The 56264-nt window shown below is 56.1% G+C and carries 58 protein-coding genes and 3 pseudogenes; 35 read left to right on the forward strand and 26 right to left on the reverse strand.

What is annotated here, in order from left to right; all coding sequences use genetic code 11:
- Positions 1–216 precede the first annotated feature (216 nt).
- Entirely contained in the window at positions 217–1050 is an 834-nt protein-coding gene (locus tag AC2FIT_RS19775; RefSeq protein WP_496831779.1) for a helix-turn-helix transcriptional regulator, read from the reverse strand.
- Between the two features lie 546 nt (positions 1051–1596).
- On the opposite strand from AC2FIT_RS19775, the gene AC2FIT_RS19780 reads away from it, so the two are divergent.
- The 9 genes from AC2FIT_RS19780 (at position 1597) to AC2FIT_RS19820 (ending at position 10197) form a co-directional block, all read left to right on the forward strand.
- Positions 1597–1776 (forward strand): Flp family type IVb pilin, encoded by a 180-nt coding sequence (locus AC2FIT_RS19780; protein WP_157770050.1) that lies wholly within the window; start codon positions 1597–1599, stop codon positions 1774–1776.
- A gap of 145 nt (positions 1777–1921) precedes the next feature.
- Positions 1922–2896 carry a Flp pilus assembly protein CpaB gene (gene cpaB / locus AC2FIT_RS19785; protein ID WP_496831781.1) on the forward strand — a complete coding sequence of 325 codons (975 nt, stop codon included), beginning with the start codon at positions 1922–1924 and terminating at the stop codon, positions 2894–2896.
- Between the two features lie 9 nt (positions 2897–2905).
- Complete coding sequence (locus AC2FIT_RS19790) at positions 2906–4447, forward strand: pilus assembly protein TadG-related protein (protein ID WP_496831783.1); 1542 nt, start codon at positions 2906–2908, stop codon at positions 4445–4447.
- Positions 4448–4461: 14 nt separating this feature from the next.
- Positions 4462–4959, forward strand: coding sequence for a TadE/TadG family type IV pilus assembly protein (locus AC2FIT_RS19795; protein ID WP_496831785.1), 498 nt, complete (start codon positions 4462–4464; stop codon positions 4957–4959).
- 5 nt (positions 4960–4964) lie between these two features.
- Positions 4965–5600: a TadE/TadG family type IV pilus assembly protein gene (locus tag AC2FIT_RS19800; protein WP_496831787.1), complete on the forward strand. Its 636-nt coding sequence runs from the start codon at positions 4965–4967 to the stop codon at positions 5598–5600.
- A complete protein-coding gene (locus AC2FIT_RS19805; RefSeq protein WP_496831789.1) occupies positions 5597–6826 on the forward strand; it encodes a CpaE/TadZ family protein in 1230 nt (409 codons plus the stop codon). Before AC2FIT_RS19800 ends, AC2FIT_RS19805 begins: the two co-directional genes overlap by 4 nt.
- A 13-nt stretch (positions 6827–6839) precedes the next feature.
- Entirely contained in the window at positions 6840–8231 is a 1392-nt protein-coding gene (locus tag AC2FIT_RS19810) for a TadA family conjugal transfer-associated ATPase (protein WP_496831791.1), read from the forward strand.
- The gene (locus AC2FIT_RS19815) at positions 8228–9196 is read left to right on the forward strand and encodes a type II secretion system F family protein (RefSeq protein ID WP_496831792.1); all 969 of its coding nucleotides are present in this window, start codon (positions 8228–8230) and stop codon (positions 9194–9196) included. Before AC2FIT_RS19810 ends, AC2FIT_RS19815 begins: the two co-directional genes overlap by 4 nt.
- A 14-nt stretch (positions 9197–9210) precedes the next feature.
- Positions 9211–10197: a type II secretion system F family protein gene (locus AC2FIT_RS19820; protein ID WP_496831794.1), complete on the forward strand. Its 987-nt coding sequence runs from the start codon at positions 9211–9213 to the stop codon at positions 10195–10197.
- A gap of 665 nt (positions 10198–10862) precedes the next feature.
- On the opposite strand, the gene AC2FIT_RS19825 is transcribed toward AC2FIT_RS19820, so the two are convergent.
- Together AC2FIT_RS19825 and AC2FIT_RS19830 are read right to left on the reverse strand one after the other, a co-directional pair.
- Positions 10863–11279 (reverse strand): hypothetical protein, encoded by a 417-nt coding sequence (locus AC2FIT_RS19825; RefSeq protein WP_496831796.1) that lies wholly within the window; start codon positions 11277–11279, stop codon positions 10863–10865.
- A 210-nt stretch (positions 11280–11489) separates the two neighbouring features.
- Positions 11490–11849 (reverse strand): hypothetical protein, encoded by a 360-nt coding sequence (locus AC2FIT_RS19830; protein ID WP_496831798.1) that lies wholly within the window; start codon positions 11847–11849, stop codon positions 11490–11492.
- 224 nt (positions 11850–12073) lie between these two features.
- Between AC2FIT_RS19830 and AC2FIT_RS19835 the strand changes: the two genes are divergently transcribed.
- The 4 genes from AC2FIT_RS19835 (at position 12074) to AC2FIT_RS19850 (ending at position 15167) form a co-directional block, all read left to right on the forward strand.
- Positions 12074–12775 (forward strand): PepSY domain-containing protein, encoded by a 702-nt coding sequence (locus tag AC2FIT_RS19835; protein WP_496831800.1) that lies wholly within the window; start codon positions 12074–12076, stop codon positions 12773–12775.
- 38 nt (positions 12776–12813) lie between these two features.
- Positions 12814–13473 carry a response regulator transcription factor gene (locus AC2FIT_RS19840; protein WP_496831802.1) on the forward strand — a complete coding sequence of 220 codons (660 nt, stop codon included), beginning with the start codon at positions 12814–12816 and terminating at the stop codon, positions 13471–13473.
- On the forward strand, positions 13473–14801 hold the full coding sequence (locus AC2FIT_RS19845; protein WP_496831804.1) for a sensor histidine kinase: 1329 nt from the start codon (positions 13473–13475) through the stop codon (positions 14799–14801). The genes AC2FIT_RS19840 and AC2FIT_RS19845 overlap by 1 nt, the downstream gene beginning before the upstream one ends.
- 159 nt (positions 14802–14960) lie before the next feature.
- Positions 14961–15167: a DDE-type integrase/transposase/recombinase gene (locus AC2FIT_RS19850; protein ID WP_496831878.1), complete on the forward strand. Its 207-nt coding sequence runs from the start codon at positions 14961–14963 to the stop codon at positions 15165–15167.
- Between the two features lie 337 nt (positions 15168–15504).
- On the opposite strand, the gene AC2FIT_RS19855 is transcribed toward AC2FIT_RS19850, so the two are convergent.
- Together AC2FIT_RS19855 and AC2FIT_RS19860 are read right to left on the reverse strand one after the other, a co-directional pair.
- Positions 15505–15885, reverse strand: coding sequence for a transposase (locus tag AC2FIT_RS19855; protein ID WP_496831805.1), 381 nt, complete (start codon positions 15883–15885; stop codon positions 15505–15507).
- Positions 15882–16040, reverse strand: coding sequence for a hypothetical protein (locus tag AC2FIT_RS19860; RefSeq protein WP_496831807.1), 159 nt, complete (start codon positions 16038–16040; stop codon positions 15882–15884). Before AC2FIT_RS19860 ends, AC2FIT_RS19855 begins: the two co-directional genes overlap by 4 nt.
- 798 nt (positions 16041–16838) lie before the next feature.
- Between AC2FIT_RS19860 and AC2FIT_RS19865 the strand changes: the two genes are divergently transcribed.
- From AC2FIT_RS19865 to AC2FIT_RS19885, 5 genes and pseudogenes are all read left to right on the forward strand, one after another.
- Complete coding sequence (locus tag AC2FIT_RS19865; protein WP_496831809.1) at positions 16839–18440, forward strand: TadE/TadG family type IV pilus assembly protein; 1602 nt, start codon at positions 16839–16841, stop codon at positions 18438–18440.
- Positions 18437–18970: a TadE/TadG family type IV pilus assembly protein gene (locus AC2FIT_RS19870; protein WP_496831811.1), complete on the forward strand. Its 534-nt coding sequence runs from the start codon at positions 18437–18439 to the stop codon at positions 18968–18970. The genes AC2FIT_RS19865 and AC2FIT_RS19870 overlap by 4 nt, the downstream gene beginning before the upstream one ends.
- Positions 18971–18974: 4 nt before the next feature.
- A complete protein-coding gene (locus AC2FIT_RS19875) occupies positions 18975–19529 on the forward strand; it encodes a TadE/TadG family type IV pilus assembly protein (RefSeq protein ID WP_496831812.1) in 555 nt (184 codons plus the stop codon).
- Positions 19530–19659: 130 nt separating this feature from the next.
- A pseudogene (locus tag AC2FIT_RS19880) lies at positions 19660–20132 on the forward strand (transposase); the annotation flags it as partial.
- A 509-nt stretch (positions 20133–20641) separates the two neighbouring features.
- The gene (locus AC2FIT_RS19885) at positions 20642–21670 is read left to right on the forward strand and encodes an efflux RND transporter periplasmic adaptor subunit (protein WP_496831814.1); all 1029 of its coding nucleotides are present in this window, start codon (positions 20642–20644) and stop codon (positions 21668–21670) included.
- Between the two features lie 150 nt (positions 21671–21820).
- Here AC2FIT_RS19885 and AC2FIT_RS19890 read toward each other — a convergent pair whose 3' ends face one another.
- The 4 genes from AC2FIT_RS19890 to AC2FIT_RS19905 form a co-directional block, all read right to left on the reverse strand.
- Entirely contained in the window at positions 21821–22417 is a 597-nt protein-coding gene (locus tag AC2FIT_RS19890) for a hypothetical protein (RefSeq protein WP_496831815.1), read from the reverse strand.
- Positions 22418–23021: 604 nt separating this feature from the next.
- A complete protein-coding gene (locus tag AC2FIT_RS19895) occupies positions 23022–23486 on the reverse strand; it encodes a CoA-binding protein (protein WP_496831817.1) in 465 nt (154 codons plus the stop codon).
- Positions 23487–23489: 3 nt separating this feature from the next.
- Complete coding sequence (locus tag AC2FIT_RS19900; protein WP_367879701.1) at positions 23490–23855, reverse strand: 2Fe-2S iron-sulfur cluster-binding protein; 366 nt, start codon at positions 23853–23855, stop codon at positions 23490–23492.
- The gene (locus AC2FIT_RS19905; protein ID WP_496831819.1) at positions 23852–25207 is read right to left on the reverse strand and encodes a selenium-binding family protein; all 1356 of its coding nucleotides are present in this window, start codon (positions 25205–25207) and stop codon (positions 23852–23854) included. The genes AC2FIT_RS19900 and AC2FIT_RS19905 overlap by 4 nt, the downstream gene beginning before the upstream one ends.
- 68 nt (positions 25208–25275) lie before the next feature.
- On the opposite strand from AC2FIT_RS19905, the pseudogene AC2FIT_RS19910 reads away from it, so the two are divergent.
- From AC2FIT_RS19910 to AC2FIT_RS19920, 3 genes and pseudogenes are all read left to right on the forward strand, one after another.
- Positions 25276–25410, forward strand: a pseudogene (locus tag AC2FIT_RS19910) (helix-turn-helix domain-containing protein); the annotation flags it as partial.
- A gap of 48 nt (positions 25411–25458) precedes the next feature.
- A complete protein-coding gene (locus AC2FIT_RS19915) occupies positions 25459–26037 on the forward strand; it encodes an IclR family transcriptional regulator domain-containing protein (RefSeq protein WP_496831880.1) in 579 nt (192 codons plus the stop codon).
- Between the two features lie 101 nt (positions 26038–26138).
- The gene (locus tag AC2FIT_RS19920) at positions 26139–26492 is read left to right on the forward strand and encodes a putative quinol monooxygenase (RefSeq protein WP_496831821.1); all 354 of its coding nucleotides are present in this window, start codon (positions 26139–26141) and stop codon (positions 26490–26492) included.
- Positions 26493–26615: 123 nt separating this feature from the next.
- Here the strand turns inward: AC2FIT_RS19920 and AC2FIT_RS19925 are convergent, their stop codons facing one another.
- Positions 26616–26933, reverse strand: coding sequence for a DUF1330 domain-containing protein (locus AC2FIT_RS19925; protein ID WP_496831823.1), 318 nt, complete (start codon positions 26931–26933; stop codon positions 26616–26618).
- Positions 26934–27239: 306 nt separating this feature from the next.
- Between AC2FIT_RS19925 and AC2FIT_RS19930 the strand changes: the two genes are divergently transcribed.
- From AC2FIT_RS19930 to AC2FIT_RS19975, 10 genes are all read left to right on the forward strand, one after another.
- On the forward strand, positions 27240–27539 hold the full coding sequence (locus AC2FIT_RS19930) for a DUF3489 domain-containing protein (RefSeq protein WP_496831825.1): 300 nt from the start codon (positions 27240–27242) through the stop codon (positions 27537–27539).
- Positions 27540–27553: 14 nt separating this feature from the next.
- A complete protein-coding gene (locus AC2FIT_RS19935) occupies positions 27554–27913 on the forward strand; it encodes a DUF2924 domain-containing protein (protein WP_496831827.1) in 360 nt (119 codons plus the stop codon).
- A complete protein-coding gene (locus tag AC2FIT_RS19940; protein ID WP_496831828.1) occupies positions 27913–29541 on the forward strand; it encodes a recombinase family protein in 1629 nt (542 codons plus the stop codon). The genes AC2FIT_RS19935 and AC2FIT_RS19940 overlap by 1 nt, the downstream gene beginning before the upstream one ends.
- A 762-nt stretch (positions 29542–30303) precedes the next feature.
- Positions 30304–31605, forward strand: a complete 1302-nt coding sequence (locus tag AC2FIT_RS19945; protein WP_496831829.1) for a site-specific DNA-methyltransferase — start codon at positions 30304–30306, stop codon at positions 31603–31605.
- Positions 31602–32327: a DUF5681 domain-containing protein gene (locus AC2FIT_RS19950; RefSeq protein ID WP_496831831.1), complete on the forward strand. Its 726-nt coding sequence runs from the start codon at positions 31602–31604 to the stop codon at positions 32325–32327. Before AC2FIT_RS19945 ends, AC2FIT_RS19950 begins: the two co-directional genes overlap by 4 nt.
- Positions 32328–32496: 169 nt before the next feature.
- Positions 32497–33558, forward strand: coding sequence for an alpha/beta hydrolase (locus tag AC2FIT_RS19955; protein ID WP_496831833.1), 1062 nt, complete (start codon positions 32497–32499; stop codon positions 33556–33558).
- Between the two features lie 261 nt (positions 33559–33819).
- On the forward strand, positions 33820–34803 hold the full coding sequence (locus AC2FIT_RS19960) for an Ldh family oxidoreductase (RefSeq protein ID WP_496831835.1): 984 nt from the start codon (positions 33820–33822) through the stop codon (positions 34801–34803).
- Between the two features lie 828 nt (positions 34804–35631).
- Positions 35632–36303, forward strand: coding sequence for a magnesium transporter (locus tag AC2FIT_RS19965; RefSeq protein WP_496831837.1), 672 nt, complete (start codon positions 35632–35634; stop codon positions 36301–36303).
- Positions 36304–36430: 127 nt separating this feature from the next.
- Positions 36431–36682 carry a 3-ketoacyl-ACP reductase gene (locus AC2FIT_RS19970; RefSeq protein WP_496831838.1) on the forward strand — a complete coding sequence of 84 codons (252 nt, stop codon included), beginning with the start codon at positions 36431–36433 and terminating at the stop codon, positions 36680–36682.
- A gap of 39 nt (positions 36683–36721) precedes the next feature.
- Positions 36722–37915 (forward strand): Aq_097 family APC-type transporter, encoded by a 1194-nt coding sequence (locus tag AC2FIT_RS19975; protein ID WP_496831840.1) that lies wholly within the window; start codon positions 36722–36724, stop codon positions 37913–37915.
- A gap of 121 nt (positions 37916–38036) precedes the next feature.
- Here AC2FIT_RS19975 and AC2FIT_RS19980 read toward each other — a convergent pair whose 3' ends face one another.
- Entirely contained in the window at positions 38037–39326 is a 1290-nt protein-coding gene (locus AC2FIT_RS19980) for an MFS transporter (RefSeq protein ID WP_496831842.1), read from the reverse strand.
- A 748-nt stretch (positions 39327–40074) separates the two neighbouring features.
- Here AC2FIT_RS19980 and AC2FIT_RS19985 point away from each other — a divergent pair.
- Entirely contained in the window at positions 40075–40614 is a 540-nt protein-coding gene (locus AC2FIT_RS19985) for an IS110 family transposase (RefSeq protein WP_496831844.1), read from the forward strand.
- A gap of 76 nt (positions 40615–40690) precedes the next feature.
- Here the strand turns inward: AC2FIT_RS19985 and AC2FIT_RS19990 are convergent.
- The 12 genes and pseudogenes from AC2FIT_RS19990 to AC2FIT_RS20045 form a co-directional block, all read right to left on the reverse strand.
- Positions 40691–41152 (reverse strand): annotated as a pseudogene (locus AC2FIT_RS19990) (alpha/beta hydrolase); the annotation flags it as partial.
- A complete protein-coding gene (locus AC2FIT_RS19995; protein ID WP_496831846.1) occupies positions 41059–41763 on the reverse strand; it encodes a hypothetical protein in 705 nt (234 codons plus the stop codon). The gene AC2FIT_RS19995 and the pseudogene AC2FIT_RS19990, both read right to left, overlap by 94 nt.
- A gap of 48 nt (positions 41764–41811) precedes the next feature.
- Positions 41812–42180, reverse strand: a complete 369-nt coding sequence (locus AC2FIT_RS20000) for a hypothetical protein (protein ID WP_496831848.1) — start codon at positions 42178–42180, stop codon at positions 41812–41814.
- A complete protein-coding gene (locus AC2FIT_RS20005; RefSeq protein WP_496831850.1) occupies positions 42177–42785 on the reverse strand; it encodes a HupE/UreJ family protein in 609 nt (202 codons plus the stop codon). Before AC2FIT_RS20005 ends, AC2FIT_RS20000 begins: the two co-directional genes overlap by 4 nt.
- The gene (locus tag AC2FIT_RS20010) at positions 42782–43801 is read right to left on the reverse strand and encodes a HupE/UreJ family protein (RefSeq protein WP_496831852.1); all 1020 of its coding nucleotides are present in this window, start codon (positions 43799–43801) and stop codon (positions 42782–42784) included. Before AC2FIT_RS20010 ends, AC2FIT_RS20005 begins: the two co-directional genes overlap by 4 nt.
- Positions 43798–44631 (reverse strand): peptidyl-prolyl cis-trans isomerase, encoded by an 834-nt coding sequence (locus tag AC2FIT_RS20015; protein WP_496831854.1) that lies wholly within the window; start codon positions 44629–44631, stop codon positions 43798–43800. Before AC2FIT_RS20015 ends, AC2FIT_RS20010 begins: the two co-directional genes overlap by 4 nt.
- A gap of 31 nt (positions 44632–44662) precedes the next feature.
- The gene (locus tag AC2FIT_RS20020; RefSeq protein ID WP_496831856.1) at positions 44663–45241 is read right to left on the reverse strand and encodes a HupE/UreJ family protein; all 579 of its coding nucleotides are present in this window, start codon (positions 45239–45241) and stop codon (positions 44663–44665) included.
- Between the two features lie 49 nt (positions 45242–45290).
- Positions 45291–47198, reverse strand: a complete 1908-nt coding sequence (locus AC2FIT_RS20025; protein WP_496831858.1) for a DUF3604 domain-containing protein — start codon at positions 47196–47198, stop codon at positions 45291–45293.
- Positions 47199–47245: 47 nt separating this feature from the next.
- Positions 47246–47377, reverse strand: coding sequence for a hypothetical protein (locus AC2FIT_RS20030; protein WP_496831859.1), 132 nt, complete (start codon positions 47375–47377; stop codon positions 47246–47248).
- A 39-nt stretch (positions 47378–47416) separates the two neighbouring features.
- The gene (locus AC2FIT_RS20035) at positions 47417–47797 is read right to left on the reverse strand and encodes a hypothetical protein (RefSeq protein ID WP_496831861.1); all 381 of its coding nucleotides are present in this window, start codon (positions 47795–47797) and stop codon (positions 47417–47419) included.
- A 44-nt stretch (positions 47798–47841) separates the two neighbouring features.
- The gene (locus tag AC2FIT_RS20040; RefSeq protein WP_496831863.1) at positions 47842–48048 is read right to left on the reverse strand and encodes a YMGG-like glycine zipper-containing protein; all 207 of its coding nucleotides are present in this window, start codon (positions 48046–48048) and stop codon (positions 47842–47844) included.
- Between the two features lie 64 nt (positions 48049–48112).
- Positions 48113–48871 (reverse strand): hypothetical protein, encoded by a 759-nt coding sequence (locus AC2FIT_RS20045; RefSeq protein WP_496831865.1) that lies wholly within the window; start codon positions 48869–48871, stop codon positions 48113–48115.
- A gap of 70 nt (positions 48872–48941) precedes the next feature.
- Between AC2FIT_RS20045 and AC2FIT_RS20050 the strand changes: the two genes are divergently transcribed.
- Entirely contained in the window at positions 48942–49958 is a 1017-nt protein-coding gene (locus tag AC2FIT_RS20050) for an AraC family transcriptional regulator (RefSeq protein ID WP_496831867.1), read from the forward strand.
- A 442-nt stretch (positions 49959–50400) separates the two neighbouring features.
- Here AC2FIT_RS20050 and AC2FIT_RS20055 read toward each other — a convergent pair whose 3' ends face one another.
- A complete protein-coding gene (locus AC2FIT_RS20055) occupies positions 50401–50538 on the reverse strand; it encodes a hypothetical protein (RefSeq protein WP_496831869.1) in 138 nt (45 codons plus the stop codon).
- A gap of 163 nt (positions 50539–50701) precedes the next feature.
- On the opposite strand from AC2FIT_RS20055, the gene AC2FIT_RS20060 reads away from it, so the two are divergent.
- Positions 50702–53935: an AAA family ATPase gene (locus AC2FIT_RS20060; RefSeq protein ID WP_496831871.1), complete on the forward strand. Its 3234-nt coding sequence runs from the start codon at positions 50702–50704 to the stop codon at positions 53933–53935.
- 148 nt (positions 53936–54083) lie between these two features.
- Here AC2FIT_RS20060 and AC2FIT_RS20065 read toward each other — a convergent pair whose 3' ends face one another.
- Positions 54084–54458, reverse strand: a complete 375-nt coding sequence (locus AC2FIT_RS20065) for a nuclear transport factor 2 family protein (protein ID WP_496831873.1) — start codon at positions 54456–54458, stop codon at positions 54084–54086.
- Between the two features lie 405 nt (positions 54459–54863).
- On the reverse strand, positions 54864–55280 hold the full coding sequence (locus AC2FIT_RS20070; protein WP_496831874.1) for a MerR family transcriptional regulator: 417 nt from the start codon (positions 55278–55280) through the stop codon (positions 54864–54866).
- A 74-nt stretch (positions 55281–55354) separates the two neighbouring features.
- Here AC2FIT_RS20070 and AC2FIT_RS20075 point away from each other — a divergent pair, with 74 nt between their 5' ends.
- Positions 55355–55999, forward strand: a complete 645-nt coding sequence (locus tag AC2FIT_RS20075) for a cation efflux transmembrane domain-containing protein (protein ID WP_496831876.1) — start codon at positions 55355–55357, stop codon at positions 55997–55999.
- The last annotated feature ends 265 nt before the right edge of the window (positions 56000–56264 follow it).

The following is a 56264-nucleotide window of genomic DNA, read 5'->3' on the forward strand; positions in this document are numbered from 1 at the left end:
GGTCCCGCGGGGACGTGGGTCCGATGATGCCGTGGTCTGGACCGTTGCTGACACCGATCAAGCACGCCAATGAGATGAGCAGATCGCCTCCATAAGGCCGGAAAACCGCACAAGGTCATTATCACCGCTGTCGCCAGAAAACTGGGCACCATCGCGAATTCGTTGTGCAAAAGGCGTCGAAAATGGTCCCCTCCGACGACCTGACAGATACAGTTGCTAGGCGATCTGACTGTCGAAAAACTGTTTTCCAGAGTTTGCAGGTCGATTTAACAGATGCAAAAGCTCTATCTGACTAGAAGCGCCGGTCTTAGAAAATATCGAACTCAAGTGTGAACGCACGGTTGTTTGGCAAACAGACAAAGATTCAGATATCGTTTTGACCGTCATTCCTTCCTTCATCATCGCACAGATCCGGAATTCGCTTCTGCTTAGAGCTGCTGGATTTCGAGCATCTAAGATCGGAACCATCCCCATTTCACGAATTTCTCTGCGTCGGCGGCTTCGCGTCTGATCCGATTGAGAGGAGACAACTCCAGGCGTTCGCTTGCTCCATCCGAATGCTAGAGTCGAAGCCAGAAAAGAAAGAAAATCCAGATCGTCACGCGATGGTGCATGTCTGTACTGTAATTCCAGATGATCGAGCTGTTTTTTACTCGATTCAAGCGGGATCACAATTATCTCACTGAATTCTTTTAGTGTGTTTTCTCGGTTTTGAGAAATGGATTCATTGCAAGAGAGGATCATTTCCGACAACCGCCAAATTGAACCCGCTCTTGCAGATAAAATACTATCGCCAAGAACCACTTCGACTTTTGTCTGGGGTTGCGAAGGCCAAATTTTCCCCTCATGGACGTAGCATCTTGCAAGATGCTTTAGTTTTAATTCCTTTTTTGACGTGCGTGCAATTAGTGCAGCATCTGCATTAGCAAAATGCATTAACTGGTTTAGAACAACCGGAATAGGGGCATTTCCACTTAATGCACGCGTCCACTCCATAACTGTTTTCAAGCTATCGTCCGCACGTGCGGTCTTGGAGAAATTTACACTCATTACTCTGTTTACCAACCCAACCGGAACAATCAGTCGGGCTCCTTGTTGCGGCCCCCACCGCTTTCAACAACTTGCTCTGCGATGTTTGTCGGCGGCAAGCGATATGGCGTCCGGGAAACTAAGGAGTTCAGGAAGCGTCAAGCAGAGATGAACATTTAATATATTGAAAAAAAACGAAAAAATCTAAAAATTTCCAAAAATGTCCGTGCGTTTCTAAGTTTCAATCCCGAAATCAATAGCAGTCTATTGTTCCTGAAATGCCCCTATTTATCTTTGTTCGTTAGGTACTGTTTCCAGTCTGGGTGATTCTCTGCGGGTATGCGATTCGTGGAAAATTAATGCGCTATTCATGTCGCATTAATGAAAATCTCCTCTAGAAATATGGCTGATATAAAGAAACAACCAAAGATAGAAAACTTTGCATCTTTGACTGAAGTTTGAAACCTAACCTGGGGTTAATTTGATTCCTGAGCTTAGGCAAAGCGCCTGCTTCCGTTGCTCTACATAGATAGCGGCGTATTTTTAACTTAACCTTTCGGGGGAATCATGACCAAATTTATGAAGAAGTTTGTCAAAGAAGAAAGCGGTGCGGCAATTGTTGAGTATGGCCTCGCACTTTTGGTTGTTGGCTCGATTGCGGTTGGTGCATTCAGCTTCCTGGGCACCGAGACTGCTAATAATGTTGCTGGCGCCTGCGATGCTCTGAACGCAACCAATAACTGCTAATCCAGCGACGATCCAAAATTTGAAAAAACAACAGAATTCTGCGCCGTCGCATCAGTAAAACGGCGCAGAATCCATCGCCGGGATTTTCGAAAACACTTAATTACAAAAATTTCGAATCTTTTGAGCGTAACTTTTGGAGAAAGAGATGCGTATCAGACCAGTTATTACCACGCTATTCGGAATCGCGATTGCGTCTGGATCCGTTTTCCTGGCGAAAGACTACATTCAGATTAATCCAAGCGCGTCTGGACCAACGACATCAAATGCCGATTTGGTTGAGATCTACGTCGCGCGATCGGAAATCGCTTTCGGTCAGACAATCGAAGCGCACCATGTCACAACTCATTCGTGGCCCCGCGAAGCTCTGCCAGCAGGAGTGTTCACGGATATCGACGCGCTTGTCCCGGAAAACCGCCGTCAGCTGCGTCGTGCTAAAGGGCGTTTTTATCCTGGCGAAGTCATGTTGCTTTCCAAGGTTTCTAACTTTGGCGAAAAAGTGACACTGGTTCAAAAGTTGGGTGAAAATACCCGCGCCATGGCGATCGAGGTGGACGCCGGGACTGCCGTTGGCGGGTTTGTTACCCCTGGTGATACGGTGGATATTGTTTTGACCCAAGGGGCGAAAATGGACTTGCGCGCCGTAACTATTCTGCAAAATATCCGTGTGATCGGCGTGGATCAACAATCCGAAGAACTTACTGATCAGCCCGAGATTGCCCGCACAATCACAGTGGAAGTAACACCTCAGCAAGGTCAGCGCCTGGCACTGGCACAAAAGGCCGGAACCCTGAGCCTTACCCTGAGAACGTTGGACAGTGTTGAGGACGAACCAATGGAGATGGTTCGTCTGCGCGATCTTCTGCAAGAAGAGGGGCCGGTTGAAAAGGTCGATGTACAACCCACGGTCAGAGTGAACCGTGGGACCGAATCTGAGGTCGTCAAAATCCAGAGAACGCCCCGTGAGGCCCCGGAAGCGACAAGCGGTGAACCGGTGTCTGAGGTGGACCCTAGCAACCAGACGGATGCTCAGCAGTCCCCGGCTGTTGTCAACCCTGACGCGAAGCCAAAGGCCCGTCCCAAGGCCCGTCCCATCGAAGTTAGTCAGAACTCTGCACAGTAAGCCGTAGCCATGCATCTGAAAGCCAACATATCAATCTTTCGTAAGGACGAGCGTGGAACGGTCGCGATCCTCTGGGGCACCGCGTTGGTAGCGTTTCTTGGCTTCTTTGCAATCACACTGGATGTGGGTCGGTTGAGCGCAACCCATTCCGAGTTTCAATCGTTCGCAGATAGTGTGGCTCTTGCCGCGGCTGGTGAGTTGGACGGGCAGCCGGATGCTATCACTCGCGCAACGGGTGCCGCGGCCAATCTGATCAGTGATAGCCAAACTTTCGCCAACGGATCCAATACGCTGTCAGGATCTGCGGATTACACCCTTACCTTTCACTCGGCTCTTCCCGCTTCGGATTTGACGCCGTTAGGTGCAGATATCACGACGAACCCACGCGAAGCAAAGTTTGCGCAGGTCGTGTTGACGCCGAAGTCTGTCACCGTGAGTCTGGCGTCAGCTCTGGACAAAATGCTGGGTGGAGGCGGAATTACACCCGTCAATATTTCAGCCGAGGCTGTAGCCGGATACACAAAAGCTGCCTGTGATATCTCGCCTTTGATGTTTTGCCTACCGCCCGATTGGGAGACGACTCTGACTGTGGGTGACCAAATCCTGCTCCGCAGCGGTGGTAACAATACCGCATGGGGTGCGGGTAACTTCGGGTTTATTGATCTGGATAGCTTTGGCGATCTTCAAAGTGGTGCCTGTGCGAATGAAGGCGGCAATAAATTAGCCTGCCTTATCGCAGCACAGGAAAACATCACTCAATGCGTTCTGACCAATGGCCTGAATACAGAACCTGGGCAGAAAGTTGGTATTACTAACGCTGCTTTTAATGTTCGGTTTGATATTTATCGCTCCACGCTTAACGGTGAAAAAAACAAGCCGTTGTACGCGCCAGCGCCGAATGTCATCAAAGGAATACGGAAGAGCGGTGGTGGTTCCTGCATTCAAGGGAGCGAAGAAGTCTCTCCTGACACTACGGCGCTTGGCCGCGATACCTGCATGGCTGGGGGAACCTGCGGAGGTAACAACCGTTTCGGTGACGGCACTTGGGATCGCACAGGCTATCTAAATCGCAATCATGACCTAGCTGACGGTGTTGCAGATGGAATCGGCAGCGATGCTCATCTGCCGGCGCTCAGTGGATCAGATACTGTCTTTGCAGGTACGCGGTACGGAATGTACCTTAGGGAAATCGCGTACGGTAATACCAACCCGCATTCTGCGCCGAACGCAAATTCGATCCTCGACCCTACGCTTGCGGAAACCGGTCGACCAATCTGTTCGAACCAAATGTCCACCAATCCAGCGCGGCGTATCGTAAACGCAGCCGGTATAGACTGCACGCAAAACCCCGTTTCTGGAAGGACTACGGGCGTGCCGGTCACGAAATTCGTCTCTCTTTTCTTGACCGAACCGGTAGGCGACGACGGTGCGTCCCCTCCCAGCTTTGATATCCACGGCGAAATTGTTGGCTTTCCAGACGTCGCTGGCGCCGGCAGCGGTGGCAACGGGTTCGGCGGTATCTTTCGCGACGTTGTGCAGCTGTATCGGTGAGGGGGCCAAAGATCATGAAAAATCATCTTACAGCCCCTTTCAAACGCTTCGCAAGAAATGACGATGGAGCGGTCATCGTAGAATTTGGCCTCGTCATGCCGTTCATGCTGCTGCTCTTCGCCGCAACGGTAGAAGCCGCGCATCTGATGTGGTCCTACCAGTCAGTCATCGCAGGCGTTCGGGATGCAAACCGCTATTTGTCCAGGGTTACACCCGTAGATATCTGCACTTCTGGCGGATCAGTCGCAGGGTTGGCCACAACTTTGAAGGACATCGTCGAGGGTGACAAAGACGCCAGCATCCTGTTTCCGGCTAGCATCACCGTCAATTCGGTGACACCCAGCCTGTCCTGCGTTTCCGGAACCTATCGAGTGAACCCAGCCCCAGTTGGAACGGTCAGCGCCAATATCACTGTTCAATTTCCTTTGGGCAGTATCCTGTCGCTCTTTGGGGACGGTTTGTCATCAGTGACGACCGATGTCTCGGACACATCGCGGATATTTGGACAATGAAGACTATGCTGCATATCAACGCGTTTTCGCGCCGCGTGATGGACTTCTTTGTTAGGCAAGACGGTGGTGTTCTTGTCGAGTTTGCCCTGATCGTCTCGCTGTTTCTTTTCCTCTTTATGTCGTTGCTGGACTTCGGTCGGCTTTCTTACAGCGTTGTGAACGCCCAGAAAGCCTCGCAACTTGCTACGCGTATCGCGATTGTGCGACCGCCCGCCTGTCCCGGAGTTCCTGCAACACACCAGCGCGGTACATCTCCGTCATCACCACGTTTTGGCACGTCCTGTAGCGCCTCCGCCGGTGTTTGCGACGACCCGCAAACACCACCATGCGCTGGCGATGCGTCCAACCCTACGGCCTCGGAAATCTGGACGCGCATCAGTCCTTTATTGCCGCCGAGCGCCACAATTAACAATCTGCAGTTTCACTATGACTTCAATTCAAACTTGGGTTTCCTGGGTGGCCCTTACACACCCATTGTCACAGTCGAATTGAACTTGAATGATTTTCAGTTCGTCTCACCACTGGGCGCGCTGGCAAATGCCGCAGGCGCGACAAACAGCACAATTTCTTCGACAGTCGGATACTCGAATTTCAGTGTTTCGTTGCCTGCTGAAGACCTTGCAATAGGAGAGTCAGGATGAAGGATCAAAACGTTTCCCCGATAAAATCACAAGCGATTATGCTTGTTACAGAAAACGAAGCCGTCACCCGGATGGTGGAGGAAGCCTTTCCTTCGGAATACGAGAACAGGGTCACTGAAAACACGACTACGTTCCGGGCACTGAATGGAACCGCCCTTCAAATTGCGTTCAAACATGACGTGGTGATCTTCGAAATCGACCCCGATGACACCGGTGAAGTAAAGGCCATTGAAGACGTGCTTGCACATCGCGATGACGGCACGTTGTTCGTGGCGCTGACACAGAATGACCTCTCGATCTCCAAGGCTCGTGAGTTGCGCAAGATCGGGATCGACGAAGTCCTCCCGCTGTCGATTGATGGCGAAGGCCTGAAAGCTGCCGTTGGTGAAAAAATCAGCGCACGCATGGTTTCGCAGACAAATTTCTCGGGTGGCGTTGCGGCATTGGGCAAAGTGATCCCTGTGGCGAAATCGCGTGGTGGTGTCGGCGCTTCAACCGTTGCAGTTAACTTGGCTTGCTCACTGGTTGGCGGAAAGAGGTCTTTCTTGAGGAAGTCAGCGAAAAACCGTGTCGCACTTTTGGATTTTGACATTCAGTTCGGAAACTCGAACGTATTTCTGGATATCGAGGATAACGGTGGATTCCTGCAACTTATTGAAAACTCGGAAGTCCCGGACGACCACTTTCTATCTTCGATCTTGCAAAAGCACGCGCTCGGTGTGGATGTCTTGTGCGCACCGGCTCCGATGGTGCCTCTTCAATCGATGCGGTCCGATGTAATCAAGGGCATGCTGGACCTGCTGCAGCGGCGTTATGACTATGTCGTCATTGATCTTCCCTGTGCAGTGGTTGACTGGGTTGAACCCATTTTCAAACAAGCCACTCAGTTGGCTTTAGTCACAGATACCACCGTTCCATGCGTGCGGCAGGCTCGGCGATTGATCGACTTCTACCGCGAGGTAAATGTCGGTCTTTCGGTTGAAATCGTCGTCAACCGAGAGCGGAATACGTTGATCAAAACTTCGCATGTCCGCGAAGCGGAAAAGGTGTTGGAGACAAGCCTTAAACACTGGTTGCCAGACAATCCAAAAGTCGCCCGCAACTCCGTGGATTTTGGAAGACCGGTTGTTGATATGAAACCGCAATCAGATCTTGGAAAAGCCTTGGCAAAACTGGCCGCTGTCATGTCGGTGGATGCACAGTCATTGGCAACGAAAAAAGCATAATAAGGAGATTGTTGTGTTCAACGAATTCAGATCACGTAAGACCGCTTCCAAGTCGAATGTCCTGACACTGGATCGGCCCATTGAAATGCCCCTCAAGTCAAAAGCGGTCGGTGAGCCTGTAGACACTGATCTGCAGGCGCATCTGGAACTCAAGAGCCGTTTGCACGGTGAACTTCTGGACCGGCTCAATCTTTCGGTTATCGACAAGGTCGAGCGGTCGGAACTGAAACGCCAGATTGCCTCTCTAGTGACGGGTTTGATCGAGGCTGAAAAGCTGCATATGCGGTCCGAGGCTTTCACGGGTCTGGTAGATGAGCTCATCCACGAAGTTATGGGACTAGGGCCACTGGAGCCTTTGCTGGAAGACCCAACCATCAACGATATTCTCGTAAATTCGTATGACCAAGTTTATGTCGAGCGCTTTGGCCTTCTTGAGGAGTCCACTGTTCGTTTTCGTGACGAACGTCATCTTCTGCGAATTATCGACAAGATCGTTAGTAAAGTCGGCCGGCGCATCGACGAGTCTCAGCCTTGGGTTGATGCACGCTTGGAGGACGGCAGCCGTGTCAACGCAATCATTCGGCCCTGTTCGGTCGATGGACCGGCTCTGTCAATCCGCAAGTTTTCTCGTAATCCACTGACAGTTGAAAAGCTTGTTGAACAGGAAAGCATGAATGATCAGGCGGCAAAACTTCTTGAAGCCCTCGTCGAAGCAAGGTTGAACATTCTCATTTCTGGCGGAACCGGCTCCGGTAAAACAACAATGCTGAACGCAGTGTCCTCATTTATTGATGGCAAGCAGCGTATTGTGACCATCGAGGATGCAGCCGAACTACAGCTTCAGCAACGTCATGTCGTTCGCCTGGAAACCCGCCCGCCGAATTCGGAAGGGCAAGGTGTTATCACGCAACGCGACTTGGTCCGCAACGCACTGAGGATGCGCCCTGACCGCATCATCGTCGGGGAGGTTCGTGGTTCGGAGTGTTTTGACATGCTTCAGGCCATGAATACGGGCCATGACGGATCGATGACGACCGTTCACGCAAACTCGGCGCGTGATGCGTTAAGCCGGGTCGAACAGATGGTCACAATGCTTGGCGCTGACTTGCCTATGAGAACTATCCGCTCTCAGATCGCTTCAGCCATACAGGTTGTACTCCAACTCACCCGCCTTAGCGACGGTACCCGCAGAGTCGTCAGCATTTCGGAAATTACCGGCATGGAAGATGAAACCATCACCATGCAGGATATTTTCGTCTTTAAGCGTCGTGGCAAGTCCGAGGACGGTAAAATCCTAGGAGAGTTTATGCCAACGGGTATACGACCAAAGTGCTTTGACCAATTGATCGCCGCGGGGGTCGATGTGGATACTAACATGTTTATTCATAAGGCACCGTCATCATGATAGAACTACAGCCAAATACACTGAACATTCTGCTATACATTTCAATTTTCCTCGGCATTTTAATGGTTTACGAGGGTGTGGCGCAATTTCTTTTGCGCGGAGAATCCTCTAGCGAGGCCAGAAACCGCCGGATGAAGATGATCCAGGGCGGCGCTTCTACCGATGAGGTTCTGCAATTGTTGCGTGACCCAGCGATGATGGTTGCTGGCGAAAGACTTGGGCTTATCGCCCGCCTTCGTCGCCTGCTGGCTCAGGCTGGTTTAACGATCGGACCGGTGCCGGTTCTGTTCGCTATTGCCTTATTTGCAGCCGTAATCTTTGTTACTGCCTCCCGCTTCATCTCACCGGGGCTTGCGTTGGCTCTGAGCATCACTATGGCCGTCGCATTACCGGTAATTGCGTTGGTGGCAATAAAAGACGCCAGAGCCGAAAAGCTTACGAAGCAGCTGCCAGATGCCTTAGATTTGATGGCCCGCGGCCTTAAAGTTGGTCATCCCGTCGCTGTTACGGTCGGAAATGTGGCGACCGATCTGCCGGATCCAATTGGCTCAGAGTTTGGAGTCATCCAAGACCAGATCAACTATGGCGACGATGTCGCAACGGCGTTTCGGGACTTTGCGAAACGCGTTGGAACCGAAGACGCCAATTACCTGGCTGTAAGTATCGGGATCCAGCATGGAACGGGCGGCAATCTTGCCCGCATTCTGAACATTCTGTCTCAGGTGATCAGAGACCGGCAAACCATGCAGAAGAAAATCAAGGCAATTTCTGCCGAGGGTCGGCTAAGTAGTCTTATTCTGACGTTTCTGCCGGTATTCATCTTCCTTTCGATCCATCTGACTACGCCATCATTCTACGGCGATATTCAAGGCGATCCGTTGTTCCCCTACTTTGCAGGCGCGATCATCGGTCTGACTATAATACAGGGGCTCATTCTTAGACGGCTCGTTAGTTTCAAGTTTTAATCTGGAGCGGAGATATGGAATTCATTCAAGACATTCTGGGCGACCAAGATCTTCCTCAGCAGTATCTATTGCTGGCCGGTATCGCCGTGAGCATATTCTTTGTGGTCGTGGGCGTCTCAGGGATGACCGCAAGCGACAACACCGCGGCGCGCCGGATGCGTGTCGGTTCGGTGACTGGCGGGCACGGAGCGGATTTTGACCTCATCCAGGGGGATAACAGCGACCCGCACGGGGTGCTAAGGGCATTCATCCCCGCTTCCAAGCGTGAGCGCTCCCGAATTGGCAGGCAACTAAAACAAGCCGGTATTCAGGGTAAATTTGCCATCCGCTCTTTCTATTTGTTTAGGGTGGTTTTGGGTTTCTTGCTGCCAGCCGCTTTCGTAATCGCTCTGGCGCTACCGCTTGAAACGCAGGTTCAGTTACGCATTGCCAATGTATTGCAGGGCATCACATGGGTTAATGCACTGCAGATTGTCACAGCTTTGATGGTGGCCGGCTTTTATGGACCTGCCATTTGGCTGCGGTACCGGATAAAAAAGCGGCGTCGGGCGATCGAACACAGTCTTCCGAATGCGCTCGATTTGTTGCAGGTCGCGATCGAGGCGGGATTGGGCTTTGACGCTGCCATGGTGCGAGTGTCGCATGAAATGGCCCGAGCAGCGCCGGAAATTTCGCAAGAGTTTACCATTCTTCAACTAGAGCTTCAGGCAGGCAAGGAACGTCAAGCCGCGTTCATGGATATGGCGGATCGCGTAGGCATTGACGAGGTACACTCGTTCGCAAACGCGCTTCTGCAGTCCAATCAGTACGGGACCAGCGTTTCGGTGTCGCTGCGCACTTTTGCAAATGAAATGCGCCAGGACCGGGAGCTTCGAGCCCAGGAAAAGGCCAACCGCCTTCCAGTTCAAATGTCCGGCGTCATGGCTCTGTGCATGATGCCTGTTCTACTGATGGTTTGTCTGGCGCCAATGTTGATCCGTTGGATCAATATGTATGGTTGATGCGCGAAGAAAACTATCGGGACTTGTTCGAAAAGTAGCGTTGAGGCTGGCAGGAGGCTTTCGTGGCCTATGTCCGTGACTAAACAATCGACATTCCAGTACTAAAAGCCTGTCCGAGATCATTTGTCGTGCCGAGAAACCATATTTCTGAGCCTGCCCGACTGAACTGGTCCACCGTAATGATCAGGAAACGGGAGTGATCAACCCCACCGGAGTGCTCCATCTAAATTGATAGTGAATGACCCGCCTTGGGTTCATCGGGGCGATGGTTTCCGGGGCTGGCGGGCGGTATCCTTGAATCTTTGCCTCAGGCTGCGGATGGTGAACTCTTTCTTTCCGGTGCTTTTCTCAGTATCTTCATCATAGCAGCAGAGGCTGCATCAGCACCCCTATCTTGGCAACGTAAGCCGGGCTGGCTTCGAAGAGCGGTCAACCGGATCTCTTGAAGCCGTCCGCTGAAACGTAGCAATACGAGATGACCGCCTAAGGGGGATTTCAGATTCGCAACCTCTCCTTTCAAACGTTGATTTGATTGTCCGTCGAGGCGCGTACCTAGGGATTTCAACCTCTCGCGCAAGGCCTTCCATGTTGTCGATAGACTTCTCGTATAGGTTCACATGACTGGCCTGTCATGATTATCTCAGTATTTATTTTATCAAAGACGATCAGCTATCGAGGCCGAGCATGGATTTTACAGCGGCCTCGACTTCATCGGTCACCGGTTTGTTAGCTGCGTTTTCCAGCGTTTCGCGCTCAATCTGCGGCTGGTTTTCGACAGCTTCGGCCAATTCGTCGATTTCTGCTGCGGCATCGTCGTAATCAATCGCAGCTTGTCTTTCTGCATTCAGATCATCTGCCGCATCGACAGCTTCCTGCAACTCGTCATTGGCGGTCTGAAGCTCTGCTTCAATATCGGGATCTGTCCCTCCGGTATCGGCAAGAGCGTCCTCCAGTTCGGTCACGCGATCCTGCTTCTCCTGGACATCTGTCAGAGCCGATTCGAGATTTTGTTCAATTTCGGAAACAGGCCGGTCCGGCGGCGTCATTCCATCAAGCAAGGCCTGCTTTTCTTCTAGCTCCATGCGCAATTCATCCCCGGCCAAGACCAAATCTCGATAGGCTGCGATGCGGCCAACGCGGGAATTTGGCGCGGCATTCTTCAAGGCGTTTTCGCTAGCGTTGGCAGCATTCAGCGCCCCCAGTTCCGAAGGGTGGACACCCAACAAAGAGGCCATTTTATTCCCTGTTGGGCGCATGGCCGGGCGGGTCACTTTGGTCACCTCAGGCTTTGGCTAGGTCGTGCGCGCCACGCGCACGGTTTTGGCCTTCTTCTTGGTTTTCTTACCGCCAAACAGATTCTTCAAAGAAAACGTTTTTTCTTTAGAGGACTTTGACTTTGTGCCCTCGGCGGTGAAAGACTTGCGGCCCAATTTTCCGGCTGCTTTCTTGCCGTCGTTCTTGGAAGCGCCGGGTTCGCCGCCTTTACCTTTACTGGCACCGTCGTTACCTCCGCCTTTGCCGTTTCCACCACCATCACCCTTCCCGCCGCCGTTTCCCTTGCCTTCCTTCGCGTATACGGCATCTGGAAATGTGATCGTGCCGATAATCGCGGTGGAACCCAACAGGGCAATGGCAATGGCGGTCGCTTTCAACAGTCCAGTCGATTTGGTTTTTGTAGTGGTCCTCGATCGCTTGCAGGTTCTTCTGTCGCTGCGATGTAAAATCAGCTGACTCGGAAACCCGGCGTCGGAAACAGAATCCGACGCACCGATCTAAACCCATCATCATTGAACGCACACGTAACTGGCTGTTCATCACAGGTTCACATTCAAATTGGTAGATTAGACAGGAATTTACGTAGTAAAGACTAGTAAGGATGAAGAAGCTTATTGCCATTGCGTTCCTTTTTGCCTTTCTCCAACCAGGAGAGGGGCAAACCGCCGCGCGTGAGCTGAAGCAGTCCGAATTACGCAAGGCGACAACCTCCGGTAGCGCCATCCGGTTAAACAAAGTCATAAAAGGTGTTGAGAAGGTCTTTGGCGGAACGCCGGTTGACGCGCGCGCCTTTCAGGCTGACAAGTTATATTATCGCATTCTGGTCAAGAAACCGAACGGTAAAATCATCAGTGTTATCGTCAACGCCCAGACCGGTGTGGTCGTGTCGAACCGGTCCAGCGTCGGGCGGCAAATTTCCGAAGCAGCTCGATCCGCTTCTGATAACTCTGTCAATGCCAAATCGCCGGGGAAATCCGCAAACCAGGGCAACAGCGAAAACAAAGGAAATCGTGGCGGCACATCTGGTGGCAACTCAGCCAGCAGCGGCGGCGGCAATGGCGGTGGCAATTCCGGCGGCAACGGCGGTGGCAATTCCGGCGGCAACTCTGGCGGCAATGGCGGTGGCAACTCTGGCGGCAACGGCGGTGGCAACTCTGGCGGCAACGGCGGTGGCAACTCTGGTGGCAATGGCGGTGGCAACTCTGGCGGCAATGGCGGTGGCAACTCTGGCGGCAACGGCGGTGGCAACTCTGGCGGCAACGGCGGTAGCAACTCTGGCGGCAACGGCGGTGGCAAAAAGTGATGGTTAAACAACCGTCCACGCGCTTATAACTCCAGAGTATGAGAATTCTACTGGCAGAAGATGAATCACACCTCTGCGATCAGATCAAAAAGCTTCTGAACGCCGAAGGCCGGGTGGTGGATGTTGTCCACAACGGCCTTGAAGCCCTGCATCTGGGCGCGACCGAACCCTACGACATGATCATTCTGGATATCGGCCTGCCCGAGCGCGACGGTATATCGGTTCTGCGTGAATGGCGCGACTCCGGGGTCCAGACCCCGGTCTTGATCCTGACGGCTCGCGATGGTTGGAGCGAAAGGGTTGATGGCCTGGATGCCGGAGCCGATGATTATATGACCAAACCGTTCCACATGTCCGAGTTGGCTGCGCGCGTCCGCGCCATTCTGCGGCGGCAAAGCGGGCAGATGAACCCGGTAATCGAAATGAGACGGGTCACTCTGGACACCCGCAACGGGCGGGTTACGGTCGATGGTGTGCCGGTCGACCTGACAGCGCAGGAAATTGCCGTGTTGACCTACCTGGTCCACAATACGGGGCGCCTGGTCTCGAGAACCGAGCTATCCGAACATATCTACGAATACGATGGCGACCGGGATTCAAACACCATTGCCGTCTTCATAAACCGCCTGCGTAAAAAGCTGGGCTCCGACCTGATCAAAACGGTCCGGGGCCGCGGATATATGATTGATTCAGCCTGATGTTGTCACTGCGTCAACGGGCATTGCTGGGAGGGATCGCATCCGGCGCCGTGTCTGTGAGTCTGGGCACGCTTGCCGTGTTCTCCTATATCAATGACCGGGTCTCGGACCGGTTCGACACCGCTTTGCGCGACCGCCATACGCAGCTGGTGGTGGGGCTGAGCGTCACCACTCAGAACCCCGATGCACTGCGCGATCTGATGTTCGACCCGGCCTACGGCACGCCCTATTCAGGGCGGTATTGGCAGGTCAGCAGTGACGATGGAGAGATTTATACTTCGGCTTCGCTGTTTGACGGGATCATCGCCGAACCACACGGCAGCCCGGATGTACAGACGCTCTGGAACACACAAGGGCCGGAAGATGAAACCCTGCGTAGCGCCTTTCAAAAGATCACCTACGAAGACGGTACGGTCTGGGGTGTCAGCGTCGCCGAAAGTCGGGCGCAGCTTGTGGCCGAGCGTCGTGCTGCGCAGAAAAGCCTGTTGCCTGTGTTTGCCCTTGTTGGTCTGATTGGAGTGGCCGGATCGCTGCTCCTGATGTCGTTCATCCTCGGTCCGCTGCAGAGGCTTCGCAGCGATGTGGCGCATCGCTGGGATCGGGACGACGACCTCGAACCGGGCGACTATCCTGAAGAGGTTTCTCCCCTCGTCGATGACTTGAACAAGCTTTTGCGTCGAAACCGCGACATAGTGGCGGGGTCGCGCCGACAGGCGGCGGATCTGGCACATGCACTCAAAACCCCCGCCGCCATTTTGCGTAACGAACTGGTTACCCTGTCCGAGGCCGGAGCTGCGACCGATATCGCACAGGAAACACTGGATCGGATTGACGCTCAGCTGAGCCGGTCACTAGCCAGGCTGCGGGCGCTGCACACCGCGGACCTGACTCATTCCCGAACCGATCTGTCAAATTCCATCGATCGATTGGCTCGCTTGTTTACTACGATAGCGGATCGCGAAGGAAAGACGCTGGAAATCAACCGAGACCCCGATCTCTGGGTGCGCATGGACGCACAGGACATCGAAGAAGTTCTTGGCAACTTGCTCGACAACGCAGTCAAGTGGAGCAGACGGTCAGTACGCCTGACGGCCAACCGTAGACAAGATCACATCCAAATCCGTATCGAGGATGACGGTCCCGGAATACCGCTGCACGCTCACCGCGAGGCCCTGCGATCCGGGGGGCGGTTAGACACCTCTGTCACAGGCAGCGGTTTGGGATTGGCAATTGCAGTCGATCTGCTGACTGCCTATGGTGCCCAACTGGATCTACGAACATCCGCGTCGCTGGGCGGGTTGGAATGCCGGGTTGAAATCTCGACCTAAATTAGTGCGAAATTAGATCGGCAAAGCTGCCGGGACCTTTTGGGAGCGCGAGGTTTGATGGTCAACCGGGAAGCAATCCGGCTGTGGGTCAATCGGCTTGGACAGCATTTCTCAGACTGCCTTTGCCGGGATCGTCCGCGACCGATCGACTAGTGGCATCTGGATGAAGTTGTGATCTGTCGCCAAGGACACTTGCTATGGCGGGCGATCCACGCGAATGCAGGCGTTCTCGATACTCCCGTACAAACGCGCGGGAATGCAAAAGCGACAAAGCGCTTTTTCGAAAGACTGGTTTTACAGTTTGGCGAACCAAGTACCGTTATTTCCGGTGAATTACGATGCGATATCAGCGCTTTGGCCCAGTAGCTGACCGCTGCGCCCACAAAGGGTTCTGTGGCTGCCGTTCGTGATGCAAGACGTTTTTCACACCGTTTGAAACAGGTGACCGAGTGCGTGCTTCTGTCAGGCACTTCGAGTGCGGCGCTTTAAGAAGCCACTGGCCGAGACGCAGATCTGCGGACCAGGTCCAGACCTATACAACGAACTTCGGTGCTCTTTCCCTTATCCTGGTTTTTCCGATCCAGATCTGTTCGATCATTCAGCCCATTCAGCCCATTCAGGTCGTTGACTTCCTACACCTCCTTCACCGACGTAGATCGCAGGACCCGTTGGGGATGGATTTGCAACCTAACCAGCTCAAGCGTCACATCGCGCCGATAATCAGAAGCCTTCTGATGTCAGACTGGCCCGCCTTTGACATTCGGTCCAGACGGGGCTTGCCGCCTGATGAATGCTGTCGTGGCACAAGGCCAAGCCAGACCGCAAAGTCTTGGCCCCGGGTGAATGTCTCCAACTGTGGAGCAAACGCTTCGATGGCGACGGCGCTTAAAGGGCCAACGCCGGGCATCGTCTGACGGCGTTTGGCCGTTTCTGTCTCAGTGGACAAAGCCTTGATCCGCTTTACCTTGGCGCTGATCCGCTCTGTGGTCCCTTCAATCAGTTCGAAAAGGTCTCGACACTCCTGACGGACCAGGTCTGGAAGATCGCAATTCGGGTCCTCAAGGATTTCATTCCCGCGGCTCAAGTTTCCGATGCCTGCGGGATTGTTTGCCCGAACTCATAGAGGATTGATCGCAGGCCATTCACCAGCTCAGTGCGTTGGTTCACCAAACGCTCCCGGTTCCGGAACAGGATGGCACGGGCTTGTTGGTTCTCGGACTTGGGCGGAACAAACCTCATCTCCGGCCGTTATGCCGCGATGACGACAACTTCCGCGTCGGCAGTATCGTTTATCTTTTTTTCCACGCACGGTTACACGTATTGCGGCGCGACCAGTTTCACCTCGTAACCCAGCCCGGACAACTCTCGCAACGCAGTAGCTGGCATTGCCACAGGTCTCCATGACGATCACTGCGGGTGCCTGCACAGAAACACACACTCCAAACCAGGGCCGGGACAGCTTCTTACGAATTTTGGCTGCCTGGTCATGCTGTTTTCGTGAGGCTGAAAAACATTCTTTGCCAGATCCACTCTGATCATTGTGTCTTTCATTCGCCGCCATTCCCTTATCGTGGCGTTTAGCACCGCAGCAGTGGCACATTGCGATGCCGTTGGGGAAAGGACGCCAACCACCCCATCTCAACAACCACAAACGAAGTATCACATAGACAGGAGAAGATGTTCGGTCAGTTCAGATCCCACCGCAGGCCCAGAGGTTTGTGCCCCCCATATTAGGTCAACCTGATCTTCCCCCCGCTGCTATCATCTCACCGCCGCCTCTTACCGTCATAACCGCACAAATGCGTTTAACATCTAAACCAACTACACCGCCAAAATGGCAGTATGCACCAGTCTGTGCAAATCTTTCAGTAGTTGTAGAAAACAACTTGGCAATTGCGCGTAGCAAACTCAAGATTGTTCATCTTGCGTTAACATTTGGTTCATTTTCAGTAATTTTGTCGCCCAATCATTTCCCAAAAAATAACGAAATTCTTTCCTAAGGTGTTTTCGAAACTTGGATGCTAGCCGGAGAACGTCATGCTAGATTTTCTGCCCCCGAAAGGTACACCGCAGTTTGGTCGTGATGAGAGCGGTTCACTTACCATTTTTGCCCTTTTTATGTTTTTGATCATGGTCGCCACTGTGGGTATTGGCGTGGATTACATGCGTTTTGAGAACGAACGCACAAACTTGCAGTACACACTGGACCGGGCTGTTCTGGCCGCTGCGGACCTTGATCAAAAAGCCGAGCCAAAATCTGTCGTTCGTTCATATCTGGAAAAGAAGGGCCTTTTGGAAAATGTGACCAGCATCAATGTGGTCAACAGCGCAGGTTATCGCGAGGTGTCGGCAACTGCCATGTCCGAGTTGCCGACCCAATTCATGCACCTTTCTGGCGTCGATACAATGACCGCGCCCGCGGCTAGCACGGCCGAGGAAAGCGTTGGTTTGGCCGAAATTTCAATAGTCATGGACGTCTCGACCTCGATTGATCTGCCGGCATTGAAAGAAGCTACGAAAAGCATCATCACGCAGATTGGAACGAAAAACGGGACTTGGAGCAACGAGATTTCATTTTCACTGATCCCGTATTCCAGCCAGGTCAACGCTGGCGCGGATTTGCTGAAATACTATAATCTGGACCGTTTCCATAACCACTCGCACTGTGTCAACTTTATTGATAACGAATTCAGCCAACCTGAACTTTCTCTGACTAGGCTGCTGGAACAAACGGCTCATTTCGACCCTTACACCGAGACAAAAGAGCCGATTGAACATCCCGTCTGCCCAATCCGCCCCGGATCGGCGATCCTGCCGTTTCAAAACGATAAAACGGTGCTTCATAACTACGTAGACGGCCTCACCAAGCTCAGCAATCCAGTGGCGGATGAGGACTCAGGCCTGGACAATGGCGCGAATTGGGGCCTTGTCCTGCTGGACCCGGGCACACGTCCGGTCATCAATTCCCTCGCCACCATCGATAATATCGTTCCGGATACATTCAAGGACCGCCCCGTGGCTTATAATGGCGACGTCCTTAAGGTTCTGATCCTCGTGTCCGACGGAGACAATACTGACCAGCACATGCTTAACCCGTCGATGCGCACCACTATGTCGGATATCTGGTACAACGCGGAAACCGATCGTTTCTCGGTCTACCAGTCGAATGGCAACCCCAACTACTGGTGGCCGCACGACAATAGCTGGCAGGACCACCCTTACGGAAATGGAGACACGCGTTGCACGGGTAAAAGCGAGAGTACGTGCGTGACAGAAGACGAACCCGGCAAAGCAGTACAATTGTCCTACGTTGAATTGCTGAACATGGTGTCTTTGGAACACATCGAAAACAACATCTTCACCCATTCGCCAAGCGCTTATGGTCAATGGGAAGGCAAGGCATTCAGCAAGAAAAGTGCGATCGCCAAGGATCAGCGCACCAAACACGTATGCAAGGCCGCCAAGGATGAGGGGGTAATTGTCTTTGGTGTCAGCGTCGATGCCCCGATAAATGGCCAAAAGGTTCTGCAAGACTGCGCAAGCTCCGCCAGCCATTACTATGAAGCGTCGGCTCCTGATCTCAAAAACGCCTTTACTTCGATCGCGTCATCCGTCCGTATGCTGAGGTTGACACAATGATGCGTAGGTTGATTGCCGCTCTGACCAAGTTTCGCCACCAAGAGGACGGAAACCCGACCGTTGAGTTTGCTATCGTCTTCCCAGCCATCCTGTTTTTGGTTCTTTCGGGGATAGAACTTGGCTTGGTAACTTTGAAACACGCGCAGCTAGAGCGCGCCGTCGACCTAACCGTGCGCGACATTCGCCTGAACACCGGTGCCAATCCACAACACGACGACATCAAGGCTCTTATATGCAGTCGCGCCGGTTTTATCAGCAATTGCGAAGCCAACATGCGTCTCGAGATGATCCGACAGGATCCTTTTGCCGCTATGACAGTGCCCACTGATCCTGATTGCACTGACCTCTCCGAAGTGGCTCGCCCGGTGCGGACTTTCCAAAACGGTCTTGAGAACGAGTTGATGATTCTTCGAGCCTGCGCCAAGATCAACCCCGTTTTCCCAACATCCGCAATGGGCAAAGCTCTGGTCAACGAAGAAGGCCAGTACGCCCTGACCGCTACAACAGTCTTCGTGCAGGAGCCGAGTTAGTATCATGATTAAGCGAATTCTGACGCATGGCCTGAAACGTTTTCAATCAAAGGAAGAGGGTTCAATTTCTCTCGAAGCAGTCCTGATTACCCCAATGCTTTTTTGGGCTATTCTTGCAGGTTATACGTTTTTCGAAGCCTACAGACAGAGTTCTTTGAACATAAAAGCGACCCATACGATTGGTGACGTAATTTCCCGTGAAACTAGGGAAATCAACAGCGTTTACATCGACTCGATGGAAGAAATGTTCAGTTTGATGGTGACCAATCAGTCCGATCTGAAATTCAGAGTATCGTTGGTTCTATACGATGAGGCGTCCGACAGCCACTCGGTGAATTGGTCTGCAATACGCGGTGGGTATACTGAAAAATTGACGAACGCCAATATTCTGCAATATCGGGATGCTCTGCCCCTGATGTCAGATCAGAATACTCTGATCCTGGTTGAGACGTCCAACACGTTTGTGCCACCCTTCAAAGTTGGCTTGGGCAACATCGAACTGAAAAACTTCGTTGTCGCCCGACCGCGCTTTGCAAATAACATAAAAGGTAACGTCTAAGGCGATATGCCGTTGGTGAAATGTATCGCTCTGTCATAAGAGGCTGTCGCTAAGCTTCCGCAGGGTTTTAGCTGGGCGAAGTCAGTCTCTGACATGTGGCATATCCTTTTCTCAGCAGGGAATTGCGGCGCGTAAACAACGCTGTTGGGTCCACAAAACCGGGAACGTGCTCAACGCGATGCCAAAATCGGTGCGGCCCAAAGCCAAGTGCCACCTGCACAACATCGGGCAGGCCGAGACGAAGGCAGAAGCGGAAGCGGCCTTCGATTTCTTCGTCGAGACCTATGGGGTAAAATACGACAAGGCAACGGCCCAAGCAGGTCAAGGACCGAGACGTCCTGCTCGCCTACTATGGTTTTACCGCCGAACACTGGAAGCAAATCAGAACGAGCATCCCAATCGAGAGCACCTTTGCCGCGGTCCGCCACCACACCGTCAAGACCAAGGGCTGCCAGAGCCGGAAATCCGGCCTCGCCATGGCGTTCAAGTTGACGATCAAAGCAGGCCAAATGGCATAAGCTCGAAGGTGCCAATCGCACGCCCGAAGTCGTCCAAGAGGTTGAGTTCAAGGACGGGATCAAGCGACTTAACCGAGCAGCCTGATCTGACTGTCAACAACTTTCTGGCATAACTTGGGTTCCGCGCCTCCTCCTGCGACCAAACGATCTAGCAACTGCATCTGTCACGGTCGCCCCGGCTCCCATTTCTGACGCCTTTTGCACAGGGCATTTGCGATAATGATAAGCTTTCGCGCGACCGCCGTCACGATGACCCTGTAGGCTTTCCCAGCGTGTCTGACTTCAGGCAGGTTTGGGCTCAAGGCGGTCATCTGACTGTTTTTATCAGATGACGGCTAAGTATCGTTGAGCGGTCGTTCGGCAAGAAAAATTTCGAACCTCCAACCTCGAACGGCTGCTTCGCGCGAAAGCAGACGCTGACGAAAAATGGCGCTATGACCGGCTTGCGGACAAACCAGTCGTTCAACGCAATGAAACGCTAGATTGTGTTTCGCTTCGAAGCGGTGTGTCGGAATTTGAGCCGAAACGCTTGTGGCTAGTGTGGGGACAGCTCATACAAGACTTCGCAAGAGCTTCACCGGTTGACTCAAATTAATGCTGACCTGCACTGACTGGCTAGAGTTGTTCCCACTTTATTGCATTGCCTATGTGGAACATGTTGCCACGACTGCCGGCAACTTTTCCGCTGGAAATCGGTTGGAGATTGCGGTGGATTTCATGATCGTTCGGGGCTGCTTCCCTGAAATTTTGACTGGAAGTTTCAGGATTGCTCTTCTTGTCGCATTATTCTTCAGCGCACTTGCGTATCCGAATAATGCACGCGCACAAACAGCATCCACCGAGGCATCGCAAGTTTCCCACCAAGGTTTCCCTGGTCAAATCGAGGCGGTGCGACGCGCTGATGTAACAGCGGCGGTCGAAAGCACCATAGAAGAGATTCATTTTGAGGCTGGGCAGGCAGTTTCTGCCGGCGACGTTTTGATCACCTTGAGTGACCGGCCATATGAACTTGCTGTAAGAAATGCTGAAGCTAAGGTCAGACGCGCAGAAAAGGTTTTGGATGCTGCGCAAGAAGAGTATGCACGCACTCAAAAACTGCAGGACAGCGGCATTATTAGCGCAGTCCAATTCCTGAAGTCGGAGGTCTCCGTCGCTCTCGCCGAAACCGTTCTGGATGAAGCACTTGCAACCCTCGAAACAGAGCAAGACAAGCTAGACCGGACGTTACTTCGCGCTCCAATTACAGGCAAAATTGGGCGAAATCAGATCGAAGTAGGCGGCCTTGTATCCCCCGGCTTCACTTCATCTCTCGCGCGAATCGTTCAGATGGATCCGATCCTCGTTGCATACCGAATTCCATATGTTGAGCGATTAGAAGAATTGGCCATTACTCAACTTACCGACTTGGAATCTGTGCTTTCCAAAGTTCAGTTGTCGATCAAGATTTCGGATACTTGGACATACGAATACAAGGCAGTTCCAAAGCATGGATCAGCTGACGTGGATCCCGAGACTGGCGAATTGACGATTTGGGCTGAGGTGGCAAACCCGCAATATCTACTAAGACCTGGGCTGCGCGTAACGGTCTTTTCCAACCTTGGACCCGATGATCTAAAACAATGAGACGCACCGATTCCTCATCACTCTGCCATTATTTTTCATCCAAATCCCAAAATTTGTTGCGCATGTGACTGATGTCGGAGATGCGGGCAAAACCGTCGTTCATCTTGAATGTATAGATGCTTCAAAGAAACTACTGGCGCAGAATGCGACCTAACTCCGCCCTCCCAAAGCCAGTTTCATTTCCAAGATTGTTGCCCGTAAGGCCGTGTCATCCATTCGGACCAGCCCTTCCTCACTTCGCTGAATGTCGGTTATCGTCATCATAACTACGAAAAGAAAACCCGAGAATACGAAGGTTCGCCAAGTAAGAGCACGGCCAAGTGTACCCGCGCGGTTGCCGAGCAGGAAAAGAGCGGTCAGAGCTGTAGCGAGTACCATCGCTTGCGACAAATCCGAAACAGGCGTGGACAAGGTTAGCGTCCGGCGCAGATGAGCATCCAATACATCGTTTACGGAGCCTGCTATAAATGTCTTTAACGCGGGGGAGAGAGGGTCTGCTGTCAGTTCAATGGTCAATGGCCAGAGTTTAGCTTGGGCTTCGAGACTAACACCCAGCATAGTCTGAGCGCTCCCGAGGCCGCTTTTAGTCGAAAATCCCTCAAACAAACGGGTTTGAGTGTACTCATAAATCGCAAGCTGAAGCTCAGTCCGACCAGGATCAGGCAGATAATCCGCGCGCCCGAACGCTGTTCCCAACGCTGCAGCTTCTTCTACCATCACTCTTTTGTCCTCGTTGCTGATACTCAATGTATTGCCAAACGAGAAGGCGAGTAGCAGACCAAGCAGAGCAAGAATGGCGCCCAGTGTTGTCTCTCCAACAAAAGAGTCGATTTCTTAGCTTTTTGACAAGCTCCGGTGGCGTAATTTCCTGCCCAGTACGAATCCAGATATGGCTGCAAGTGGTAAAGCCACTGCCAACAGCACCATAGTCTGCACTATGCTAAGAAGCGGAAGTGAAATTTCGGAATATACTTCGATCAGGGAGGTAGTATCCATATTGGATTTCGCATCTGCTGTGACGCCTATTACTGATACACAATTTCCGGCGATGCGATTTGCGATAAGTCAAGGAATTCAGCTCGAACCAGCAAATCTCGACGGAAGCCCGCCGTCTGGAACCGCTACGTTTGGCACGAATGTTAGCTGCTAAGCGACCGCAATGGGCTCTGAACAGCCGTTTGCAGCATCTGGTGCCAATGACTGCTGCGCGGGACAAAGCAGCCGTACTGAGATTGAGCACGAAAGCCTGCGATAGTGGACGCGCCGAATACTTTTGCCGATGTTTGGATGAAAAACGCGTCAGCAGACCCGCTGATTGGCTACTCGGCAAGCGGCAGTCTCTTGGTATGGGTCAGATCTTCAGATCAAGGCGCGGTTTCCAGAACGGGCGGAAGAGTTCGATCTTGGGGCAGCGGTTCATTACGACCTGAAGGCCAGCATCTTCGGCAAGCTTTGCTGCCTTGTCATCATAAACGCCAATCTGCCCCCAAAGCACCTTGGCCCCGATGGCGATTGCTTTCTCGGCGCAGCCATATAGCTCTTCTTTGGGGCGGAAAACGTCGACCATATCAACGGGTTTGTCGATTTCTTCCAGCGAATGGTACACCTTCAGGCCCCTGATCTCGGTCACATTGGGGTTGGGGTTTACCGGCAAGATGTCATAGCCGATCTCGCTCAGCTGCCGGAGAACGCCGTAGCTGAACTTCGTTTTGTCGCCGCTGGCGCCCACCATGGCAATCGTTTTGACCGATTTCAGAATGTCGGCAAGGTATTTGGGATCGTAATCATAGATGCGGTCGATATCTGCTTCGGGCATCGGTTAACCTTCCTTCGGCGTCGCAATGTCTGCCTTGAGTTCGTGGGGTTTGAGAGGGTCGAGGAATGGATTGCGGTAAAGCGTGTCATGGCTTTCAACACCGATCTCCAAAGTGATGTCAGAGGTCGCGCGCGCCACGCAGAGGATGACATAGCCGTTCGCGATCTGCCGGTTGTTGAGCGCGACTTGTCGTCGTTGATCGACCGCACCAGCCGTCAGCTTTGCCGCGCAGGTGATGCAGCCGCCGTATTCGCACCCATAGGGCAGATCGACCCCCTGATCACGCAATTGCTCGAGCAGCGGACGGCGGTCATTAACGTCATAGACGGCATTGTCGCGATTGCTGATCGTGACCTGATGGGTTGTCATAGCCAGATATCGCTTGTGCAATCGCCACCCGGATACCGGCTTTCGTGGCAACGTGACGGACCATTGGGTTCATTCCCAAAGTCGACGATGAAGTCTTCGTTGATTTTCATGCCACCGTTTTCGGGATCGCAGTCGATCATCACCATCACACCGCCCTTTTCGCGGATCTCGGGATAGAACTGGTTGTCCCAGGTCGAGAACAGCGAGGTCGTGACATAGAGCCTGCGCCCGTCCAGTGACAGCTGGAACATTTGCGGGCCGCCGGCGACTTCGACACCGTTCACAACGGGTGCTTTGCCCAGAAGACCCCCCATAAAGACCTGGCCCGTCAGTTTCGGATTGTGGGGATCGGTGATGTCGTACTGGCGCATGTCGCCATGCAGCCAGTTGTTGAGATAGAGGTATTTGTCATCCATCGAAATCAGGATCGCCGACATCACACCTGGCAAGGGGATTGGCCATTCAGGATGCATCTCGTTCTCGACATCAATGATCTTTTCCCATGTCCATTTGTCACCGTCTTTCCACCAATGAATGACGTTGGTCGACAGCGCGGCGCCACAGAACCCATGGGTACTGTCGGGGTCATGGTGGAATTTGACCTCCAGCGGCAAAAGCCCGTCTTCGCCGAGGTAAAAGCTTTCGATCGGTTCGCGCGCTTCGAAATCCCAAAAGTGCAGCTCGCGTCCGTATTTCAGATGCCCGACCTCTTCCAGATCGAAGCCAGGCATGAAGGTGTTGGGCGCGGCCCATTCTGAACTGACCATCACGTTGTGGCGTGGCTGGTACCAGAAGTCATAGCCAAACTTGATATCACCCATCGAGTTTTCCCAGCGCCCGACGATGTTGAACTCTTTGTCCAGATGCAGGTATCCGCCCGGAGCTTCGCCTTTGGCGTTTCCAAGGAAGGAAATAATGATTTCAGAGCCCAGACAATGCACGGTGTGGGGGCCGGACAGATCGGCTTTGGCCTTGATCTCTGCGCCGTCGATTACCTTGTGCAGACGAGGCGCACGGGGATCGGTGGCCGTATCAACGATGTGAAGGTTATTGGACCTTACGCCGGGCAGGATCAGATACTTCCGCGACATCGAGCTGTCGTCGTGACAAGACGAACAGGCATTCCATCCCATGTGGTGAAGCTCGTCCCCGATGCCGGGCATTTCCAACCGATGGATCACTTGCGAATAGGTCGGGCTGTCGGGATCGACATCAACAGTCGCGAGGTAATCGGGTTTCTGGATACCCGTGCCGGTGTAGATCGCGATAGTGTAAAGCAGCTTTTCACGGGGGGCTTTGATGGCGTCTTGGGGGCTCGAATAGCCCGGTCCACAGCATGCTCCATCCATCATATTCTCCCTCCCTTGATTCTGTTTTCCATATCGTATATCGAAAATAAGATTATCACATAGTGAGAATTATGCATCTCGAACGGTTAGCGCTAATATTGGAAGTCGTTGGTCAAAAAGGACGTGCGACCGTAGCCGATATCTGCGCTCAGACCGGCCTCCCGAAACCGACGGCATACAGACTGGTTCAGGGTCTTGTGTTTTCCGGGCTTCTTGAAGCACCCGCGCGAGGGCAATTTGCCATAGGAACCAGATTGAAACGTATCGCTTCGAGCGATTACTCCGATCCTGCACTTTTGGAAGTCATTGAGCCTGTGCTCTCCGGTGCAGCCAGTGAATTTGGCGCCGCATTTTTTCTGTCACGACTGCGCGGCCACTGGGTTGAGATCATTCATGTTGCGACGCCTCAGACGGGCGTGTCGTACCTTCATCCAGGTATTGGGAAACGGCCTGTGCACGCGTGCTCTTGCGCCAAGGCAATTGCCGCCATTTCTCCAGATCTGCTGTCTCATGACGAACTGAAGGGGCAGCTCAAACGATATACTGAACGCACAATCACCAATCGAAAAGACCTGGAAAAGGAACTCGCGGCCATTCGGGCCAAAGGGTACGCTGAATGCGTGGAGGAGTTGGAGCGAGGGATAAGCTCTGTGGCCGTAACACTCGCCAATACAGGCGTTGGTTCGACGCTGTCCATTGGTGCGACAGCTTCCGTTCGGGTGTTTACACCCGCGATGCGGGTCAAGGTCGGCCAAGCTCTTACAGAAATATCACACGGACTGTCATCTGCACTAGGATGGGGTTATGCAGACACAAACAGGCAATCCGCCTAGCGTGGTGTAGACTGATAAAAAGCCGCAGACAGGTGCTATCCAACGGCTTACGACCTTTTGATGCCGCGGGGCGGTCTTGCAGGCAACCGAGGAGGCTCAATATGGACGATGGAATGAGCGGAGGGTTCTTCGCGGTAAATGTCAAACCTGAGCACAGGCAGTCTTTTTTGAGCGCCAGTATCTTCGAAGCGCAAAGCGTCGTCAGTGAGGAAGCTGAAGTTTTCCAGTTTCAGATCATGGTAGATATGGCAAACCCCAATAGGTTCTATTTCTACGAAGTGTTCCGGGATGAAGCAGCCGTTCAGGACCATTGGGAATCTGAGGCATTTAGGACCTGGTTGAACACGGTCCAAACGATGTTGGATGGTGACATTGAAATGATTGCTCGGATGCGCTCGCTTTTCCCGACGACAAAGGGTTTCGAGTCACAGAAACCAGGCCTGCTCCAATGGTGAAGTGGTCCAAACGTTTGATGAATTTGTCGCCTTGAAGAAGTGTTGAGATCTGACACCAGTCGGCTTCGGGCTCGTTTCGGCCGCTCGTAGCTTGGTGCACCGATGACTACCTTGCGGTCGGGGTCACCGTTCAGTTTTTTGATCAATCGTGTTCGTGTCCATGGCCACGAGCGTCGATGACGCCGATCCAAAGCGAAGTTCACGAACCGTCGCGTACTCGGGACTATGGTACCAGGCTTTCAAAGTAGGCATGTCCGGAAATTCGATTATGACCAAACGGCCAGGTTCCCATCTCCCGCTCGCTTCCAACACCTCTAACTCTGGACCGCGCGCGAGGAAACGTCCTCCGAATTTCTCAATCGTTGGAACGACTGCGCGCTTATAATCGTCGAAAAGTTCAGAATTCGTGATCGTTTCGTCTACGACAAGCAATGCTGGCATGGGAATATCCTAAGTGACAAGTGATGATCCGTAAGGTAGACGCCACACGTTTGAAGTGACAATTGAATTCCCGCTTCGGGCTCGCAGGAGACATCTGAAGGTTTCTGTCAGATGTCCGCCTCTCTGCACTAAGCAGACATGATGCTTCTCGTCAGGCTCGGTCTTCTGCGGTGCCTTCCAGCAGAATAGACTGGACTTCGGGGCTCCGTGGAGCGGTACTGGCAGCGTCGTCGTTGCCCGGAATGCCCGGGCTCCACTCAGTACAGGGCGGGGGAAGACCCTTCGCCCACAGAGTGGAGATCACCGATGACAACAGCATCCCGGCAACAGAACACACCCCAAAATGCAAAAGCAGCGAGGGGTAAGCCCACGCGCAGCGCGCAGCTGCAAAAGCTGCTCAAACGCAAGTCTGGCGTCACACCCGCGCAACTTCAGACGATCTTCGGCTGGCAGGCTCATACGGCGCGCACGGCGATCTCCGCACAGCGCAAGACCGGATGGGTGATTGACCGGAGCGACAGCGACAAGGGCTCCGTCTATCGGATCGTCGAAGAAAGCGACATCCAATCACCACAGACCAGCCTTGTGAACTTGCCGCCAGTATAGCGAGCATCGATGCCATGGATTGCTCTGAGTGCCTTGAGCGCTGGCGAGAGACCTTTGGACGGCCCCCGCCCAAATACCTCTCCCCGCAGTTCATGAAGCGGGTGCTGATCTGGGAGACGCAGAACCGGGCGCTGGGCGGTGTGTCGGTCAAGACCACCCGGCGCCTGAGACAGATCGCGTCCGGCAAAGCACCACCAACCAACGCAAAGCCTGGCTCCCATCTGATCCGCGAGTGGAATGGCCGCACCTATCAGGTCGAGGTCGCCGATGGCAGCTATGTCATGGATGGGAAGCGATGGCGGTCGCTCTCCGCCATCGCCCGACTTATCACCGGGGCGCACTGGTCTGGGCCACGGTTCTTCGGAGTTCAGTGATGCGTCGGATCCGCTGCGCCATTTACACGCGCAAGAGCTCGGAAGAGGGGCTCGAACAGGACTTCAACTCGCTCAATGCGCAGCGTGAGGCTTGCGAGGCCGACATCGCCAGCCAGAAGCATGAAGGCTGGGAACTGCTCTCGGAGCGCTATGACGATGGCGGGATTTCGGGCGGGCATCTCGACCGGCCATCCCTGCAACGGTTGATGCAGGCAGTGGACGAGAAACGCGTGGATCAGATCGTCGTCTACAAGATCGACCGCCTCACCCGGTCACTGGCCGACTTCGCCAAGCTGGTTGAGCGGCTGGACCAGGCGGATGCGTCGTTCGTCTCGGTCACCCAGAGCTTCAACACCGCCACCAGCATGGGGCGCCTGACGCTGAATGTGCTGCTCAGCTTTGCGCAGTTCGAACGGGAGGTCACGGCAGAACGCATCCGGGACAAGATTGCGGCCTCCAAGCGCAAGGGGCTTTGGATGGGAGGCAATGTCCCGCTCGGCTATGAGGCAGATGGAAGAACACTGAGGATCAACAAAGCCGAGGCTTTGACCATCAAAACCCTCTACGATCTCTACCTGGAACACGGCCTGATCCGGGCGGTGAAAGAGCGTGCGGAAGATCTTGGTCTGAGATCGCGTCGGCGGGTGCGCGGGGCAGGGCGCGTCTCCGGCGGGACGCCCTTTGATCGGGGACACATCCATCATCTGCTGAGCAATCCCATTTATGCCGGGCGCATCCGTCACAAGGGGCAGGTCTTCGACGGGCAGCACCCGGAGATCATCGATCCCGACGTCTGGGATCGGGTTCAGCAAATGTTGGAGGGAGGAGCCGCAAAGGCCCGGGGCACAAAGCGCAAGGCCACGCGGTCGCTGCTGGCAGGCAAACTCTTCGACGAAACCGGCGATCGGCTGACGCCAAGCCACAGCCGGAAGAATGGCAAGCGCCTGCGCTATTACATCTCTCACAGGTTGGTAAAGGATCGGAGCCGGAAACACCCAGACGCCTGGCGTCTGCCGGCTGAGCAACTGGAGAGCCTGATCGCAGATCTGATCCGAACGCATCTGCAGCGCCCCGATGGAGTCACGCGGCTAATCCGGGATCTGTCGGCATCAGAGGTTGCCGAGAAGACAGCAAGGCTCTTGGCCATCCAGCAGACAAAGGCCTGTCTGGATTTGGTTGACCAGGCTGACGTGAGCCCGGGAGCTCTGATGCTCCGATTGGCCGCAAGTGAGTTCGCCCGCGTCCTCGACTGTGGTGCGGCTCGGATCAATGCAGAAGACCTGACACTGACATCACCCTTTCAGATGCGCCGGCGCGGCGTTGAACTGAAACTGCATCTGGGCGAGTCGCCGCCAGAGATGGACCAGACGCTCGTGCAAAATATCGTGAAGGCACAGAAGTGGATGCCGATGATCATTGATGGCAAGACATTTTCCGAGATCGCAAAGGCCTATGGCACATCAAAGCGCCGGGTGCAGGACGATGTCGATCTCGCAATGCTCGCGCCGGGTATCCTCGACGCGATCGCAAATGGCGAACAGCCGGATGGCCTGACGTCTGACTATCTCATCAAGTCAGGTATGCCGGCTGTCTGGGCAGACCAGCGCGAATTGTTCGGCAAGTTGTAAGCCAGAACCTCCGCGCAACTTCCAAACTCGTACCGCCGGAATCGCAAACTGAGACTACGGCTTGAAATTGGCTTGATTCCTGCTCATGCTCGCGTTTCTGTCGGAAATCCCGCAGCTCAAGCGTCGGAAAACACGCCACAATACCAAGGCAGTCTCTCGTCAGCTGTAAATCAGGAAGTGGTTGGCTGTGCGGGCAGTTTGCGGCTAGCCAGTCTGGGGTCAAAATCCCTGTTTACAGGGAATTTACAGGGAAAATCGGTGGTTTTGGGCGCTGGGGGGCCCGTTTTGACGATTTCTGTCCTGATTTAGTGCCGGTTTGCAGGGGTTTAGGGGGCAATTCCCTGTTCTTTTGGGGACAGGGAATATTGCGCGCCAGAACAGGGAAGGCGCCAGTGTGAACAGGGAATGTTTTCGCGCAAAACAGGGTAGCGCCAACGCCAGACAAAATACGAACCTGTAAATACACCCTTTGCCAATGATCGTGTTCATGATATGTTCTCCTCGGGCGATTCTGCGCTATGCACCGTCGCTCGAGAAACGATGAGAAGATGAGGTCAACCCGGACGGACACGATGCCTTCGACAGGACGCGTCACCCGGATGGGAGCCTGAGCCCGCCGCATCTTTGCGGCTTCGTCGTCCGCGAACGTTATCGCGGTTGCGTGACCGTCTCGTCAGTGCGGGCTTTTCCAGACAATTCGTCGGCTGTTTTGCGGCTGGCATCAATAACCGAAGCGCGCATGCGCCAACAGGAGGCCTGAACATGGCGTCTATCGAGACAGTACAAATCAAAAACCTCAAACCCTGGGCGCGCAACGCCCGGACACATTCTAAGAAACAGGTGCGTCAGATTGCCGACAGTATTATGCAGTTCGGGTTCACCAACCCGGTGTTGATCGACGAGGGCGGCACCATCCTTGCCGGGCACGGGCGGGTGGCGGCGGCGAAGCTTCTGGGCTGGGGCGATGTTCCCTGTCTGCGCTTCGATCATATGACCGAGGCAGAGAAACGCGCGTATGTCTTGGCGGACAATAAGCTGGCACTGAATGCCGGCTGGGACGAGGACCTGCTGGCGGTGGAACTCGGAGCGCTGATGTCCGACGATCTGGACTTCGACATCGGCGGGACAGGGTTCTCGATCCCGGAGATCGACAACCTGATGGCAGCTGTGGCGCCTGAAGAGGACGGCGATCCGGCAGATGAAGCGTTGCCGGATGAGTTTCCGGCCCGCGTGCGCCCGGGCGACATCTGGCAGCTCGGTCGGCACCGGCTCATCTGCGGCGACGCCCTGGACGCAGAAACCGTTGCATCGCTTATGGACGGCGAGACCGCGACGATGGTCTTTACGGACCCGCCATACAATGTCCCGATCAACGGTCACGTCGGCAACTCGGGCAAGACGCAGCATCGTGAGTTTGCCATGGCAGCAGGTGAGATGTCGGCATCAGAGTTCACGCGCTTTTTGCGGCGCGCATTCCGCAACCTTATTGATCACAGTGTCGACGGCTCGATCCACTTCATCTGCATGGACTGGCGTCACGTGGGCGAGATACTTGCAGCGGGGCAGGGGGTCTATAACGACCTAAAGAACCTGATTGTCTGGGCCAAGGACAACGGCGGCATGGGCACCTTCTATCGCTCGCGGCACGAGTTGATCTTCGCGTTCAAGAAAGGGGATGCGCCGCACATCAACACCTTCGAGTTGGGCCAGCACGGGCGCTACCGGACCAATGTCTGGGAATATCGCGGCTTCAACACCATGCGGGCAGGGCGCATGGAAGAACTGGCGCTGCATCCCACGGTGAAGCCGGTGCAGATGATTGCAGACGCGGTCCGGGATGTCTCGGGGCGCGGCGACATTGTGCTGGATGTCTTCGGTGGCTCCGGCTCGACATTGATCGCGGCAGAGAAGACCGGGCGTCGGGCGCATCTCTGCGAGTTCGATGAGATTTATTGCGATCGCATCATCGCCCGCTGGGAGGCCTATGCCAGGGACGAGGCGGCGCAGGTTCTCTGCGGCTGGACGCCAGCGTTGGCAAACAAGGCGATGGAGGCGGCGGAATGAGCAGCTACAAGGACAAGCGCGCGCTCGTGGCCCGACCCGGCTATGACGTTGGATATGGTAAACCGCCGAAAGACACCCGCTTCAAACCGGGCAAGTCTGGCAATCCGAAGGGGCGGCCCAGGGGATCAAAGAACAAAAGTCCGGGCATGCATGAGGAACGGATGAAGGATATCATTCTCGATGAGGCATACCGCGACATCACGATCCGGGAAGGGCACCGCAGCGTGACCATTCCCATGGCGCAGGCGGTCATGCGGTCTCTGGCTGTGAACGCCGCCAAGGGCCAACACCGCGCGCAGCGGCTCTTCTCACAGTTGCTGGCAGAGGTGGAAAGCTCCCGCAACATGCTCCATACGGAATATCTGCACAAGGCGCTCACCTACAAGATCGAATGGGAGAAGGAACTGCGCAGGCGTGCGGAAGCCGGGATAGAAACCATGGATGAGCCTATCCCGCATCCGGATCACATCAAGATCGACTTCCGAACTGGCAAGGTGCGCATTGTCGGACCAATGACCAAAGAAGAGAAAGAGGAACTCGACTATTGGCGTAAAAAGCTCCCTGACCTCCGTGCCAACATCGACGATCTGCGTGAAGCACTGGTCCACGAGACCGACCCAGATGAGATCGCAGAGCTCGAACGCCACATCCGGATAGGTGAAGAGCTGTGCGAGCGGATCAGCACTGCTTTGGCGGTGGTCGAGCAACCCACTTCGGAGTGAGCACGAGACCGCAGAGCTCTTCAATGCCTTCTTAGGAGCGCAAAGCGGTCATCTGACAAAAATAGTCAGGTGACCGCCACGAGCCCATGGCGGTCGTAGAGTTTGTCTCTGGACTCGAACTGTATTCATTGTAGCTTTCTACGCAGACCGTTGGAACAAACCGGCAGATTTGCGGCGTCGTCTGCGCATTTTAATGGGAGCATCCTTTATGGAGATTTCGAAACGCCTTTCAGCACTTTTCACGAAAGCATTTATTGCCGTGACGGTTTTCGCGTCGTCTGCATTGGCTGAAGGAGAATTTGGCTACGAAGTCGAGTTGGATGTGCCGTACGGAAAGGGTGTGGTGAGTTCAGACGGGGCATTGGTTGAACGCGACCTGCTGTTGGATGTTTATTCACCATCGTCAAACAATGCAGATTATACCGGATCTATTGCCAACACCGACACGCTTAAGCCTGCGGTCATCCTGATACATGGCGGGGGCTTCCAACGCGGAGGACGGCGTCAAGCGCCATATACTGAGTTTGATGCGATCCATGACCGCATGGAAGACTATGCTCATCTGCTCGCACCTCTGGGCTACATGGTTTTTGTTATCGAGTACCGTTTGGCCCCGGAGTTACCAGAACCTGAAATGGCATTGGATGCAGATTGGGTGGTGACCATAGAAGAGGATTTGACAGACGCGGGAATGCGACGCGTCAATTTTGCCCGAGGTTCACTGGGTCTTGGCCCCCTCGAAGGAGAGGAAGGCAAAATTGTTGTTTGGAAAACCATCCTTTCTGCTGCAGAAGACTTGGAAAAAGCAGTCAACTTCGTTCGTTCTTCTTCTGAGAGGTTCGGAATTGACCCGGAAAGAATTGCGCTGGGTGGACACTCTGCTGGTGCGGCAACAGTCATTAACGCTGCGCATGGGCTGGATGCGCCTGTAACGGCGATTTTTCCATTGTCGCCGCCTTTGTCAGCGATTGATCTGTCGACGACGGTCACGACTGCGGACGAGACACCGACACTTCATGTCATTTCACAATACGATGAACCCGCAGTTTTGGAAAAAGCCCCCGGCTTCACCTCGGCAATGCGTAATGCGGGCGCGGACTATGAATTGGTTTGGATCCCCGGATTTCCCCATTTCTATCCTCACAACACGCCCTCGCTTGGCGACGATGGAACGCGACAAGCCCTGAGCGAGCGTTTGATTGACTTTCTTGACAAGCATCTGAGGCAGTAAAGCCGACCGGTAAATTTCGAAGGGCAGTTTTGTCCGCAAAGCGGCAATTGCCTCGGTTTTGGGACCCGTCCGGTCTTGCTGAAAGCGGCCGTCGCACGACTTCGACCCATTTTATTGGCTTGAACGTCTCTTCTGCCCAATGCGGTCATCCGAGTCTTGGGTTTTAACTTGATCGCGAAGTGGTTGCCAAAGCAGCGGAAAGTCACTGACAGTATAAGTTGAAGGCCCGATGGGCCAATTCGCTGATCAGGAAGGATCCTCATGCCCGAAATATCTTTGAACGAGATCGAAATCGCCACAAAAACAGCATTAGAACGGCATGGTGCTCACTCTTGGATCGCTGCGGAGGTCGCCAAGGCTGTGCGCAAAGCCGAGGCGGTGAACAACAAGATTTGTGGGCTCTACTATCTCGAAAGCTATTGCCAGCAGTTACGAACCGGACGCGTTGATGGAACAGTTGATCCAGTTGTATCGCGGCCCCGCCCTGGGGCCGTTATCGTAGATGCGATGTATGGCTTTTCGCAACCGGCCTTTTCGCGTGGCCTGCCCGAGGCTGTTGCCGCGGCCAGAGAATGCGGTGTGGCAAGTCTTGCCGTAGCCCATGCTCACACCTGCACCTCTCTGGGCTACTTCACCGAACAGATTGCGCAGCAAGGCCTGATCGGGCTTGGCATGACCAATGCCTCGCCGATTGTTGCGCCCCCCGGCGGCAAGACACGGGTGATCGGCACCAACCCGATCGCCTTTTCGGTTCCAGATGGCTCAGGCGGACTTGCCATGCAGTTCGACCAATCGACCACCACCGTGGCCCTTGGGAAAATCACAATGGCAAAAGCCGCTGGCGAGCAAATCCCCGAAGGGTGGGCCTTGGATGCGGAAGGTCAATCCACCACTGACCCCGAAGCCGCGCTTGGCGGCTCATTGGTCAGCGTAGGAGGCTATAAGGGTTGGGGCTTCGGGTTAATGGCCGAGGTGCTGGCTGCCGGGATGACGGGCAGCGTCATCAGCCGAGATGTCTTACCCCTCAAGGCGCCAGAAGGCCCGCCCCATGATCTTGGGCAATACTATCTGTTGATAGATCCTTGTACTTCGTCGGATTTTTACGAGCGTCTTGGACAAATCGCTGCAGGCGTCGCATTGGACGTAGGTGCCCGAATGCCAGGACAAGGCAAGACGGAGCAAGACCCTGTCCAACTCGAAAGGACGGTCTGGGATCAAACGCTGGCACTGGTTGGAATGCAGTAGTGGCGGTTCAGATATTCGCTATGAATTTTGCTGCTATTCGGGATTGACTTGGCGAACGTCCGTTTCGTCCGCATCTCAGAGTTTGCGAAGCCCGGCGATGAAGGTCCGGTTTGGGCTGCGAGCGGCCCTCCGGGCCAAAAATGCGGATGGCCGCAAGGTCCGCGTAGCGGACGTCGCCTTTTTATTGTGAAATCTACAGATCAAACGTTTTCAAACGATATTCCTGCCATCTCTGCAGCAATAAGTCGTAAATCCCCCTGACCATCGGCGTAGGTCGCCCCAATAAGTTCCTGCTGAGCGGGATTCCCTATGTGGTTTGACCACTGCGAGCCGATCTCGACCGCTTCCCGCTCAATCGCCCGAAACTCAAATTTGGCTCCACCCCAAAAAACAATAATAATTTTGCGATCTGGAATGAATTAATCTCCCTATTGTTGAGCTTCAATTGTCCGCTTTGAGCCCTAAGCGGACCAATCGATGAGCGTGCTCTGGTCTGAATTCGTCGATCGTAAAACTGGCTTTCTCCTGGCCGGCGGCAAGAAGTGGCTCCAAGATTGGAAACGTCATTTTGAAGAAGTTGGCTGGAGGATCAACCTATCTCTGTCCGCATCAGTAACGCTCAATCCTGTCTTGCTCCGATCGAGCCGGAGTGTTTGGTTTGGCGCGAACGCTAAATGAACAATGATATTGCGTCCCCAGGAAATTGTGTGTGTTCCGGCCTGAACAGTATAAAAATGTGCGCTTCGGTCTGCCTCTGTTTGCAGGTCCGGGCTCAGTCGCGTCCGGCCTTCGCCCGAAGCAGTTTTCCGAATCTTGCGTGACGAGCACATGGAGGATTTGCAGCGCTTTGCAGGTATTGCCACCCAGGAGCATGGTTCAGAGGCCGCGCTGGACGCGTCGATCCTAAACCGTTTTTCACGTCGCATTCCGTGGCTGATCTTTGGTCTGCTGGCTTCGTCGCTAATTATAATGGTCATGATCGGCTTTGAACATACACTTTCACAAAACGTCGCGGCTGCGTTCTTTGTCCCTGCCCTTGTCTACATTGCCGGGGCAATCGGGACGCAGGCTGTGTCGGTCTCGGTGCGCAGTCTTTCCATGCAAGATGTCGCAATAGGTCCGCTCCTACGTGATGAATGGATGATTGGGCTCTCGATTGGGGGCGTCTTGAGGTTGATCGCATCTGGGGCAGTCTTTTTCTTTTTCGATCAAGCATCCTTGGCATTGGCTGTTGGCTTGGCTGTGCTGGGCGGCGGCGCGGTTTCAGCCCTCACAGGTTTTACGCTGCCTCGGGTCTTTATGCGGATGGGGTTTGATCCCGCCTTGGGGTCCGGTCCGATATGCACCATCCTCCAAGATGCGTCGAGCTTGTCTCTCTACTTCGTGCTAGAGCCGTGTGGTCGCGCTCGCGATATCCGGAGATCCGAGACACGTATTAGGGACAAGCGCTGTGGGTTCGCCGGTTGCATCGCCGCGCGCAAATTGCCAAGTCTTCAATGAGAGTTTTGAATGGCCTTCTCTCTGACCAACATCCCAGTCACGGCAGTGACGACTGCGGGACTGGAGGAGGCAAAGCTGTTCGGTCGATTTTGCAAGATGTCCGGAAAGGGGTCCCCAAATGCCATCGATGAGCGAGTTGCACAACAAACTGGATGCCATCAGCGCCAAGATTGAAGCTGCCAGAGAAAAAATCGAGTTCAAGCAGGGGCTGAATGACGGCCACAATCTCACCAGCGGCGAACTGATGGCGCGTTACGCGTTCCTGAAAGATACGCTCGATAAGGAAATCACTGAGACCGAAGTGCACGACCACCATGTCAGTGCGCTGGAGCAGGACGCCATGAACTGGATAAACAGCATTGATCTAGCCTCGTCCTGATTGGCGAGTGGCGCGAGTTTTGTCCGGGCGCGGGCATCCATGGTAGACGCTCTGATCCTGCTTGGTGTCGTTCTAACCGGGGCCCTGCTGGCCTGGCCCCGGTTGGCGAACGCAAGGCTATGGCGGGCGACGATCACACCTTTGGCCTCCATTATCGGCAGCGGGTTTCTGGTGCTCGGGCCGATCCTCGAAGTCAGTTATGGGGCTTATGCGCCGCTTGCGATGCTCGCGCTGTGTCTGACTGCTCACCTTTTCGGCTGGGCCATTCGCTTCAATATCGAACGGATCGACACCACGGCAGAGCGCGCGCCTATGGCCCAGCAGGCCGAGCGTGTGGCATCGGGCATCCTCGCCTTCGCGTATGTGATTTCGGTCACGTATTATCTGAACCTCTTTGGAGCCTTTGGTGTCAGCCTCAGCGCACTGGATGACACTCGGTCCGCCAAACTTCTGACAACGGCGGTCTTTCTGGTCATACTGGCGGTGGGCTGGTTGCGCGGTTTTTCCGCCCTCGAGCGTGTCGAACAGATCTCTGTAGGGCTCAAGCTGTCGATCATCATGGGCTTATTGGTCGGACTGTCGATCCATTTCGCTCAGACTGCACGCGCCGCTCCACTGTTGATACACAGCCCCGTCGTGTCGGGCTGGCAAGCGATTATGCTAGCCGCTGGATTGATCGTGACGGTGCAGGGATTCGAGACCTCACGATATCTTGGCGACACATATGACGCGGCGACCCGGGTCCGATCCATGAAACTCGCCCAATGGATCTCGGCAGCGATCTATATGACATATATCGGTCTTTTGACCTATGCTTTCGATACCAAGGTGTTCTCGCTGGACGAGACGTCGATCATCGACCTGATGGATGTGGTCGCGCCTATCCTTCCGGTGCTTTTGGTCGCGGCGGCGCTCAGCGCGCAATTCAGTGCGGCGGTGGCGGATACGGGCGGCTCAGGCGGCTTGATTGGCGAGGTCTCAGGCGGAAAGATTCCCACCAAGCTGGCCTATGTCATAATCGTCGGTTTCGGATTGTTCCTGACGTGGACAGCAAACATCTTCGAAATCATCAGCTACGCGTCGCGCGCGTTCGCAGCCTACTACGCAACCCAAGCCGGCATTGCGGCGGTGTCCGCCCACGCCTCTGACAAGCCCCTCAAGGCCACCGTCTTTGGCCTGATTGCCTTGGCGGGGATTTTGGCGATGGTTTTCGGCACGCCTGTGGAACACTAGTGGTCGCAGATGAGGTGTCAGATGTCGGCCGGGTATCCAGACCGGCAACTGTTCGAGGGGGGGCGGTGTCGGAGGTTTGGGCGCTTTGCCTCTGGCCCGACGCCGCAAGGAACCGTCACCTTCACCGCAACGGGCCACGGCTGTTATCGGGAACAAAAGCTAGGCATAGGACCGCGAAGACGCACGCGACCGTCATGTAAACGGCTGGCGCTGTTGCAAACCCAGTCGATGCAATCAGGCCCGTTGCGATCATGGGGGTAACCCCCCCGAAAACGCCCATTCCGAGATTGAACGCGACCGAATATCCCGACAGACGATCGGACTCGGGGAACATTTCGACGAACAGCGCAGGGCCGGACCCAAGCGGGACAGACAGCAACGTGAAGGCGACTAAATGGAAAACGACCACGGAAATGAGCGTGCCACCCGAGGCCATCATCCATGCATGCAAGGGCCAAGCGAAAAGCCCCAGACCGAGAAGGGCCAGGCCGATCCATGTACCTCTCGCCAGCACGCGATCCCCAACAATTGCCATGAGCGGCATCAAGGGAATGACGAGCACGGTCATGGCCGTGTTGATGACCAGGGCCGTGCTGCGATCCATAAGATCCTGCCCAGACAGCCATTCCGGGAGATAGACGAAACAAAGGTAGAAACAGGTGCCGTAGCTGGCCGCAAAGGCCAGCGCTAACAGTGTCTCTTTGAGGTTGACCGTGAACGCCTGCATCAGGGGAGAGGTCCGCTCCCGCGCTGTGTCATGCTGCGCGAAGCGCTCTGACGTATGCAGGTTGCGCCGCATCAAGATTGCGAGCGCCCCCAGCAGCGCACCGCCAAGAAACGGAAGGCGCCACGCCCAGTCCCCAAGGGCTTCGGCATCGAAGATATTCGTCACAAGTGCCGCTGCACCGACCCCTAGCAGCGAGCCTGTCATGGAGCCAATGTTCGCCCAGCTGCCTGTCAGGCCACGTTTGCCCGTGGGTGCCGTTTCCACGAGGTACGTGGCCGAGGACGAGAACTCGCCACCGACCGAGAGCCCCTGCAGAAGCCGGATGAGGACGAGCAGTATGGGTGCCAGTACGCCGACTTGTGCATAGGTCGGCAACACCCCGATCAAAAGTGTCGGTAGGGCCATCATGGCAACCGAGATTTGCATGGTGCGCGCCCGGCCGTAGCGATCGCCGAACCAGCCAAATACCGCGGCCCCCAATGGGCGCATCATAAACCCGGCAGCAAAAATGCCATAGGTCGCGATCAGGCCCGCCGTCGGATCGCTCGACGGAAAAAACACTGGTGCGATGACGCCGGCAAGGTAGCCGTAGAGGGCAAAATCATACCACTCGACCACATTGCCGATGAAGCCAGCCATCACCCGATGGCGCAGTTCGGGTGGATTTTCCGCCTTTTCTGTCACTGCTGCATACTCAACTAGTCCTTTGCAAATCCGGGATACGCTCGGCGATCATGGAAGACAATCGACCAGTGCTGGTCTGTTTTGGAAGTGTAAGAGTTGGTGCAGCACTGTCCCCGCCTGTTTTGAAACTCGACCATAAATTCATGCGATTTCCGCTCTGTCCCGCGACTCTCTATCTCGCACTCATCGCAGCGAAAGCGCAGTTTAAATTTGGAACCAGACGCAATATTATGAGGGCCGCATTGGAGACATGAGGTGCAACGCAGCGATAGGCTTACCGCAAGCGCAAAGCGATGCTGCGTCAGCCAAGTGCGAAAAACGAATGACGGCAAAGTCCGCAAGCCGGTCATAGCGCCATTTTTCGTCAGCGTCTGCTATCGCGCGAAACGGTCATTGAGAGCAAAAAGTTCGGTTTCCCGTTACCGAGCGACCGCTCAGTGGCGCTTAGCCGTCATCTGAGAAAAACAGTCGGATGACCGCGTTGACCCCAAACTGATCGGGGTGGTTTAAGCCGATTTTGCATTCGTAGCGACGTGTTGTGCGGTGTAAACGGCCCATTCCGGACCTTGACCAGATGGTTGATCCCTGCGGCGCAGCTTCACGAGACCGGACATTCATCTATCGTGCAGCATTTTCGAAGGGTGAAGGCCTGCAGTGCGAGACGAAGCATGGGTAATCGGGCTGGCCTGATGGATGGGTCGGGTTCTCGATAGAGTTGCAGTGATTTCTGCGATCTGAGGAGAACAAGATGGATTACTTTGTTGGTTTGGACGTGTCGCTGCGGTCTGTGGCCGTCTGCGTGATTGATACCGATGGCAAGCACGTCTTCGAACGCGTTGTGGCGTGTGAGATTGAGGATATTGTCGGCTGCCTGCACGATGTGCCGACGGGGCAGTGCCGGATCGGGTTCGAGTCTGGCGCAATGAGCCAGCATCTCTACTTCGGTCTCCGAGGCGCTGGTTTTGATGTGGTGTGCATGGAAGCACGCCAGGTGAACGCAGCGCTGTCTGCAATGCGCAATAAGACCGATGGGACGGATGCCCGAGGGATCGCTCAGGTTCTGCGTTCGGGGTGGTTCAGCAAGGTCTTCATCAAGAGCCGGGAAGCACATGCGTACCGTGCGTTGCTGAGCAGCCGCAAGCCCACGCGATTGTCAGCTCTCTTCATAGGCCCGGTTCCAAAGACCTCAGAACGGCCGGGTAGTTCGGAGGAAATCGCCACACGAAATCCCTCTGTGGCCGCACGAGCCCGCGTTCCCCCGGTGCCTTGTCAGTCAGCAGTGATATAAAGAGATCGCTGCTCGCCCAGGGAGAGGATTGAAAATACCAGTGACCATTGCCAGTGTCCGCGGCCTCGGCCTCTGTTACGTCTACAATGTGCAGGTCAGAGAATTCCGCCAACCCTTTGACAAGCCCAGGGGGTAACGCATCCGGTTCGGCAGTCTGGCCAATCCGCTGCCTGCCGAAAACAAACTTTGAAATCGCCAGCGCGGAATCTGTTTGCGACTGGTAGAAGGTCAGATCTTCCACCACATCAAGCAAACCATCTTCGAGTGACTGCAAAACAAAGGAGGTGTCTAGATCGCTGCCGATCAAGATCAGATGCCCCAGTTTGGTTTTATTTTCAGCTTGCAAGGCAAGCTGGTAAGCGGCCTCAAAGGCAAGCCGAGTTCCAGCGCTGTATCCGATCAGGTGAATGCGGCGCACGCGCGTATTGTCTGACAGGTATTCGATCAGCGAGCGCAGGTTCCGCCTGGTGGACAAAACGGATCCCTGATCCCGGAAATACGCCAGCCGGCTTGGTGTTGCGGTCCAGTTGTAGCTGATGAAGGCGCCCTGGTAGCCCCAAGGAAATGCTGCAATTCCTTGGACACGAGCGTCGAGTAGTCGAAGTCCACATTGTAGCCATGCGTGTAAATGAAGATGTCTTTATTTTTGGATCGCGCAAGCTGAGCGTCAATTTGTGCAGTAAAGCTCTTACCCGCTGCATTCATCGCCTGTTTGGTGGGCGCATTTTCGAAGTATCGGCTCAGGCTGAAAGGCAGAATGCCGACTTCCGTCACCTCGGACAATTTCAGTGTATAACTACGCTCCCTTTCTCTTGCGAGGGTGATCCGGCTTATTTCGTCCCAAGTCTCAATGGGCGGATCAATCCCAACCCTTGCGGTACCAGCGCGCAGCATGTGCCCGCGTTCATTGTTGTAGTAGACTTGCGGATCTTCGGCCTCAGCCGGCATCCTGTCTGTGACGTAGAACAGTTTTGCCCGGTCGGAGACAGTTTCATGGGTGACGTTCGCGAATGGTGACACCTCAGTCTCCGCATAGACTGTTGGCGCGGGCATTAAATCGATTTCGTCATACACAGCCGGTCCACAAGCGGGGAGAAAGCCGAGGCTTGCTACCGTCGCAACGCGTAAAAACTTCAAAAACAACGTCATTTTCTCCTTTTGGCCGTTGAGGTGCGCCGATGGATCAACTGACGCAACTCATGGTCTGACGAGGGCCCCGCTCAGTCCGGGTGCTCTCGCAAGCCCGGCTTTACGCCGTAGCAAGCGCCGGGTGCCACTGTCGATCAATTGAGGCGGTCCGGACGCGATTGATTGGCCCTTCAGAACCTGAATGTCCGTGAAACGGAAGGGACCGCCTCGCGCCGGGCGAGCGGCAATCAGCGCGTCGCTGGACGCGATTTGCCGAGAAAGGGGGACTTCAGGGGGAAAGGTAGAGAAGTGGAAGCCAGAGGTATCAACGGCCTTCGGCGTCGAGACCGCCATGGCCAGAACTTCGAAGGTACGCAGCACCGACTCGACCAATCGCTTCCATGCTTTCGGGGTGACGATATTTCGTTTCCAACTCATGCGGAAAAAGCCACGATAAGGATACCGACCGCCGCGACCCAGGATCCGGCGATTTTCGGTACCAGTGGCGTGAGGCGTCGGCCCGCCGTTTCGAGACCGAACCATGCCAGCGTAGCGAGCGCAGCGATCCCGATTGCCGTGCCAAGAAAGGGCTGTAAGGAAGCTCCTTCGGCGGTGGCGCCGGGCGCCAACCCGGTCAGCACGCCCGTCGCGGTGACGAGCACGAGCGTCACAGGGAGCGGTGTCCACGTATCGGGCAGCACTGCCGACAGCCCCACGATCAAAACAGCGAGCGCGGCAATGATTGGCGGCGCCACCATGGGAACGCCGAAAACAAGAATGAGGGCCCCGAGCGTGGCAGCTCCGGCAAAGATGGGCAGAAGCTGCCGCGTAACGTTGAGCGGTCGGACGGCGAGGCATGCGGAGGTGCCCACCAGGAGCGCGGCTTGCAGCGGATCGGCCAACGGATGAAGCAGGTTTGCGTAGAACGGGCCCAGATCGCCAAAAGCGTCGTGTGCGTGTAGCGACGTCGGTAACAGACAGGCCACCATCGCGGCAGCCAGGACTACGCGGCCAGATCCGGTCTGGGGGCTTGCCGCAATCATACGAGGAATTCCGCCACCCGTTCAACCGTCCAGAAGGCCGCGAGCGTTCCTACGCCGTATGCGATGGCGCGCAGTCCGGCTGCACCCGGTGTCGCAAGGGCCTTCACAATAGCAGGATAAAGTCGGGCAAACGCCGCGCCAAGCGCCAGCACCACAGCAATGAAGAGCAACTGCCCGGCCTCGACGCCGAGATTGAAGGACAGGAGTGCCAGCGGCACGTCGCCCTCGGGCAAGCCTACCTCCAGAAGCGCGCGGGCAAAGCCAAGCCCGTGCAGCAGTCCGAAGGCGAAGGCGACGGCCCAAGGATACCGCTCGGAAAGCCGAAGTCGGTCGCCACGCTCGTGCAGCAACTCTGCCGCAAGGAAGGCGATGGAGAGCGCCACGATCGCCTCGACCGGCGGTGCGGGCACGACGATCCACCCAAGGCTCGCCGCGCCCAGCGATAATGAATGTGCAACTGTAAAGGACGTGATCGCCGCCAGCAGCCGCCGCCAGTCTCGGATCAGGAGCAGCAGCATCAACACGAACAGCAAATGATCGATACCCTTCAGGATGTGGTCGACGCCAAGCGCAAAGTATCCGGCGGCCATGCCGAGCGGCCCAGGCTCTGCCGGTACCGAAAAGGCAGGTGTCGCGGCGGTCAGGCGTGTTGCCTGCGGCGTGGCATTGGGCGACGTGGCGTAGCGCACGAGCACGTCGGTCCGCGTGCGCTCCAGCCCTTCAATGCGAATTTCGCCACCCGCGAGGCCGGTCTCACAGGTCGCGACCCAACCGGTCAAAAAGGCCCGCCCGTCAAAGGCGGGCGCGCCGCCGCGACGCGGGCTGCACGTTTCGGGCAGCACGGCATCAATTGCCATTGGCCGACCCTGTACCTGTGGCTTGCGCCAGGTCACCCGCCACTCAGAGGCTCCGTAAGGCATGACCTCCAGAAAGCCCGGTTCCAGAGCATGCGCTCGTGCCTCGGATGACAAAAGCGCGAAAAGCCCAAAAAATGCGAGTATGAGAAAGCGGATCATCGGCCAAGAACCTCTGCCGCATCAGGCGCCGTGATCTGGTATCGCGCGCGCATTGCCTCGAAACGCTCCTCGCGCAGTTCAGCTGTGAACGTTGTATACCAGTCCTGTAGCACGCGCTCGCGGATCGCATTTAGCGGCGGCAAACCGCCTTCCTGAAGCTCGGTCACCAAGACGAGATGGCGACCGAAGGGCGTTACCACGGGGCCCACCCATTCGCCAACTGGCAGTCCAGCCACCGCATCGAAAAAACCGGAGCCGAAGGTGCCATCAACCACCTGTCGCGGACTTGCGGGAAGACTGGCCGGCAGCAAGCTGGGCTGACCTATGTCCACAGGGTCGCCGCCGTCGTTCAGGCCGGCTCGGATTTCCATCACGGTCGAGTGGCTCGCCTTGTCGCCGAGCATGATCTGCTGGAACGCTACGCGCGGCTCTTTGGCAAACCTGTCTGGGTGCGCTGCAAGATGTGCTTCTAGCGTTGTGTCGTCCGGATCGACAGCTTTTGCCCCGGCTTCTGTCAGGAATTCCATCTTCAGCTGCAGTCTCTGCCGGACGACAGCATCGCCCTCGTCAAGGCCGAGAGTCGTCGCTTCGCGCACGTAGATTTCTTCGCGAATGTATTGCGCGATCATATGATCGAGTTCGTCTGGCGTCGGCGCGCGGCGCCACGTCGCCTCGAATTCGGCGGCAAGACGGCTGGCATCGTCGACCGTCACGATGACCTTCTGCTGGGACACAGGCACCGGCGTGTCGTCAAAGAGGGCGAACAGACCGAAGACGACCGCGCCGATCAGGAAAAAATGCACAAGCGGTTCGCGAAGAACCTCCTTCATCGCCGGCTCTCAGTATCGATCGTGGACATCTTCACGCGGCTCCGGTCAGAAAAGCGGCACCCACGGCGGCAACCAAGACGCCCGCCCCGCGCACCGCCCAGGCGCCCCTGGGACGCTCCCAGAGTAGGCCGATGGCGATACCCGCCAGGTGCAGAAGGCCCGTGGCAATGACGAAGCCGGCAGCATAGGCGATCGGATCGGCCGCACCGGGCAGTTCGGTGCCGTGCGCATGTCCATGAAACACCGCGAAGGCGCCCACGATCACGGCAGCGACCCACAACGGCGCCCGCACCGCGAAGGCGACGAGCAAGCCGAGCACGACACCTGACAGCGCGATCCCTGCCTCCACACCGGGCAACGGCACCCCGGCGATGCCGAGCGCGCCACCCAGTGCCATGACAACCGGGAACACGACCGGCAGTAGCCACAGCGCGGGCGCACCCAATACCGCGCCCCAAAGACCAACCGCCACCATGGCCACGACATGATCCCATCCGAACAAAGGATGCAGGAAACCGCTTGTGACCCCCCCGGCGGTCCCGTGCCCGGTGTGCGCCTGCACGGCGGTTGCGGCAAAAATCGCGATCACGATGCTCAGCAGTCTTATCATGTCACTTACCCAAAGTTGCTGCCCACATGTTAATATTTCGAACCAACGGTCATCCTTCGGGTGTGTACCAGATCGGCGAGGTATAGGCACGCTCCTGCTGCACCATCACCGCGTCGTCGGGCAGATCGATGTTGCCGTAGAACGCCTGGTCGTAGGCCAGCCACGACGGCGTCGGAATCTCCAGCACACGCACGTAGTAGTAAGCGCGCTGTGCCGGATCGAACTCGGGGTCCACCCAGAAGCCGCTGAGCGCCGCGGCACCGATGGTGTTGGTGAATTCGGCACCGTCCACGGTGCTGCCCACGGGGGGAACCTTGCCATCGGCGTCCGGTTCGCGGTCACCCGACCATGCGACGTCGAAGACCTTGGTCATCGGCTCGCCATTTTCGACCCAGCCCTTAACCATCTGGATACGGTCGAGGTTGGCGCCGTCGGCGTCACGCAACGCGCGGATCATGAAGGTCGGCGCGGCACCTTCGGGTCCGTCGAACATGTCGGCCCCCATCGGCACGCCACGCGCGTAGCCTTCGGCGGCGAAATCGGGGCGGTGCACCTCTTCGGCCTCGAAATCCCAGCCAGCAAAGACGCGCACGACCATGCGCGTTCCGGTGGTCGCATAGACCTCCTTGCGCTGGAAAGCATCCCAGATTTCGTCGCGCGTGTTCTCCCGCGCCCATGCGACGGCAAGGCCGGAGGCGAGGCTTTCGTAGTGCTTGATCGCGACCTCTTCGCCAAGGAACGCGGGCTGGATGATGTAATCCTCGTAGCGTTCCGCGCCGGTGCCCGGCTCGACGATGCTGGCCTTGCCGAAGGAGTTGTCCTCCCGCGTGGTGGCGAGCGAGGTGTGGCTGTCGGTCGAGCCGATCATGCCGAACTTGAACGGGTTGGCGCCAAGCTCTTCTTCGTAGGCCAGACCGCGCGCCAGCGCCTCACGGGCATATTCCCGCGGCAGCATGTCGGGTGTCTTGAGCTCCATGCCGAAATTGCCGCGATCCCACGTGTAGTAATCCGCGAACTCGTCGTTCGGCGACAGCATCGGGTGAGTCTCGCCGTCGCCCTTGATCTGCGTGACCTCGTAGATCGGCTCCCACCGCATCCGGCGCTCGGCATAGTCGATGTCGATGGGCTCTCCGTTCAGCCGCACGTCGTCGAACATCAGTCCGTTCGAGAGGTTTCCGTTGTGCGGGATCGCCAGAACTTGACCGCCGGTGTCATCCTCGTAGGCCTGCATCCAGTCCCACAGATCCTCCGGGTTGCTGCTGTCGTAGTTGGAGAACGGCACCAGATCCTCGACCCGGTCCGCATTGTCCCGGAACATCACCACCCGGTGCATGTTGTTGGCATCGGGCGATGACGACCATTCGAAGCCATGGAGCGATGTGAACACACCGGGCTCGTTAAACCTCTCGGCGCTGTCTACGATCCGGTTCCAGATCGTGCGTGTCAGATCATCGTTGGCAATGGGATCCTCGAGCGCGGCCATTGCCTCGCCCCATTTGACGTAGCCCGCGAAGAGATCGCCGCCGCTGACGATCTCGTACAGGTCCCGCCCCCAGCCGTTGGCGAGAAGATCGGGGTTGGCCTCGGCCAGCATCGGCGCAAGGCCGAGGTTCTCAGCATGGTCCGCGACCACGAGGAAATCGAGCGGGCGGATCAGTTGGGCATACTCCCCGGCCGAGGCGCGCACCTTCTCGCCGCGTGCAAAGCGGAACGCCTCGTCGGGTTTGAGCGTATTGCCGATCATGCCGGCATCCGTGGAATAGGAGGTGTGCAGATGCGTGTCGCCGAAAAACACCCGGTTCGGATAGGACTGATCGAGATAAGGCGAATAGTGCTTCTGCCCGATCGCCACATCCTCTTCGTCGATGGCCACGTCGCCGGTATAGGTCTGCGCCAGCGCGGTGCTGGCCCAGAGAAGTGCGGCTCCCGATCCGCAGAGTAAGATTGATTTCATCATATTCTCTTTCTCCTATTCAATTGACTGGTTCGGTACCGGGCGAAGATTCAGCTCCCGTCGAGGATTTCGGGGTCGGTCGGCAAGAGGCAGATGACATAGTTCCAGGCCTCCATGATCGGCAGACAGTCCACCCGGCCCTCCTCGCAGCCGCCGAGGATCGTCGAAATGATCAGAATCAAGCTTGCCAACTCGGATACACCGCAGGACAGCTTCTGATCTCAATCATATTGCTCCATCGTTTCCTTGATGGCGATATCCACCGCCCCTGCGAGCAACATGCCGGGGTCATCGTCGCACGCATCTTCGAGTTCCTCCACGAACTCTTCGCGTAATGCTCCGCTTTCCGCCGCTTCCGGTGCAGCGGCAAGAACGTCGATCTCCCGGTTGTAAAGGGAGACGAAAGCCATTTCCCGAACAATCTGGTTGATGGCTTCTTCATCGTCGGCGTAGGTCTCCAATATGCTCGCACAGCTGTGATGCATGTGCGGCATGGCGGAATCGATGGCTTCCTGAATGTCCACTTCCTCGGCCTGTGCGACTTCACAAACAGTGGACAATAACACGACTGCACAAATGGCAGTTCTAAAATTTCTGAACATATGGATTTCCTTTTTTATCCGCGAAACAGCGCTGACGTGCCGCTTCAATCCTTGACGGCGCCGGCAATGGCACCGACCACGGCGCCCGTGCGCGCGCCAGAGCTGCCGCCTACAAGCGCGCCCACACCTGCGCCGATAGCAGCACCGCCCAAGGTATTCTTGACCTGACGTTTGCCCGCTTCCGCTGGCGCTGCGAGCGCGAGACTTCCGACAACGGCTACCATCAGAACGGGTTTTATAAATCGTATCATATCACCTAGCTCCTTACTTTTGCTTCGAAATGCTTTGGGCACAGGGATGCATGCACGCCTCGCCTCAGAACTTGAATGTTGCCCCGATGACAGGCCCCGACTGGGCCACATCGAAAACGACGCCGGACTCTCTGTAGTCGACCTCCAGATGCCTCCAGCCGAAGCTCACGCCGAATCTGTCGTTGACTTGCCAGGTGGCCCCGGCCAGCACAGACCACTCACTATCTGCGCCAACGCCAAAGCCACCCACTTCCAGCGCACCGAAGAGTGTCCATTGATCAGAGAGCTGATAACGACCTGCAACCCCGAGCAGAGGATTGATCCAGTCCGCCTTTTCGGTCCGACTTGAGACACCGCCACCCACTCCCGTGAGTGTGAACTGGTTATCAAGCCACCACGCGCGCGCACCGAAATAGGCGTCGACGTGACCTTGCGATGTTTCCGAAAGCGTCCGGCCGACAGCGAACGCGAGCGTCGTCGTCTCACTGTCGATCGTTACATCGTCGAAAACCACGCCGCCAAGAGACTCGGTCGAGCTGGTGCGGACATAAGTCGTGTCGAGATAAATCACCCAGGGGCCGTTCCGAGCGCTGGCCATCAGCATTCCGGCGAAATCAAGATCGTCGAGAATGTCGCCAAAAGACAGATCAACGCTACCGGAGGGGAGCCCGGGTATCGTCCCTACGTCACCAGACAGGCCGGAGAGCCAAGCATATGGCGTTACACGAAACTCCCAATCGTCGGCCGACTGTGCGTACGCTGTGGCACCAGTGCCCTGCGTCATCAGCGCGAAAAAGATCAAATTTCTGATTTTAATACTCAAATCCCGCCCCCCAGCTGATTCTATAGAATGTTAAACTGGAAATCGGGATCATTTTGCGACAATCTTAAGTATGCGAATATCTTTGATAAACGTTGTCGAATTCGAACAGGTGATTCACCTGCTTGATGAAGTCGTGTCTCCCTCCGTGGTAAACCGGGCGCTGGCAGCGTCAGACATCTCGCGTCGGGTGCTCTGCGAAACGCAGGGCTTTATCCCGTACAGGCTGGAAGCGAGCGTTGTGGAACATGTGGCCCGTGTGATCGGTGACCCGTATCTGGGCGCCCGCGCCGCGCAGCAATTCGATTACACCGCCTATGAGGCCTATGCCCGCTACGTCATGGGGAGCAGGACGCTCGGCGCCGCTCTCATCCGCGGCAGCGAGACATTCGACCTGATCCAACCTGGCGGCAAGATCACTCTTGAGGAAAGGCGGGACCACCTGTTGGTCGGACGGGTTTCGAACTTGGGGTCGATGCTGGGGCGCCATCATCTCGACGATGGCGCACTGTTCATCGTCATTCGTGTGATACGGCATTTCCTCGGACCGGACTGGCTCCCGGACTGGGTCGAAACGACCGGCCGCGCCAGCGCGCGGACGCGCCACCTGGAGGACGCGATCGGGGCACCGGTGCACGGCGGGACCGACGTGCCATCCGTGGCCGTTCGCAAAAGCCATCTGGACGTACCCAACCCCCGTCTTCCGAGCGCGCAGGATACCGTGACACTCTGCGACCTGCCGGTGCTCATGGACGTAGACCCTCCGCGCACCACGGCGGAAACGGTGGAGCAGATCACACAGACCCAGATCGCGTTCGGTCGCGCGACCAAGGACGACGTCGCCAGCTACATGTCGGTGGGACCGCGGACCCTGGAAAGAGCACTTCAAAGCGAGGGAACGTCCTTTCGCGAGATAAAGGCGCGGATCATCGAAAGACGGGCGAGCGCGCTGCTGGCCGAAACTGATCTGGACGTGACGACAATCGCGTCCTCGCTCGGCTACAACGAACCAAAGAGTTTTCAGCGCGCATTTCGCAAACGTACAGGGCTCTGGCCTTCGGCCTATCGCGCCGCGCGGCGACGCGGCTGAGGCCCCGCAGAGGACGACATGCCCGGCAGTGCCCCAACCGGGAAGTCCGCGGCGAGCAGACGTCATGTCCCGGGGACAGGGTCCGCGTCGCCCTCATTTCGCGGCTGGCTTGCCAATTTCTTGCGGCGCGACCTGCGCAGGGCGGTAAAGCACCAAGTGGGTGTTGCCGGCGATTACGATACTGGCGTTGCGCAGAAAGCCGTCACAAGGGCTTGGAGATGCCTTGCTGTGTTAAGGCGAACCGGTAGAACTTTCCGCACGGGGAATGTCTGCTTCCGGCTTCCGGCTTAGCAATCTCGCACCCGCAGAGAATTTCTGGAACCCGCCCGTCCTTCCGCGTGGCTTTGCAGTTGCAGCGCAAACTGAGCGGGTGCCGCGAACGGCAGAAAGGTCCGCTTAGCAGCTGTTCACCCGAACTTGTCGAATGACCGCACCGAGCCCATCACGTCTCTAGCTGCGCTTCGTTCGAACTGGCGCAATGCGCGATCACCGGACATAGCCCGTCGCGGCGCGGTTCACCTTCGACGACTCCCCAAGTGCAGTGCTGCTGCGACGCAGCTTCGCCAATCCAGTCGTTCATTCGCCGTGCAGCGTGACCTCCAAGCTTACGACAGCGGTGCGGACAAAGTTGCCGTTGGCCAAGAAGTGCTCGATTTTCCTAGGGCGCGAGACCGCGCAATTCTCTCTTGATACAAATTGCGTGCCCCTGTGCTAGAGTTCTTTCGATCTACTCGAGGGTTTGAATGACCAGACAAATCGAGGAATTCCTATCGGCTCTCGGACTGTCGCAGCATGTGGCGGCGTTCGCCGAGAACGACGTGGACATCGATCTGCTCCCGACCCTGAATGACGCCGACCTGAGGGAATTGGGGGTCGTGAAACTCGGCCACCGCAAGCGCATCCTTGCCGCTGCCGAGGCCCTACTCAGCGAACAGCGTGCAACTGCGGAGACCGCGGCGCGGGTTCAGCAACGTCTCCTGACGCTGATGTTCGTCGATCTCGTCGGCTCGACCGCACTGTCGACGCAACTTGGCCTTGAAAGCTATCGAGAAACGATACGACACTTCCAGGGCACGGTCACCGAGAGTGTGGAGAGTTTCGGCGGCTACGTGGCGAAGTTCATGGGCGACGGGGTGTTGGTCTATTTTGGCTATCCACAGAGCCACGAGGACGACGCCGAGCGCGCCATCCGGGCCGGGCTGTCGTTGGTCGAACGATCGCAGGAACTGACAGTGCCTGGTCTTGAGGATCACCTTGATGTCCGCGTCGGGATCGAGACCGGTCCCGTGGTGGTCGGCGAGATCGTCGGCCAGGGGGCGGCACAGGAGCATGCGGCTCTGGGCTCAACACCGAACCTCGCGGCGCGGCTGCAGTCGGCAGCCGATCCGGGCACCGTTGTAGTTGGCCCTGTGAGCCGCCGCCTTTCGGATGGTGCAGCGGATTTCGAGAGCATGGGGCCACACGTCTTCAAGGGCTTCGAAGACCCGGTTCCCATCTGGCGTGTCGTAGGTCTTTCCGAGTTCCACGAACGATTGGAGCGCCGTCACGGCGAATTGGCGCCGTTGATCGGTCGGGACCACGAAATCGGCGCGCTGGGCGCCGCCCTATCGCGTATGCGGCTTGGCGCTGCCGCGACGGTCCATGTCATCGGCGAACCCGGAATCGGCAAGTCCCGCCTGATGCGGGAGTTCGTGACTCGGCATGGCGATGCGTTCACGCTACTGCTCGGTCAGTGCAGCCCTCATGGCGGGTCGACGGCGTTCCACCCGTTCATCGACTTGCTGCGGCGCTTTCGCGATACCGTCGAGGCCGAGGGCGGATCACTGGCAGATCGACTGGTGGATGCCGGACTTCACCAGGAGCGGCACGTTCCCTATCTTCGCCGGCTGGTCGAGACCGCGACAGCCGCCCCCAGCGTCGATCCGGACCTGATCGGCCCGCGCACCCGCGAAGCGCTGTCCGAACTGATCATTGCGCACGGGCGTCTGACACCGACCGTCCTCTTCGTGAATGACCTTCACTGGATCGACGAACGCTCGAGCACCGTCTTGGAAACGTTGGTACGCGATCTGCACCGGCGCGGCGTGCTGATCGTCGCGACCTTCCGACCCGAGTTCTCGGCGCCGTGGGCGGATGCGCCCGGCGTCGACGAATTGCTCCTCGAACCTTTGTCAAATGAACAGTCGATCCAGCTGTTTCGCGATCATCTGGCGGATGAGGAAATGCTGGCCGATCTGGCTCCGTATGTCGAGCGTGCTGGCGGCAATCCGTTGTTCCTGGAGGAAATCGCACGGAGCCTAGCCGGTGCGCGACGCGGTGGGTCCGCCGCGACGGGCCCCGGCATTCCTGACACCCTTGCGGGACTGCTAATGCAGCGTGTCGACGCGCTGCCACCGGATGCCCGGCGGGTCGTGGAGCGAGCATCAGTAATCGGGCGCCAATTCGACACACACCTTCTGGGCGACGAAGCCCAGCAACATCTGGCCGATCTAGTGGCAAGTGGAATTGTCCAATGCCTGGCAGGGGAGCCCGACCGGTTTCAGTTCCAACACGCGCTGGTTCAGCAGATTATCTACGAGAGCCTTATCTCCGAGGACCGCCGCCGACTGCATAGCGAGGTAGCGCGGCGCGTGGAGGACCTTTACGCAGAGCAGGAAGCGGAAGTCGCAGAGTTCCTGGCGCAACAGTTCGAGGCTGCTGGCAACGCGGTCGCAACGGCGTGGTATGCGTTCATGGCCGGTAACAAAGCGCTTGATCTGTTCGCTTTACGGGACGCGCAGGCCTGGTATCAGAAATGCCTCGACCTGGCCGGCCCAGATGGCGAGGTCGACGACACTCTCCTCTTGGCACGTGCGGCCGTGAACCAAACGCAGGTGTTGTGCTGGAATGGCGATTTTCCGGCAATGACGAGACTGGCACAAAGCCATCTTGCCGACGTCCAGACGCTGGGCGAGATCGAGGAGGTCTCGCGGCTGTTCGCGTGGATCGGTGAAGGCTACATGCATGCCGGCAAGTTTTCGCAGGCGCGGGACGCGCTGGATCGGGCGCACGCCATCGGCGAGACGCTGAGCGACGACAATTGTATCGGCTACGCAATGGGCTTGAGCCTGTGGCTGGACTCGATCGTGGGCGAGGGAGAGGCCTTCAACGAGTTGCCCGTACGAAGCGAAAAAGTCGAGGCGCTCAGCGAACACCTAAGGGATCGGTATCTCTTTACGCTGTCGTGTTACGCCCGATGGGCACATTCCACACAGGTTGGTCGGATCGGGACCGCGGCAGAGGAGGCACAACGGCTCCAGAAGATGGGTAGCCGGGACAGTTATCCCCCGGCCGAGTGCTGGGGCGAATGCCTGATGGCGTTGAGCCAGGCGGCGGCGGGAAATCACGGCGAAGCTTTAGTCGCCGCACAGCAGGGCATGTCGGCTGCCGCGAGCGGGTTTGACCGGCTGATGGCCAATCTGGCATTGGGGATGACGCTGATTGCGGCCGGCGAGCCCATGCAAGGTGTGGCGCGGCTGTCGACTGCGCCGTGGCGGAGCGAGCGGATCGGAGCCTTCTACTTCGCCTACGCAGGGGACGCCGCATACGGCCGGGGGCTGGTTCGCGCCGGGCGGGTTGAGGAAGGCACCGAGTGGCTGCGCGATGGCGTGCGCTGGTTCGACGCGTCCGGCAACCGCCGGGGCAAATGTCTCGCCATGCTGGGGATGCTGGAGGCCGCTTCTGAGGCGGGCGATGTACAGGAAGCCCGACTCTGGCACGAGCGGATCGGTGACGAGGCCGCGCGTGTAGGCATGCAGGGCCTGCAGGCAGAAGCCCATGCGATCGCCGCGGATCTGGCCGAACGGGCCGGAGACCTGGATGCCGCGGTCGCCACGAATGCCGCCGCGCGGGCGATCGCAGAGCCATTGGGGTGGCTGGCGCTGGAGCAGCAACTGAACGGGCAGGCACGGAGGCTAGAGACGAGGAGAGATGGCTGATGTAACACTGTCCTACAGCTCCGCTCGCCGTCCTGTGGCGGCATGCGCAATCCGACAGCCGTTCTTCCCATCTTCGAGGATTTCGACTGCGCGGGAGTGAGGGCCGATCGCGAAGATCAGGGTTGGTCGACAGGGACTCTGGCGTTGCTCAGAAAGCCGCCTTCCACTGTTCGGTGTCGACGAACCACCGCTCCTCGACGATCTTGTCGTCCGAATTGAAACGGAAAAGCACCGCACACTGCGAACCGTTCGGAATCTTGTCGGCCGTAAAGCGAAGAAGCGTGACGACCTCGTTCTCGCCAGTGCAGTAGGTCATTGACTTGATGTCAAAGCCGGGCGGAAGCGCCTGACCGACATTGTCGAGCGCGGATCGGAACGCCACTCGCCCCTCCAGAACATCGTCCTGGCCGGGGAGCACGAAGATCATGTCCTCGGCATAGTCACTTGCGAGCTTGTCCAGTTCGCCGGCAGCAAGTGCCGTCCAGCCGTTGCGGACGATTTCGGTTTGCGCAGTCTCGGTCATGATTCCCCCCAAGCAAGTTCAAATCAACGTAGCCCAGAATGGAAGGCTTTCTACGCCAGACTGGCAGCATCGTCAGATAAGATCAATGGTGGGAAGCATCCGCTTGCGAGCGGCGATCTGACTACGGCTTGTGCAGTTGGACAGTCCAGAAGTTGCAGTAGTTCGGTTCAGGCTGCCTCCCGTCATCCGAGTCTTTCAGTCGGTTGTTTCCTGCTTGAAAGGCCGCTTTCGACCCGTTCAACTGTTCTCGTTGGCACCCGCAGCAAACCATCAACCGCCGATTCAATCGATGTGCGACAAGGACGCAAAGCGCAGACTCCAGTCGTTCGCAAACGGAGGTCGACCGGCCGCAGTGTCCGCTAATCGGCCGTTCAAAATCAGTGAAAAGATGTCTGCTTTTGTGGGTCAGTGATCTCGACCACAAAGGTCATGGTCTGCAAGCGAAGCCAAGACGTAACAGTCTTGTGCCACACCCCGTCCGTCACATCCCTGTGCGATACGCTTCAATTCATATTCGAGAGCTTTGAGGCGTTTGATCTTTGCGCGTACTTCGGACAACTGACCTTCTGCGATTTCGGTGGCCGCTTCGCACGACCGATCCGGATGGTTCTGTAACTCAATCAAAGAAGAAATTGCTTCGATGGAGAAGCCGAGATCACGCGCGTGCCGGATAAAGCTCAGGCGCTCCAAACCCTCATTTGTGTAGCGCCGCTGGTTGCCTGCAGTCCGTTCCGGTGCGGCCAGTAGACCCATTTCTTCGTAATAGCGGATGGTGGGCACTTTGACCTTCGTCCGCTTCGAAAGCTCGCCTATCGAGAACATGTGAAAAACCTCTTGAACCTCTAGTCACTAGAGACACTACATTAGATCTGAGGCGATTCTGAAGAGGTTTTGAGATGGCAGGGTGCTGCGGCAACGAGGTGAAGTTCGACGGAATGTCGAACGAATACAAATGTCGGCTTTGGATCGTCATCGCGTTGAATGCGACGATGTTCGTGGTCGAGATGACCGCGGGACACTACGCGAAGTCTCAGGCACTTCAGGCCGACGCGCTCGACTTCCTTGGTGACGCACTGACCTATGGCATTTCCCTCGCTGTGATCGGCGCGTCTATCCGCGCTCGAACGAATGCCGCCTTGGCAAAGGGGGTCAGCCTCTTTTTTATGGGCGCGTGGGTGTTTGGGTCTACCTTCTACCGTGTTTTTTACGTGGGCGTTCCAGAGGCCGGAATTATGGGCATCATCGGCGCGTTGGCTCTCGCAACAAACCTTGCGAGCGTATTCTTGCTTGTTAGCTACAAGGATGGAGACGCCAACGTGCGATCAGTCTGGCTATGCTCGCGAAACGACGCCATCGGTAACGTAGCTGTGATGATTGCCGCTTTAGGCGTCTGGGGCACGGCAACAGGTTGGCCTGACCTAATAGTTGCTGCGATCATGGCAAGCCTCTTCTTGTCATCTTCGTGCCAGATCATTCGTCAGGCACTTGAGGAACGGCGCGAGGAAGCAGCGCATGAGCATGGAACAGCACGGACAAGCTGACATTCGCTGCGGAGGGCAAACTACACAGGTATGGGCTCGACTCGGTCATCTGAGTCATTTTCTCAGGTGACTGGTTTGGCCCGAGTAGCCGACATTCACAGTAAATTTTTCGAAATTCACCGGTGAACGGCGGCTTCCACCAAGAGCAGACGCTGGCGGAAAATGTCGCAATGTTCGGCTTCCCGTGAAGCTATGGGCCCGTGATCGGAGGTGGTCTCCGGCGTTGTCCTGACAGGGCATTTCCAGCAATCGCAGCAAGTAGGAC

The sequence above is a fragment of the Ruegeria sp. YTSA135 genome, from assembly GCF_059610165.1.

What these genes read in the sequence shown, in the direction of transcription:
- AC2FIT_RS19775 (WP_496831779.1), bottom strand. Translation starts at nt 1,050, where the DNA reads ATGAGTGTAAATTTCTCCAAGACCGCACGTGCGGACGATAGCTTGAAA.
- AC2FIT_RS19780 (WP_157770050.1), top strand. Translation starts at nt 1,597, where the DNA reads ATGACCAAATTTATGAAGAAGTTTGTCAAAGAAGAAAGCGGTGCGGCA.
- cpaB (WP_496831781.1), top strand. Translation starts at nt 1,922, where the DNA reads ATGCGTATCAGACCAGTTATTACCACGCTATTCGGAATCGCGATTGCG.
- AC2FIT_RS19790 (WP_496831783.1), top strand. Translation starts at nt 2,906, where the DNA reads ATGCATCTGAAAGCCAACATATCAATCTTTCGTAAGGACGAGCGTGGA.
- AC2FIT_RS19795 (WP_496831785.1), top strand. Translation starts at nt 4,462, where the DNA reads ATGAAAAATCATCTTACAGCCCCTTTCAAACGCTTCGCAAGAAATGAC.
- AC2FIT_RS19800 (WP_496831787.1), top strand. Translation starts at nt 4,965, where the DNA reads ATGCTGCATATCAACGCGTTTTCGCGCCGCGTGATGGACTTCTTTGTT.
- AC2FIT_RS19805 (WP_496831789.1), top strand. Translation starts at nt 5,597, where the DNA reads ATGAAGGATCAAAACGTTTCCCCGATAAAATCACAAGCGATTATGCTT.
- AC2FIT_RS19815 (WP_496831792.1), top strand. Translation starts at nt 8,228, where the DNA reads ATGATAGAACTACAGCCAAATACACTGAACATTCTGCTATACATTTCA.
- AC2FIT_RS19820 (WP_496831794.1), top strand. Translation starts at nt 9,211, where the DNA reads ATGGAATTCATTCAAGACATTCTGGGCGACCAAGATCTTCCTCAGCAG.
- AC2FIT_RS19825 (WP_496831796.1), bottom strand. Translation starts at nt 11,279, where the DNA reads ATGGAGCTAGAAGAAAAGCAGGCCTTGCTTGATGGAATGACGCCGCCG.
- AC2FIT_RS19835 (WP_496831800.1), top strand. Translation starts at nt 12,074, where the DNA reads ATGAAGAAGCTTATTGCCATTGCGTTCCTTTTTGCCTTTCTCCAACCA.
- AC2FIT_RS19840 (WP_496831802.1), top strand. Translation starts at nt 12,814, where the DNA reads ATGAGAATTCTACTGGCAGAAGATGAATCACACCTCTGCGATCAGATC.
- AC2FIT_RS19845 (WP_496831804.1), top strand. Translation starts at nt 13,473, where the DNA reads ATGTTGTCACTGCGTCAACGGGCATTGCTGGGAGGGATCGCATCCGGC.
- AC2FIT_RS19860 (WP_496831807.1), bottom strand. Translation starts at nt 16,040, where the DNA reads ATGAGGTTTGTTCCGCCCAAGTCCGAGAACCAACAAGCCCGTGCCATC.
- AC2FIT_RS19865 (WP_496831809.1), top strand. Translation starts at nt 16,839, where the DNA reads ATGCTAGATTTTCTGCCCCCGAAAGGTACACCGCAGTTTGGTCGTGAT.
- AC2FIT_RS19870 (WP_496831811.1), top strand. Translation starts at nt 18,437, where the DNA reads ATGATGCGTAGGTTGATTGCCGCTCTGACCAAGTTTCGCCACCAAGAG.
- AC2FIT_RS19875 (WP_496831812.1), top strand. Translation starts at nt 18,975, where the DNA reads ATGATTAAGCGAATTCTGACGCATGGCCTGAAACGTTTTCAATCAAAG.
- AC2FIT_RS19885 (WP_496831814.1), top strand. Translation starts at nt 20,642, where the DNA reads ATGCTGACCTGCACTGACTGGCTAGAGTTGTTCCCACTTTATTGCATT.
- AC2FIT_RS19895 (WP_496831817.1), bottom strand. Translation starts at nt 23,486, where the DNA reads ATGCCCGAAGCAGATATCGACCGCATCTATGATTACGATCCCAAATAC.
- AC2FIT_RS19900 (WP_367879701.1), bottom strand. Translation starts at nt 23,855, where the DNA reads ATGACAACCCATCAGGTCACGATCAGCAATCGCGACAATGCCGTCTAT.
- AC2FIT_RS19905 (WP_496831819.1), bottom strand. Translation starts at nt 25,207, where the DNA reads ATGATGGATGGAGCATGCTGTGGACCGGGCTATTCGAGCCCCCAAGAC.
- AC2FIT_RS19920 (WP_496831821.1), top strand. Translation starts at nt 26,139, where the DNA reads ATGGACGATGGAATGAGCGGAGGGTTCTTCGCGGTAAATGTCAAACCT.
- AC2FIT_RS19925 (WP_496831823.1), bottom strand. Translation starts at nt 26,933, where the DNA reads ATGCCAGCATTGCTTGTCGTAGACGAAACGATCACGAATTCTGAACTT.
- AC2FIT_RS19930 (WP_496831825.1), top strand. Translation starts at nt 27,240, where the DNA reads ATGACAACAGCATCCCGGCAACAGAACACACCCCAAAATGCAAAAGCA.
- AC2FIT_RS19935 (WP_496831827.1), top strand. Translation starts at nt 27,554, where the DNA reads ATGGATTGCTCTGAGTGCCTTGAGCGCTGGCGAGAGACCTTTGGACGG.
- AC2FIT_RS19940 (WP_496831828.1), top strand. Translation starts at nt 27,913, where the DNA reads ATGCGTCGGATCCGCTGCGCCATTTACACGCGCAAGAGCTCGGAAGAG.
- AC2FIT_RS19945 (WP_496831829.1), top strand. Translation starts at nt 30,304, where the DNA reads ATGGCGTCTATCGAGACAGTACAAATCAAAAACCTCAAACCCTGGGCG.
- AC2FIT_RS19950 (WP_496831831.1), top strand. Translation starts at nt 31,602, where the DNA reads ATGAGCAGCTACAAGGACAAGCGCGCGCTCGTGGCCCGACCCGGCTAT.
- AC2FIT_RS19960 (WP_496831835.1), top strand. Translation starts at nt 33,820, where the DNA reads ATGCCCGAAATATCTTTGAACGAGATCGAAATCGCCACAAAAACAGCA.
- AC2FIT_RS19965 (WP_496831837.1), top strand. Translation starts at nt 35,632, where the DNA reads ATGGAGGATTTGCAGCGCTTTGCAGGTATTGCCACCCAGGAGCATGGT.
- AC2FIT_RS19970 (WP_496831838.1), top strand. Translation starts at nt 36,431, where the DNA reads ATGAGCGAGTTGCACAACAAACTGGATGCCATCAGCGCCAAGATTGAA.
- AC2FIT_RS19975 (WP_496831840.1), top strand. Translation starts at nt 36,722, where the DNA reads ATGGTAGACGCTCTGATCCTGCTTGGTGTCGTTCTAACCGGGGCCCTG.
- AC2FIT_RS19985 (WP_496831844.1), top strand. Translation starts at nt 40,075, where the DNA reads ATGGATTACTTTGTTGGTTTGGACGTGTCGCTGCGGTCTGTGGCCGTC.
- AC2FIT_RS19995 (WP_496831846.1), bottom strand. Translation starts at nt 41,763, where the DNA reads ATGACGTTGTTTTTGAAGTTTTTACGCGTTGCGACGGTAGCAAGCCTC.
- AC2FIT_RS20000 (WP_496831848.1), bottom strand. Translation starts at nt 42,180, where the DNA reads ATGAGTTGGAAACGAAATATCGTCACCCCGAAAGCATGGAAGCGATTG.
- AC2FIT_RS20005 (WP_496831850.1), bottom strand. Translation starts at nt 42,785, where the DNA reads ATGATTGCGGCAAGCCCCCAGACCGGATCTGGCCGCGTAGTCCTGGCT.
- AC2FIT_RS20010 (WP_496831852.1), bottom strand. Translation starts at nt 43,801, where the DNA reads ATGATCCGCTTTCTCATACTCGCATTTTTTGGGCTTTTCGCGCTTTTG.
- AC2FIT_RS20015 (WP_496831854.1), bottom strand. Translation starts at nt 44,631, where the DNA reads ATGAAGGAGGTTCTTCGCGAACCGCTTGTGCATTTTTTCCTGATCGGC.
- AC2FIT_RS20020 (WP_496831856.1), bottom strand. Translation starts at nt 45,241, where the DNA reads ATGATAAGACTGCTGAGCATCGTGATCGCGATTTTTGCCGCAACCGCC.
- AC2FIT_RS20025 (WP_496831858.1), bottom strand. Translation starts at nt 47,198, where the DNA reads ATGATGAAATCAATCTTACTCTGCGGATCGGGAGCCGCACTTCTCTGG.
- AC2FIT_RS20035 (WP_496831861.1), bottom strand. Translation starts at nt 47,797, where the DNA reads ATGTTCAGAAATTTTAGAACTGCCATTTGTGCAGTCGTGTTATTGTCC.
- AC2FIT_RS20040 (WP_496831863.1), bottom strand. Translation starts at nt 48,048, where the DNA reads ATGATACGATTTATAAAACCCGTTCTGATGGTAGCCGTTGTCGGAAGT.
- AC2FIT_RS20050 (WP_496831867.1), top strand. Translation starts at nt 48,942, where the DNA reads ATGCGAATATCTTTGATAAACGTTGTCGAATTCGAACAGGTGATTCAC.
- AC2FIT_RS20055 (WP_496831869.1), bottom strand. Translation starts at nt 50,538, where the DNA reads ATGAACGACTGGATTGGCGAAGCTGCGTCGCAGCAGCACTGCACTTGG.
- AC2FIT_RS20060 (WP_496831871.1), top strand. Translation starts at nt 50,702, where the DNA reads ATGACCAGACAAATCGAGGAATTCCTATCGGCTCTCGGACTGTCGCAG.
- AC2FIT_RS20065 (WP_496831873.1), bottom strand. Translation starts at nt 54,458, where the DNA reads ATGACCGAGACTGCGCAAACCGAAATCGTCCGCAACGGCTGGACGGCA.
- AC2FIT_RS20070 (WP_496831874.1), bottom strand. Translation starts at nt 55,280, where the DNA reads ATGTTCTCGATAGGCGAGCTTTCGAAGCGGACGAAGGTCAAAGTGCCC.
- AC2FIT_RS20075 (WP_496831876.1), top strand. Translation starts at nt 55,355, where the DNA reads ATGGCAGGGTGCTGCGGCAACGAGGTGAAGTTCGACGGAATGTCGAAC.